Genomic DNA, 57671 nt, shown 5'->3' with positions numbered 1-57671 from the left:
TTCGGCTACCTGGTGGCCGGCTACCTGCTGCGCGAGCACCGGGTGCGGACGTTCCCCACGGCGAGCGCGGTGCACACGCTGCGCTTCGAGCCGTCGGTGTACCTGACGGACGAGGAGATCGCCCAGCTGGAGACCGGGCTGCGGGACGTGTGCGCGATCCTGCGCGCGCAGGACGGCGAGCGGTTGCTGCTCCCGGCGTGAGCAGGTGCCGGTCGTACCGGTACCGGGCGGGTACGTCCCTCAACGTACCCGCCCGGTCGCATGGGCGCGATCGGCCACCGGCGGCCTGCGGCCGGCCCGCCACGGCACTTCGTCTGCGGGTGCATCGTGGCTGATCGCGCAGTTCCCCGCGCCCCTACGGGGCGCAGCCCCGTCCTCAGACCGCCAGGGGTGGCTGGGCGGCCAGGGCCAGGGGGCGGCGCAGGCGGCCGTACAGGTGGTGCAGGGTGCCGGTGGGCGCCCCCGAGGCCAGCAGCTTGCGCAGGTGGCTGCGGCGGGCGGCGGTCTCCTCGCCGATGGCGTCGCGCAGGCTGTCGTCGCCGGCGAGCAGGAACTCCACGAGCCGGTCGATGGCCGCGTCCGAGAGCGGGTCGAGGCCGATGGTGGTGGCGTGCCGCCGGCCCGCGCCCCAGCCGGGGCGGCGCTGCAGCAGCTCGGGCCGGGCGGCGGCGACGACCAGCAGCGGTACGGCGGCGGCCGACTCGACCAGTTCCTCGACGCAGTCCAGCAGCGCGTCCTCGGCCCGGTGCAGGTCGTCGACGACGAGCACGAGGGGACGGCGGGCGGCCAGGGCGACCAGGAGGTGCCGCCAGGCGTGCAGCAGCCGGGCCCGTTCGGGGCCCGTGCGCCGCCAGTCGCCGGCCCCGGGGGTGACCAGCGGGGTCAGCAGCTCCACCAGGGAGTGCGCCTGTGCCGGGTCGGCGACGGCCCCGCCGACGGTGGCGGCGAGCCGGCCCAGGGCCCGCTCGTCGCTCTCGCCGGGCACGATGCCGCAGGCCGCGGCGAGGATCTCGCCGTGCACGGCGAGCGCGTTGTCCTCCGGGAAGGACGGCGTGCGGCCCACCAGGAACAGGGGCGGCTCGGCCTCCTCGGCGACGATCCGCTCGAACTCCGCCACCAGGCGCGTCTTGCCGATGCCGGGGTCGCCGAGCACGGTCACCAGGTGCGGCACGGCGCGGTGCCGGGTGCGGCCGAGGAGGCCGCCGAGCAGGTCGAGCTCGCAGTCGCGGTCGACGATGGGGACCGTCCGCTCGCCCGGGTACTCGCGGCGGGTGCCGCGCACCTCCCAGCCGCCGGCGGCGTCGCCCGCCGAGGAGACGACGATGGCGCCCTCGGTCCGCTGCCGGGTGGTGGCGCACACGCGGATCTCGCCGGCCGGTACGCGGGAGAGCAGCGCCTGGCCGTTGTGGAGCAGCGAGCCGATCAGGGTGGGCGGCGCGGCGGGGTCGTCGGGCCGGTGGCGCACGATGGCCTCGCCGGTGACCACCGCGGCGCGCACGGCCGGGCGGCGGGCGGGGCGTACGGCGGCGTACGCGGCGGAGCCGAGCGCGGCGCGGACGGCCAGGCCGGCGTGGACGGCGCGTTCGGCGGCGTCGGCGGCGTACCGGTCGTCGTCGTGCACGCCGAAGGCGACGAGGGAGACCGGGCCGATGGTGGCGACGACGGTGCCGCCGAAGTACTCGGCCTTCTCCTGGATGGCCGCGGCCACGGACTCCAGGGCGGTGTCGGTCTTCTCGCAGACGCCGCCGGGCCCAGCGGCCTCGTCGCAATCCAGTTCGGTGGCGATGAGGGCGACGCTGATCTGGGTGCGCTCGGTCACGGTGGCCTCCCGCTCGCCGGGGCCACTGGCCGCGACGGGGGTGAGCGCGGGACGCGCGGCGGGGGGCTGCGGCTCGTGGCGCACCGGCGCCTCGCGTACGGGCTCGGGCGCGGGCGCGGGCTCGCGGGTCAGCGTGTACGGCTCGGCGGGGGCCGGGGGGAGGACCGGGGAGAGCTCGGGGTCGTGGGTGAGGATCGCGTGCTGCAGGCTGCGCAGCGAGCGGCCCGGTTCCAGGCCCAGTTCCTCGACGAGGGTCGAGCGCACCCGGTCGTAGACGGCCAGGGCGTCGGCCTGGCGGCCGCAGCGGTACAGGGCGAGCATCAGCTGCCCGCAGGAACGTTCCCGCAGGGGCTCGGTGGCGACCATCGTCTCCAGCTCGCCGAGGACGGCCCGGTGCCGGCCGCAGGCCAGCTCCGCCTCGAAGTAGTCCTCCATGGCGTCGAGCCGGCCCTTCTCCACCGCCGCCAGCTCGGGCCAGGCGATGCCGGTCTCCACCAGGTCGGACAGCGCCGGGCCCTGCCAGAGGGTGAGGGACTCGCGCAGGAGGACCGCGGCCTCCTGCGGGGCGCCGGAGGCGAGGCGGGAGCGGCCCTGTTCGACCTGGCGCAGGAAACGGTGCAGGTCGACGTCCTCGGGGTCGACCCGCAGGACGTAGCCGGGGGCCTGGGTGAGCAGGGCGGGGGCCGACGGCGCGCCGTCCTCGGCCGTGAGCACGCCGCGCAGACCCCACACGGCGTTCTGCAGGATCTTGCGGGCGGAGGTGGGTGCTTCGTCGGTCGGCCACAGGGCCTTGAGCAGCTGGCTGGTGGCCACGACCCGGTTGGCGTGCAACAGCAGGAAGGCCAGGGTGGCACGCTGCTTGATGCCACCGAGGGCCAGGGGCCGGTCGTGGTCGACGAGTTCCAGGGGACCTAGCATTCGAAACCGCACACGCGCAGGCTAACCACGCCCTATTGGGGCACCCTTGAGGTTCTCTCGAGGTCCGTTCGAGGCCCCGTCGGGAGGGTGTGCGCCACCGCCGGGTCGGCGGGGCCCGGGCCTCAGCCGGAGGGGCGCAGGGCGCGCAGCTCGTGGTCCGCGCCCCAGGCGGCCAGCGGCTGCAGGCTCTCGTGCAGGGCGATACCCAGCTCGGTCAGGGAGTACTCCACGGCCCTGGGCAGGATCTGGTGGCAGACCTCGCGGTTGACCACGCCGTCGAGCTCCATCTCCCGCAGCTGCTGGCTGAGCACCTTCTCGCTGACGCCGGGAATGGCCCGCCTGAGCTCGCCGAAGCGCAGGGGGTGGCGGTGCAGCTCGGTGATGATCAGCGGCTTCCACTTGCCGCCTATGACATTGAGGGCCGCAACCAGACCGCAGGTGAACGACTGCGACAACTGCTGTGCCATGCCCACTCCCCTACCCGTATCCCGCTGTCCCCGCCACTCCCCCAAGCCGAACCATACCGCATAAACGGTTTGTTTTTACCCGGTGCGGGCATGGGTGCGGGCATACGAAGGCCCCGCCGCCGTGGAGAACACGGCGGCGGGGCCCCGGCCGGCCCTCGCGTCAGGCCACCAGGCCGCTCTTGGCGACCGGGCGGTCGATGGCCATCAGCCAGCGGCCGTCCTCCACCCGCACCAGTACGTCGGTGCAGTTGCCCTCCAGGCGCAGCGGCTCGCCGTCGGGGCCGGTGGTGTCGATGGCGTACTCCACGCCGATCAGCGCCACGTCGCCCGCCACGTACGAGTGGGTGACCTTGGCCTCCAGCTTCGGCTTGTTCGCCAGGAACTCCTGGAAGAACTTCAGCCGGGCCTCGCCGGTCAGCGGCTCACCGGAGAAGTTGGAGATGGAGTCCTCCCGGTACAGGCTGTTGAACAGCGCGCCGTCACCGGAGTTGAAGACCTGCAGGAAGATCTCGTTCTGGGTCCAGGTGTCGTCGGTGAGGTCCGGCTTCTCCGGGTCGAAAGGAACGGTGAACGTCGTCATGACGGCATTGCCTCTCTGTTGGGGGTGGTGCTTTTAAGGGGGTGTGCCGGCGGATGCGTCACATCTCGCCGGCGGCCAGCTGGGCCGCGCGCATGCCCGACTCGATCGCGCCGTCGATGAAGCCGCTCCAGCCCTCGGCGATGTCACCGCTGGCGAAGGTGATCCGGCTGGTGGCCTGGTTGAGCACATCCGGGTACAGCGAGGTCAGCTGCCCGGGCTTGCGGAACGCCCAGCCGCCGCGCGCCCATTCGTCGGCGCCCCAGTTGTGCGCCCGGATGCCGATGATGTCCAGGTCGACGCCGAGCTTGCGCACCGCGTCGCGCACCTGCGTCACGTTGTTCGGGTCGAGGGCCGGGTCGACGCTGAAGCCGATGTAGAGCTGGCCCTCGGCGGTCTTCTTGTTGGGGATGATCAGCGGGATGGGCGAGCCGCCCTCGGCGGCCTGGCCGTAGACCCGGCCCTGGCCGCCCTTGGCGTGGATCCACAGCTTGACCGCGTTCTTGACGGCTATGCCCTGGGTGGTGGCCGCCGTGTGGGCCGCGGGCAGGCCGGGCGAGAACTTGATCGTGTTCCAGGCGTTGACCGGCAGCGCCACCACCACGCCGCGCGCCGTGTACGTCTTGCCGGACTTGGTGGTCACCCGGGCGCACTTGCCGTCGTCGGTGATCGCCGTGACCGGCGTGTTGAGCATCAGCGTCGGCTTGGCCTCCGCCAGCATCGCCGACAGCAGGCTCACCGAACCGGTCTTGAAGCGGAAGCAGGTGGTGTTCGCCCAGCCGTCCACGTTCCAGCCGCACAGCGCCCACCACTGGGCGAACATCGTCAGTGCACCCTGGGTGCTGGAGCCGCCCGAGTAGATGGCCGTCTGCCCGTTGAAGAGCATCTCCTCCTCGGGGCTGAGCTTCAGCTCGGTGAAGCGGTCGCGCAGCGAGAGCCGGTCGAGCTTCTGCAGCAGGTCCTGGCGGGCCAGCGGCTGGAACGGCTTCTCGAAGTACTGCCGCGAGCCGTCGAACAGCTTCGACATCACCGCGCCCATGCGGGCGTTGCCGTCGTCCGGCGTGAACGCCTTCGGGCCGGCGGGCGTCGGCAGCATCATCCGGTCCAGCGGCTCGTCGGTCTCCAGCTCCAGCTTGTAGCGCTGCAGCTCCCGGCCGACGTTGGGCTGGGTCGCCTCCACCCACGTGCCGCCGATCTCCACCTGCTGACCGGCGAAGGTGTCCGTCCAGGTACGGCCGCCGATGCGGCCGCGCGCCTCCAGGATCGTCACCCGGTAGCCCCGGGCCCGCAGCTCACGGGCCGCGGTGACGCCCGCGAAGCCCGCCCCGACGACGATGAAGTCCAGGGGGACGCTGTCGGTGCCGTCCTCCGCGGCGTGGGCCGGCCCGGCCAGGGTCGTGGCGGCGGAGGCCGCGAGCGCGGCGGCGCCGCCGGCCTTGAGGACCGTACGGCGGGACAGCCGGCGGGCGGCGAGGCGTTCAGTGTTCACGAGGTGCTTCCCCCTAGGCGAAGGCCCGGGACCGCGGTGGGCGATGCCGGACGGGACGAGCTCTTGAGGACGGACGGGTCACGGGGCCGGGAACGGACGGCGGGGCCGCGGGCGGGCGGGGCGGCCCTGCCGCCGGCGCGCCCTACTCGGCCTGGCCGTACGGGTCGTCGACCGCGTAGCGCCAGTGGCCGTCGGCGCCCTTGCGCAGCACGTCCACGCCCACGCCCTCCAGGTGCTCGGGGTTGCCGTCCTCGTCCACGGTGTCGATCTGCCAGTCGACGATGAGCAGCGCGGTGTCACCGGTCACGAAGGACTGCCGCGGCACGGCCGTCATCCTCGGGCGGTGGGCGAGGAACTCCTTGACGGAGTCGATGCGGGCCTGGCCGGTCAGCGGCTGACCGGGCTCCCACACCGCGACGGCGTCCTCGGTGTAGAAGGCGTTGACCGCGTCGGCGTCGCCCGCGTTGAACGCCTCCACATACAGCGCGGTGTGCTTTTCGACATCATTCGTGAGCTGCGTCATGGCGAGACTGCTCCCAACTTCTTTCGGGTAGGGACGAGTTCCGGCCCGGTGCGGGAAATCGCAGTCGGACAATAACGGGGCGCATTCCGCCAAACGCTCACCGCCGGGTCACGGCGGACCCACCGCCCCTTGCCATCACGGCGATTACCGTGCCGTGACCGCACGCAGAAGTTCCGCTGGAGACCCCGCACCTACGATCGTTGCGCTTTCCACGTTTCCCTAAACGCCTTTGTGCGGTTGCGGAATTCTGCCGAGAAAGGGCTGTCGAGCGCGATGACGAAGAAGCACGACCTTGAAGCCGTCGCGGTGGTCGGCCTGTCCTGCCGGCTCCCCCAGGCACCGGATGCGGCCGCCTTCTGGGAGCTGCTGCGCAGCGCCTCCAGCGCCATCACCGACGTACCCGAGGACCGCTGGGTCTCCGTCCTCGACGGGCAGGACACCCCCGAGCGGCCGGCCGGCGGCGCGCGGCGCGGCGGCTTCCTCGACCGCGTCGACGCCTTCGACGCCGCCTTCTTCGGCATCTCGCCCCGCGAGGCCGCCACCATGGACCCGCAGCAGCGGCTCGTCCTCGAACTCGCCTGGGAGGCCCTGGAGGACGCCGGCATCGTCCCCGGCGACCTCGAGGGCAGCCGCACCGCCGTCTTCGTCGGCACGCTGCGCGACGACTACGCCTCCTTGCTGCACCAGCACGGCGAAGCGGCCCTCACCCAGCACACGATGACCGGCGTCAACCGCGGCGTCATCGCCAATCGCGTCTCGTACCACCTCGGCCTGCGCGGGCCGAGCCTGACCGTCGACGCCGCCCAGTCCTCCTCGCTCGTCGCCGTCCACCTGGCCTGCGAGTCGCTGCGCAGCGGCGAATCGGCCATGGCCCTCGCCGCCGGCGTCAACCTCAACATCCTCGCCGAGGCCGCGGTCACCGAGGAGCGCTTCGGCGGGCTCTCCCCCGACGGCACCGCCTACACCTTCGACGCCCGCGCCAACGGCTTCGTCCGCGGCGAGGGCGGCGGCGTGGTCGTCCTCAAGCCGCTCGCCGCCGCCCTCGCCGACGGCGACCACGTCTACGGCGTCATCCGCGGCAGCGCCGTCAACAACGACGGCACCACTCCCGGCCTGACCGTGCCCAGCCAGAGCGCGCAGGAACAGGTGCTGCGCGAGGCCTACCAGAAGGCCGGCATCGAGCCGGCCCGCGTGCAGTACGTCGAGCTCCACGGCACCGGCACCCCCGTCGGCGACCCCATCGAGGCCGCCGCCCTCGGCGCCGTCGCCGGCACCGGCCGCACCTGCGGCACCCCGCTGCTCGTCGGCTCCGCCAAGACCAACGTCGGCCACCTCGAAGGCGCCGCCGGCATCGTCGGCCTGCTCAAGACGCTCCTCGCCCTCGACCACGGCCAGCTGCCGCCCAGCCTCAACTTCGAAACCCCCAACCCCAGGATCCCGCTCGCCGAACTCGGCCTCGCCGTCCAGCGCGAGCTCACCGACTGGCCGGGCGGCGACGCGGAGCGCATCGCCGGCGTCTCCTCCTTCGGCATGGGCGGCACCAACGCCCACGTCGTCCTCACCTCCGCCCCCGCCCCCGCGCCCCTCCCCGAGGCCGGCCCCGGGCCGGCGGTGACCCCCTGGGCGGTCTCCGCCCGCACCCGCGGCGCGCTCGCCGCCCAGGCGCAGAAGCTGCAGGCCCACGTCGCCGCCGACGCCGGAGCCTCCCCCGCCGGCATCGGGCACGCGCTCCTGACCTCCCGCACCGTCTTCGACCACCGCGCCGTGGTGCTCGGCGAGGACCGCGCCGCGCTGCTCGCCGGCCTCGGCGCGCTCGCCGCCGGCACCCCCGCCCCGAACGTGGTCACCGGCACCGTCCAGCCCGGCCTGCTGGGCGTGGTCTTCACCGGCCAGGGCGCCCAGCGCGCCGGCATGGGCGAGGAGCTGCACGCCGCGTTCCCCGTCTTCGCCGCCGCCTACGACGAGGTCTGCGCCGCCCTCGACGCCCACCTGCCCCGGCCGCTGCGCGAGGTGATCGCCGGTGGCGAGGGCCTGGACGACACCGCCTGGACCCAGCCCGCCCTGTTCGCCGTCGAGGTCGCCCTCTTCCGCCTCGTCGAGTCCTGGGGCGTGCGCCCGGACTACGTGGCCGGGCACTCCATCGGCGAGATCGCCGCCGCCCACGTCTCCGGCGTGCTGTCCCTGGCCGACGCCGCCACGCTCGTCACCGCCCGCGGCCGGCTGATGCAGGCCCTGCCGGCCGGCGGCGCAATGATCGCCGTCGAGGCCGCCGAGGACGAGGTGCTGCCGCTGCTCGCCGGCCGCGAGGACGAGGTGAGCGTCGCCGCCGTCAACGGCCCGCGGTCCGTCGTCGTCGCCGGCGCCGAGGCCGCCGCCGAGGAGATCGCCGCCCGGCTGAAGGAGCAGGGCCGCAGGACCAAGCGCCTGACCGTCAGCCACGCCTTCCACTCCCCCCTCATGCGCCCCATGCTGGAGGAGTTCCGCGCGGTCGTGGCCGGCCTGGACTTCCACACCCCGCGCATCGCCGCCGTCTCCACCGTGACCGGCGAGATCGTCACCGACGACCAGTGGGCCACCCCCGGCTACTGGGTCGACCACGTCGCCCGGCCCGTGCGCTTCGCCGACGCCACCCGCGCCCTGGAGGACGCCGGCGTCACCACCTTCCTCGAACTCGGCCCCGACGGCGTGTGCTCCGCCATGGTCACCGGCTCCCTGCGCGACGCCGGCGCCGCTGCCGCCGTACCCGCCCTGCGCACCGGCCGCGGCGAGGCCCCCACCCTGCTCACCGCCCTGGCCACCCTCTTCGTGCGCGGCGCCGCCGTCGACCTCGCCACCGCCTTCGCCGGCACCCCCACCGGCCGGGTGCCCCTGCCCACGTACGCCTTCCAGCGCGAACGGCACTGGATCGACGGCGCCGCCGGCCGCACCGCCGCCGCCCTGCCCGCCCGCGCCGCCACGCAGGCCGCACCGGCCGCCCCGGCCGCCCCCCGCGGCGAACTCGGCGCCCGTCTCGCCGCCCTGCCCGCCGCCGAGCGCGCCCGCGCCGTCGCCGACCTGGTCGGCGCGCACGTCGCCGCCGTCCTGGAGTACGGGCCCGGGCAGGCCGTCGAGACCGGCGCGCCCTTCAAGGAGCTCGGCTTCGACTCCCTGATGTCCGTCGAGCTGCGCGGCAACCTCGCCGAGGCCACCGGCCTGCGCCTGCCCAGCGGCCTGCTCTTCGACCACCCCACCCCGGCCGCCCTCGCCGCGTACCTGGAGGCCGAACTCACCGGCATCGCCGACGGCCCGGACGACGCCGCGCACACCGCCGGCGAGCCCGACGAGCCCATCGCCGTCATCGGCATGGCCTGCCGCTACCCCGGCGGCGTCACCACCCCCGAGGACCTGTGGCGCCTGGTCGCAGGCGGCGTGGACGCCGTCGGCGGCTTCCCCACCGACCGCGGCTGGGACGAGGAGCTGTACGACCCCGACCCCGCCCGCACCGGCAAGTCCACCGTGCGCGAAGGCGGCTTCCTCCACGACGCCGCCCGCTTCGACGCCGCCTTCTTCGGCATCTCCCCCCGCGAAGCCCTCGCCATGGACCCCCAGCAGCGCCTGCTGCTGGAGACCGCCTGGGAGGCCGTCGAGCGCGCCGGCATCGACGCCGCCCGCCTCAAGGGCACCCGCACCGGCGTCTTCGTCGGCGCCACCCCCCTCGACTACGGGCCGCGCATGCACGACGCACCCGAGAGCGTCGAAGGCCACCTGCTCACCGGCACCACGCCCAGCGTCATGTCCGGCCGCATCGCCTACCAGCTCGGCCTCGTCGGCCCCGCCGTCACCGTCGACACCGCCTGCTCCTCCTCCCTCGTCGCCCTCCACCTCGCCGTGCGCTCCCTGCGCTCCGGCGAATCCACGCTGGCCCTCGCGGGCGGCGCGACGGTGATGTCCTCGCCGGGCATGTTCGTCGAGTTCTCCCGGCAGCGCGGCCTGGCCCCCGACGGCCGCTCCAAGTCCTTCGCCGAGGACGCCGACGGCACCTCCTGGGCCGAAGGCGTCGGCCTGCTCCTCGTCGAACGCCTCTCCGACGCCCGCCGCAACGGTCACCGCGTCCTCGCCGTCATCCGCGGCTCCGCCGTCAACCAGGACGGCGCCTCCAACGGCCTCACCGCCCCCAACGGCCCCTCCCAGCAGCGCGTCATCCGCGCCGCCCTCGCCGACGCCGGCCTGCAGCCGGCCGACGTCGACGCCGTCGAGGCCCACGGCACCGGCACCCGCCTCGGCGACCCCATCGAGGCCGAGGCCCTCCAGGCCACCTACGGCCGCGACCGCGACGAGCCCGTCCACCTCGGCTCCCTCAAGTCCAACATCGGCCACACGCAGGCCGCCGCCGGCGTCGGCGGCGTCATCAAGATGATCCAGGCCATGGAGCACGGCATCCTGCCGCGCACCCTCCACGCCGACACCCCCACCAGCCACGTCGACTGGAACGCCGGCGCACTGCAGCTCCTCACCACCGAACGCCCCTGGCCAGCCGTCGACCGGCCGCGCCGCGCCGCCGTCTCCTCCTTCGGCATCAGCGGCACCAACGCCCACGTCGTCCTCGAACAGGGCGACCCCGCGCCCGACACCGTCGCGGGCGGCGACCTGGCCGTACCCGCCCCCTGGGTGCTCTCCGCCCACGACGACGCCGCCCTGCGCGAGCAGGCCGCCCGGCTGCGCGACCACGTCGCCGACAGTGGCGTCCACCCCGGCGGCGTCGGGCTCACCCTGGCCACCGGCCGCAGCCTCTTCGACCGGCGGGCCGCCGTCACCGGCCGCACGACCGAGGAGTTCCTCGCCGGCCTCGACGCCCTCGCGGCCGGGGGCAGCGCGCCGAACCTCGTCACCGGCAGCGCCGCCCGCGCCGGCCGCACCGCATTCCTCTTCACCGGCCAGGGCGCCCAGCGCACCGGCATGGGCCGCGAACTGTACGCCGCCCACCCGGCCTTCGCCGCCGCCTTCGACGCCGTCGCCGCCGCCCTCGACCCCCTGCTGGAACGGCCCCTGCGCGAGGTCGTCGACACCGGCGAGGGCCTCGACGAGACCCGGTACACCCAGCCCGCCCTCTTCGCCCTCGAAGTCGCCCTCTACCGGCTCCTCGAACACCACGGGCTGACCCCCGACCTCGTCGCCGGCCACTCCATCGGCGAACTCGCCGCCGCCCACGTCGCCGGCGTGCTGTCCCTGACCGACGCCGCCACGCTCGTCGCCGCCCGCGGCCGCCTCATGCAGTCCGCACGCGCCAGCGGTGCAATGATCGCCATCCGGGCGGCCGAGGCCGACGTCGCGGCCACGCTCGCCGGACACGAGGGCGCGGTGTCCCTGGCCGCCGTCAACGGCCCCGACGCCGTGGTGATCTCCGGCGACGAGGACGCCTGCGAAGCCGTCGCGGCGACGTGGCGCGAGCGGGGCGCCAAGACCCACCGGCTCACCGTCAGCCACGCCTTCCACTCCCCGCACATGGACGACGTCCTGGAGGAATTCCGGACGGTGGCCGAGGGGCTCACCTTCCACGCCCCGCGCATCCCGCTCGTCTCCACCGTCACCGGAGCCGTCGCGGACCCCGAGCAGCTCACCTCACCCGAGTACTGGACCGGCCAGATCCGCGAAGCCGTCCGCTTCGCCGACGCCGTCCGGGCCCTGCGGGAGGCCGGCGCCACCGTCTTCGTCGAGATCGGCCCCGATCCGGTGCTCACCGCCATGGCACGCGCCACCCTAGGTGACGACGACGGCGCCACCGCCGTGGCCCTGCTGCGGACCGGACGACCCGAGACCGAGCAGTTCGCAGGCGGCGTCGCCGCCGCCCACGTCGCCGGCGCCCCCCTGGACACCGCCTCCTTCTTCCCCGGTGCCACGCCCGCCGACCTGCCCACCTACGCCTTCCAGCGCGAGCACTACTGGCTCACCGCCCGCCCGGCCGGCGACGCCCGCAGCCTCGGCCTCGACGTCGCCGGACACCCCCTCCTCGCCACCGCCGTCGACCTCGCCGACCGCGACGAACTCCTCCTCACCAGCCGCCTCGCCCTCGCCACCCACCCCTGGCTCGCCGACCACGCCATCGACGGCACCGTCCTGGTCCCCGCCACCGCCTTCCTCGAACTCGCCGTCGCCGCCGCCGACCGCGCCGGCGCCGGCCGCATCGAAGAACTCACCCTGCGCGCCCCCCTCCCCCTGCCCGAACGCGGCGCCGTCCGCCTCCAGATCGCCGTCACCTCCCCCGACGCGGCCGGCAGCCGCACCTTCACCGTCCACGCCCGCCCCGACGGCCCCGACACGCCCTGGACCCTGCACGCCGCCGGCACCCTCGCGGCAACCGCCGCCCCCGCCCCCGCCGTTACCGGCCCCACCACCTGGCCCCCCACCGGCGCCGTCGCCGAACCCCTCACCGACGTCTACGAACGCCTCGCCGCCCTCGGCTACGGCTACGGCCCCGCCTTCCAGGGCCTGCGGGCCGTATGGCGCGCGGGCGAGGAGACGTACGCGGAAGTGGCCCTGCCGGCCGAACTGACCGAAGCCGCCGGCTCCTACGCCCTCCACCCCGCCCTCTTCGACGCCGTCCTGCACCCGCTGGTACTGGCCACCGCCGACCCCACGGCACCGGAGCAGATCCGGCTCCCCTTCGCCTGGACCGACGTCGCGCTGCACGCGGCCGGAGCCACGGCACTGCGCGTGCGCATCGCGCCGGCGGGCACCGACACGGTCACCATCGAGCTCGCCGATGCGGCGGGGCAGGCGGTCGCCTCCGTGGGCGCCCTCACCCTGCGCCCGGTGGACAAGGCGCGGCTCGCGCCGGACGCGCCGGACGCGCTGTTCACCGTCCACTGGCCGGCCATCGCCGCACCGGACGGCTCCGCCGTGACCTGGGCCGAGACGGCCGGCGACGAACTGCCGACGTTCGACGGCACGGCGCCGGAGGTTGTTGTCGCGCCGACGACGGACACGGACGACCCCCGCGCCGAGACCCGCCGCGCACTGCGCCTGATCCAGGCATTCCTGGCCGACGAGCGCCTGGACGGCTCCCGCTTGGTGTTCGTCACGCGCGGCGCGGTGGCGACCGGCCCGGACGAGGACGCGAGCGGCCTGGCGTCGGCGCCGGTGTGGGGCCTGGTACGGGCGGCCCAGTCGGAGCACCCCGAGCGCTTCGCGCTGATCGACGCGGAGCCCTCCGGTGCGGACCGCGCCCTCCTGGCCTCGGCCCTGGCCACGGACGAGCCGCAGGTGGCGGTACGGGGTGGGGAGCTGCGGGTGCCACGGCTGGTGCGGGCGGGAGATTTCCCCCACCCCGCCCCTTCCCGAAACCGGGGCTCCGCCCCGGACCCCGAAGGGGAAGCCCACGGGGCTCTGCCCCGCACCCCGGCCACAGCCGCGCAGAGCGCGGCAAGCGGCCCGACCGCGCCGGTCACGAGCAGCGCCGCCGCGCAGAGCGCGGCAAGCGCGCCGGGCAGCCGGCCTCCGGTTGCGGACACGGCCCCGCCGACCCCGGCCGCAGCCGCGCAGAGCGCGGCAGGCGCGCCGGACAACCGGCCGCCGGTTGCGGGCACGGCGTCCACCACACCGGTTGTGGGCAATCGTCCCGCTGGGCGATGGGGGCACCTCCCAGCGGTAGCTGGGGGAGGGTGGGCACAACCGGCCCACCGGGCCGCACCCGGCGATGAGACGCCCGCCACGGACGGCCCCGCCGCGCGCAGCGCGGCCCGCGGCGAGGGCCGCGGCGAGGGCCGGGCCCTCGACCCTCGCGGCACCGTCCTCATAACCGGCGGCACCGGCGGCCTCGGGGCCCTCTTCGCCCGGCACCTCGTCGCCGCGCACGGCATACGCCACCTGCTGCTCAGTAGCCGCCGCGGCACCGCCACCCCCGGCGCCGCCGAGCTCGTCGCCGAGCTCGAAGCCCTCGGCGCGCGCGTCACCGTCGTCGCCGCCGATGCCGCCGTCCGCAGTGACGTCGAGGCGCTCCTCGCCCGCGTCGACGGTGCGCATCCGCTCACTGCGGTCGTGCACACCGCCGGTGTCCTGGACGACGCCACCGTCGAGGCGTTGTCCGAGGAGCAGTTGGACACCGTGCTGCGGCCGAAGGTGGATGCCGCCCGGCACCTGCACGAGCTGACCGCGGGCCTCGACCTGGCCGCCTTCGTCCTGTTCTCCTCCGTCTCCGGTATCACCGGCACCGCCGGCCAGGCCAACTACGCCGCCGCCAACACCTACCTGGACGCCCTCGCCGCCCACCGCCAGGCGAAGGGTCTCGCCGCCACGTCGCTGGCCTGGGGTCTGTGGGACGCCACCCACGGCATGGGCGGCACGCTCGGCGCCGCCGACCTGGCGCGCTGGACGCGTGCCGGTGTCGCGCCGCTGACTCCGGCGCAGGGCCTGGCCCTGTTCGACGCCGCCCTGTCCGGTGGCGCGGCCCTGTACGTACCGGCTTCGCTGAACCTCGCCGCGTTCGCCGACGCCCCGCCCGCGCTCATGCGCGGCCTCGTGCGGGCGCGGCCCGCCCGCCGTACCGCGCAGGCGGCGGCCACCCCCGCGGGCGGCTGGGCGCAGTCGATGGCGGCCCTGCCGCAGGAGGAGCGTGCGGCGGCGGTCACCGACCTGGTGCGCGGCGTCGTGGCGGGCGTCCTGGGTCACGCCACGCCCGCAGGCATCGACCCGGAGCGGGCTTTCAAGGAGCTCGGTTTCGATTCCCTCTCCGGTGTCGAGCTGCGCAACCGCCTGAACGCTGCCACCGGCCTGCGCCTGCCGACCACGGTCGTCTTCGACCACCCGTCCCCGGCCGCCCTGGCCGCGTACCTGCTCTCCAAGGTGGCGGACAGCGGTCCCAAGAGCGCCGTACCGGCCGTACGGGCCGCCACCACCGACGAGCCGATCGCGATCGTCGGCATGGCCTGCCGCTACCCCGGAGGCGTGGCCTCCCCCGAGGACCTGTGGCGTCTGGTCGCCGACGGCGTGGACGCGATCAGCGAGTTCCCCGTCAACCGCGGCTGGGACCTGGACGCGCTGTACGACCCGGACCCGGAGCGGACCGGCAGCTCGTACGTCCGGCACGGCGGTTTCCTGCACGAAGCCGACCTGTTCGACCGGGAGTTCTTCGGGATCTCGCCGCGCGAGGCGACCGCGACGGATCCGCAGCACCGGCTGCTGCTGGAGACGGCGTGGGAGACGTTCGAGAGCGCGGGCATCGACCCGGCCACCGTGCGCGGCTCCAACACCGGTGTGTTCACCGGTGCCATGTACGACGACTACGCCTCCCGGCTGGCGGGCACGCCGGAGGAGTTCGAGGGCTTCCTGCTCGCGGGCAACCTCTCCAGCGTCGTCTCGGGCCGGCTGTCGTACACGTACGGGCTGGAGGGCCCGGCGGTGACCGTGGACACCGCCTGCTCGTCCTCCCTCGTGGCCCTGCACCTGGCGGCGAACGCGCTGCGGTCGGGCGAGTGCGACCTGGCGCTGGCGGGCGGTGTGACGGTGATGGCCGGCCCGCACGTGTTCATCGAGTTCAGCCGGCAGCGCGGGCTGTCGCCCGACGGGCGCTGCAAGTCGTTCTCGGCGGACGCGGACGGCACGGGCTGGGCGGAGGGCGTGGGCCTGCTCCTCGTCGAGCGCCTCTCCGACGCCCGCCGCAACGGCCACCACGTCCTCGCCGTCCTGCGCGGCTCCGCCGTCAACCAGGACGGCGCCTCCAACGGACTGACCGCACCCAACGGACCGGCACAGGAGCGAGTGATCCGCCAGGCCCTCGCCAGCGCCGGACTCCAGCCCTCCGACATCGACGCCGTAGAGGCGCACGGCACCGGTACGACCCTGGGCGACCCCATCGAGGCGCAGGCACTCCTCGCCACCTACGGCCAGGACCGGCCCACCGACCGTCCCCTCTACCTCGGCTCCCTCAAGTCCAACATCGGACACGCCCAAGCCGCCGCAGGCGTCGGCGGGATCATCAAGATGATCCAGGCCATGGACCACGGAGTCCTCCCGCGCACCCTGCACGCCGACGAGCGCTCCCCGCACGTCGACTGGGAGGCCGGCGCGATCGAACTGCTCACCGAGGAGCGGGCCTGGCCCGACGCGGACCGCCCGCGCCGCGCCGCAGTCTCCTCGTTCGGCATCAGCGGCACCAACGCGCACATCATCATCGAGCAGCCCCCGAGCGAGGAAACCGCGGACGAGCGTCCCGCGGCCGGCGGCGTCCTGCCGTGGCTGCTGTCCGGCCGCGGCGAGGAGGCGCTGCGGGCCCAGGCCGAGCGTCTGCACGCCCACGTCACCGCCCACCCGGAGGCCGACCCGGCCGACATCGGCCACGCGCTGGCCACCACCCGGGCCCTGCACGAGCACCGGGCGGCCGTCGTCGGCGCCGGCCGCGCCGAGCTGCTGGCCGGGCTGGAGGCGCTGGCGCGCGGCGAGTCCTCGCCGGCGGTGGTGCGCGCCACCGGGTCGGGGCGCGGGAGGACCGCGTTCCTGTTCACCGGGCAGGGCTCGCAGCGGCTGGGCATGGGCCGTGAGCTGTACGCGGCGTCGCCGGTCTTCGCCGCCGCCCTCGACGCGGTGTGCGCCCACCTGGACAGCGAGCTGCCGCGCCCGCTGAAGAGCGTGCTCTTCGCGGCCGAGGGCTCGCCCGACGCGGCGCTGCTGGACATGACGCTGTTCACGCAGGCGGCCCTGTTCGCCGTGGAGACCGCGCTGTTCCGCCTCGCCGAGCACCGCGGGCTCGTCCCCGACTACCTGCTGGGGCACTCGATCGGCGAGGTCACCGCCGCGCACCTGGCCGGCGTCCTGGACCTGCCCGACGCCTGCCACCTCGTCGCCGAGCGCGGCCGCCTGATGCAGGCGGCGCGCGACGGGGGCGCCATGGCCGCCATCCAGGCGGGCGAGGACGACGTCGTCGCGACGCTCGCGGCCTACGCGGACGACGAGCGCGTGGCCGTCGCCGGCGTCAACGGCCCGCGTTCCGTCGTCGTCTCCGGCGACGAGGACGCCGTCGACGCCCTTGTCGCCCTGTGGCGCGAGCGCGGCGCCAAGACCAGGCGGCTGTCGGTGAGCCACGCCTTCCACTCCCCGCACATGGACGACGTCCTGGAGGAGTTCCGGGCCGTCGCCGCCGGGCTCACCTTCCACGCCCCGCGCATCCCCGTCGTCTCCAACGTCACCGGCACCCTCGCCACCACCGAGGACCTCACCTCGCCCGACTACTGGGCGCGCCACATCCGCGGCGCCGTCCGCTTCCTGGACGGCGTGCGGTACCTGGAGGAGCAGGGCGTCACCGACTGGCTCGAACTCGGCCCCGACGGAGTCCTCACCGCCCTCGTCGAGGAGAGCCTGACCGGCGAGGCCGGCTCGCTCGCCCCCGCCCTGCGCCGGGGCCGGCCGGAGGAGCACACGACCGCCGCGGCCTTCGCCCTGCTGGCCGCCCGGGGCGTGCGCACCGACTGGTCCGCCATCTTCCCCGGCGCCCGCCGGGTGCCGCTGCCCACGTACGCCTTCCGGCACCAGCGGTACTGGCTCGACGCCCCCGCCACGGCCGGGGCCGGCGCCGAGGGCCTCGGCCTGGGCGCGGCCGGGCACCCCCTGCTGGGGGCGGCGGTCCAGCTCGCCGAGCGCGACGAGTACCTCTTCACCGGGCGCGTCTCCCGCCGCACCCACCCCTGGCTCGCCGACCACGCCGTCCTCGGCGCGGTGCTCCTGCCGGGCACCGGCCTGCTGGAGATGGCCCTGCGCGCCGGCGAACAGGCCGGCTGCGACTCCGTCGAGGAACTCACCCTCGCCGCACCGCTCGTCCTGCCCGAAAGCGGCGCCATCCGGCTCCAGCTCGCCGTCGGCGCCGCCGAGGACGACGGGCGCCGCGCCGTCACCGTCCACTCCCGGCCCGACGACGGCGACGACGACCGTCCGTGGGTCCTGCACGCCACCGGCACCCTCGCCCCCGGCCGCGCCGCCGGCCAGGGGATGGCGGCGTGGCCGCCCGCCGGGGTGACGGAGGTCCCGCTGGAGGGCGCGTACGAGCGGCTCGCGGAGGGCGGCTACGGGTACGGGCCGGCGTTCCGCGGCCTGCGCCGCCTGTGGCGGGGCGAGGGCGAACTGTTCGCCGAGGTCGCCCTCGCCGACGACCTGCGCCCCGACGCCGCGTCGTTCGCCCTGCACCCCGCCCTGCTCGACGCCGCGCTGCACCCGCTCCTGCCGGGCGTGACGGACGAGGACGGCCCCTCGTGGCTGCCGTTCTCGTGGGCGGGCGCCACGGTCCACGCCACGGGCGCCACGGTGCTGCGCGTCCGCCTGACCCTCGACCGGCCCGACCCCACCACACTCCTGGCCACCCTCACGGTGACCGACACCACGAACACCCCGGTGGCCACGATCGATTCCCTCGCCCTGCGCCCGTTGTCGAGGGAGGCTTTGGCGACGACCACGTCGCCGGACGGCCTGTTCAAGGTGACGTGGCAGCGAGTTGTGGGCAGGCGTTCCGCAGGGCGGAACGGGTGGGCACAACTCACCCACCGGCCCGCACCCGGCGACGAAACCCCGTCGTACGACGACCTCGCCGCCCTCCGCGCGGCGGTCGACGCCGGGGCAGAGACGCCCACCACCGTGGTCGTCCAGGCCCCGGCGGCCGACGGCGAAACCGTCACCGCCGCCCACGCCGCGCTGCACAGCGCAATGCACCTCGCCCAGGACTGGCTCAAGGACGACCGCTTCGCGGACTCCCGCCTCGTCATAACGACCCATCGCGCCATCGCCGCCGGCACCGAGGACGTCACCGACCTCGCCCACGCGGGCCTCTGGGGCCTGCTCCGCTCCGCGCAGAACGAGAACCCCGGCCGCATCGCCCTGATCGACCTCGACGAGGCGGCGACGGCCGACCAGTTGGCCGCCGCCGTCGCCACCGGCGAGCCGCAGACCGCCGTACGCAACGGCACCGTCCTCGTCCCCCGCCTGGCCCGCGCCGAGCGCACCGGCACCGGCACCGGCACTGCCGACGCGGCGCCCGCCTGGGACACCGGCACGGTCCTGGTGACCGGCGCCACGGGCGCCCTAGGCGGCATCCTGGCCCGGCACCTGGTCACGCAGCACGGCGCCCGCCGTCTGCTGCTGCTCAGCCGCCGCGGCATCGAGGCTCCCGGCGCGGCCGAGCTGAGCGCCGAGCTCACGGAGCTGGGCGCGCACGTGACCGTCGAAGCCGTCGACGTGACCGACCCCGATGCGCTGGCCGCCGTCGTCGCAGGCGTACCGGCCGAGCATCCGCTGACCGCCGTCGTGCACACCGCCGGTGTCCTCGACGACGGGGTGCTGGCGCAGATGACGCCGGAGCAGCTGACGGCCGTGCTGCGGCCGAAGGTCGACGCCGCCTGGCACCTGCACGAGCTGACGGCGCACCTGCCGCTGACGGCGTTCGTGCTGTACTCCTCCGTCGCCGGTCTCCTCGGCACGGCCGGTCAGTCGAACTACGCGGCCGGCAATGCGTTCCTCGACGCGCTCGCCGCCCACCGCCGGGCCCAGGGGCTGCCCGCGGTCTCCCTGGCCTGGGGCCTGTGGGCGGACACGGGGTCGATCGCCGGGCACCTGGGGGAGGCGGACCTGCGCCGTCTGGCCCGGGTCGGGCTGCTGCCGCTGCAGACGAAGGAGGCCATGGAGCTGTTCGACGCCGCTCCGGCCACCGGGGAGGCCGTGCTCGCGGTCACCCGCCTGGACACCGCGGCCCTGCGCCGCGGGGAGCCACTGCCGATGCTGCGCGGCCTGGTCCGTACGCCGGTCAAGCGCGGCGCCGCCGCGGCGGGCCCGGCGGCGGAGGGGGGCGGTTCGCTCACCGAGCGGCTGGCGGCGCTGTCGCCGGCCGAGCGCGGCCGGGCGCTGACCGACCTGGTCCGGGCACAGGTGGCCCAGGTGCTCGGGCACGCCGACCCGTCCGGCATCAGTGCCGAACGGCCCTTCCAGGAGCTGGGCTTCGACTCGCTCACGGCGGTCGAACTGCGCAACCTGCTGAACAAGGCGACCGGCCTGCGGCTGCCGACGACGCTGGTCTTCGACCATCCCAGCCCGGCCGCGCTGGCCGCGCACCTGGAGGACCGCCTCGACATCCGGCCGGTGTCCGCCGCCGACCCGGTGCTCGACGGCCTCGACGGGCTGCGCACGGCGATCGAGACGGCGGCCGCGGCCGGCGGTGACGAGCGCGAACGCATCACCGTACGGCTGCGCGAGCTGCTGGCGGCCGCCGAGGCGGCGGGCGGCGCTGCCGCGGCCGCTGCCGAGGAGGAGCCGGACGACAACGCCGACCTCGACGAGGCGAGCGACGAGGAGCTCTTCGCGCTCTTCGACGGCCTTGAGTAACCCACCCATCCGCACACCACCAGGAGCTGAACACACGTGGCTGACGAGGTAAAACTCCGCGAGTACCTCAAGCGGGCCATCGCCGACGCCCGGGACGCCCGCAAGCGCCTGCGCGAAGTGGAGGGCAAGGACCAGGAGCCGATCGCGATCGTCGGCATGGCCTGCCGCTACCCGGGCGGGGTCGCCTCGCCCGAGGACCTGTGGCGTCTGGTCGCGGGCGGTGTGGACGCCGTCACCGAGTTCCCGGAGAACCGCGGCTGGGACGTGGACGCCCTGCACGACCCGGACCCCGACCAGGTCGGCAAGTCGTACTCCCGCGAGGGCGGTTTCCTGCACGACGCCGACCTGTTCGACCCCGCCTTCTTCGGGATGTCGCCGCGCGAGGCGCTGGCGGCCGATCCCCAGCAGCGGCTGCTGCTGGAGACGGCGTGGGAGACGTTCGAGCGGGCCGGCATCGACCCGGAGGGGCTGCGGGGCAGCCGGACGGGCGTGTTCACGGGCGTGATGTACAACGACTACGGTTCCCGGCCGAACCTGCCGCCGGAGGGCTTCGAGGGCTACCTGTTCAGCGGTAGCGCCGGCTCCATCGCCTCCGGCCGGCTCGCCTACAGCTACGGGCTGGAGGGCCCGGCGGTGACCGTGGACACCGCCTGTTCCTCGTCCCTGGTCACCCTGCACCTGGCGGCGAACGCGCTGCGGCGCGGGGAGTGCGACCTGGCGCTGGCGGGCGGGGCGACGGTGATGTCGACGCCGGTGGCGTTCATCGAGTTCTCCCGGCTGCGGGGGCTGGCGAAGGACGGCCGTTGCAAGTCGTTCTCGGCGGACGCGGACGGCACGGGCTGGGCGGAAGGCGTGGGCCTCCTCCTCGTCGAGCGCCTCTCCGACGCCCGCCGCAACGGCCACCACGTCCTCGCCGTCCTGCGCGGCTCCGCCGTCAACCAGGACGGCGCCTCCAACGGACTGACCGCACCCAACGGCCCCGCCCAGGAACGCGTCATCCGCCAAGCCCTCGCCAGCGCCGGACTCCAACCCTCCGACGTCGACGCCGTGGAGGCGCACGGCACCGGTACGACCCTCGGCGACCCCATCGAGGCACAGGCACTCCTCGCCACCTACGGCCAGGACCGGCCCACCGACCGTCCCCTCTACCTCGGCTCCCTCAAATCCAACATCGGACACGCCCAAGCCGCCGCAGGCGTCGGCGGCGTCATCAAGATGGTCCAGGCCATGGAGCACGGCCTGCTGCCGCGCACCCTGCACCTGGGGGAGCCCTCCCCGCACGTGGACTGGGAGTCGGGGGCCGTGGAGCTGCTCACCGAGGAGCGCAAGTGGCCCGAGACGGGCCGCCCGCGCCGCGCCGCGGTGTCCTCCTTCGGCTTCGGCGGCACCAACGCCCACGTCATCATCGAGCAGCCCACGGCCGGCGCGCCGGACGGCGACGACGAGGCGCCCGTGGAGCCGGCCGCCCCCGCCGTCACCACTGAACTGCCCGCCGTGCCCTGGCCCGTCTCCGGGCACACGCCCGGGGCCCTGCGCGAGCAGGCCCGCCGGCTGCTGGAGCGCGTCGAGGCCGATCCGGGGCTGTCCCCCACCGACGTGGGCCTGTCCCTGGCCACCGGCCGCGCGGCGCTGGAGCACCGGGCCGTGGTCACCGGCACCGACCGGGCCGGGCTGCTCGCCGGGCTCGCCTCGCTGGCCGACGGCACGCCGGGGGCGGGTGTGGTGAGCGGGGTGCGCGGCACGGGCCGTACCGGCTTCCTGTTCACCGGGCAGGGCGCCCAGCGCGCGGGCGCGGGCCGCGAGCTGTACGCGGCGTTCCCCGTCTTCGCCGCGGCCCTGGACGCGGTGTGCGCCGAGCTCGACCCGCTGCTGGGCCGGCCACTGCGCGAGGTGATGTTCGCAGGGGCGGGCGGCGAGGAGGCGGCGCTGCTGGATGCGACCGGCTTCACCCAGCCCGCCCTGTTCGCCCTGGAGGTCGCCCTCTTCCGCCTCGTGGAGTCCTGGGGCGTGCGCCCGGACTACGTGACCGGGCACTCCATCGGCGAGATCGCGGCCGCCCATGTTGCCGGCGTCCTGTCGCTGCCCGACGCGGCCCGGCTGGTCGCGGCCCGGGCCCGGCTGATGCAGGCCCTGCCGGGCGGCGGCGCGATGATCGCCGTCCAGGCGGCCGAGGAGGAGGTGCTGCCGCTGCTGGCCGGGTACGCGGACCGGCTGGCCGTGGCCGCCGTCAACGGCCCGCAGGCCGTGGTGGTCTCCGGTGACGCGGACGCCGCCGAGGAGGTCGCCGCCCGGCTGAAGGAGCGGGGCCGCAAGACCAAGCGCCTGACCGTCAGCCACGCCTTCCACTCGCCCCACATGGACGGGATGCTGGAGGAGTTCCGGGCGGTCGCGGCCTCGCTGACCTACCGCGCCCCCGAGATCCTGGTCGTCTCCACCCTGACGGGCCGGGTCGCCACCGGCGAGGAGCTGCGCAGCGCCGGCTACTGGGCCGACCAGGTGCGCGGCACCGTCCGCTTCGCGGACGCGGCCCGCACCCTGGAGGCGGAGGGCGTCACCACCCTGCTGGAGCTGGGCCCCGACCCGGTGCTGTCGGCGATGGTCCGCGACAGTGCCGGCGAGGCCACCGCGGCCGTGCCCGTGCTGCGCGCCGGGCGTGCGGAGGCGGCCACGGCCGTCGCCGCGCTCGGGCAGCTGCACGCCCGGGGCACGGCCGTGGACTGGGCCGGCCTGTTCGCCGGCACCGGCGCGCGCCGGGTGGACCTGCCCACGTACGCCTTCCAGCACCAGCGCTTCTGGCTGGAGCAGCTGCCCGTGGCGACCGACCCGTTCGGCGTCGCGGCCGGTACCGACGGCAAGCAGCACCCGGTGCTAGGCTCGCCGATCACCGTGGCGGGAGCGAACCAGCTGCTGTTCGCCAGCCGCCTGTCGCTGAAGACCCACCCCTGGCTCGCCGACCACGTCGTCCTCGGCTCGCCCGTGCTGCCGGCCTCCGCGCTGGTCGAACTGGCCGTCCACGCCGGCGACATGATCGGCTACCCCGTGATCGACGAGCTCAACCTGCAGGTGCCGCTGGTGCTGCCCGAGGACGGGACGCTGCAGCTGCAGGTGCGCGCCGGCACGCACGACGACTCCGAGCGCCGCTGCCTGTGCCTGTACTCGCGCCCCGACTCCTCCGACGCCCCCTGGACCATGCACGCCGAGGGCTACTACCTGCCCGGGACCGCCGAGCCCGCCGAGCGGCCGCAGGGCACGGGCCGGACGATCGAGTACCGGCTGCCGGAGGAGCTGCACGAGGAGGCCGGCCGCTACGGCCTGCACCCGGTCCTGCTGGACGCGGCCGTGCCCGTCAGGGCCGCCGACCCGGCCGGCGGCACCGTTCCGGTGCCCGCCGACTGGTACGGCGTGCGGCTGCACGCCACCGGCGCGACGGCCGTGCAGGCGCGGGTGACCGAGCTGGACGCGAACAGCGTCGCGCTGGAACTGACCGACATGGCGGGCGAACCGGTCGCCAGCGTCGAGTCGATCGTCTTCCGCGACATCCCCAGCGGCCAGTTCACCCCGCAGGTCGACAGCACCGGCCGCGACTCGCTGCTGCGCGTCGACTGGATCCCCGCCCAGCTCCCCCCGGCCGGCGAGACCCCGCTGTGGGGCACGCTCGGTGACACGGACCTCGGTGACACGGACCTCGGCGACACCGACCTCGGCGACACCGGCGAGGACCTGGCGGCCCAGCGCTTCCTCGACCCGGCGCAGGTGGCCACGGCGGTGGAGTCCGGAACGCCGGTGGACGCGGTGCTCGCGCCCTGGGCCCCGGCGGGCACCCCCGGGAATACGGAACTGCCCCCGGCCGTCCACACCGGGACGGCCCGCGCCCTCGACCTGCTCCAGCGCTGGCTGGCCGAGGACCGCCTGGCCACCACCCCGCTGGTCGTCCTGACCCGCGGCGCCGTCGCCACCGCCCCCGGCGAGGACGTCACCGACCTCGCCGCGGCCGCCCTGTGGGGCCTGGTGCGCTCCGCGCAGTCCGAGTCCCCCGACCGGGTCGTGGTCGCCGACACCGACGGCAGCCACACCGCCGAGCTGCTGGCCGCACTCGTCGTCTCCGGCGAGCCGCAGGCCGCCGTGCGCGGCGGCAGACTGCTGCTGCCCCGGCTCCGGCGCCTGCTCGCGCCCGAGTTCAAGCCGCCCCGCCCGGCGTGGCGCACCGACGGCACGGTGCTGATCACCGGTACCGGCGCGCTCGGCGCGGTGTTCGCCCGGCACCTGGTGGCCGAGCACGGCATCGCGCGGGTGCTGCTGGCCTCCCGTACCGGCGCGGACACCGAGGGCCTGGCCGAGGTCGTCACCGACCTGCAGTCCCTGGGCGCCGAGGTCACCGTCGCCTCCTGCGACGTCGCCGACCGCGAGGCGCTGGCCGCGCTGCTGGCGGGCATCCCCGCCGAGCACCCGCTGACCGGTGTCGTGCACACCGCGGGCGTCCTCGACAACGGCCTGCTGCCCTCCCTGACCCCCGGGCGGCTCTCAGCCGTGCTGCGGCCGAAGGTCGACGCGGCCTGGCACCTGCACGAGCTGACGAAGGACCTCGACCTCGCCGCGTTCGTGCTGTTCTCGTCGGCCGCCGGCGTCCTCGGCGGCCCGGGCCAGGCCAACTACGCCGCCGCCAACGCCTTCCTCGACGCCCTCGCCGAACACCGCCGGGCGCACGGCCTGCCCGGCACGTCCCTGGCCTGGGGCCTGTGGTCGGTGCCCGGCGGCATCAACAAGGACCTGGACGAGGCCGACCTCAACCGCTTCGCGCGCGACGGCTTCCGGCCCATCGCCCGCGTCGAGGGCCACTCGCTGTTCGACCGGGCCCTCGCCCACGACAGCGCGGCCCTGGTCGGCACCCCCGTGGGGGCGGCGGCCGTACGGGCCCAGGCGCGCGTACCCGCGCTGCTGCGCGCCCTGGTGACCCCCGCGGCACCCCGGCCCACCGCGCAGTCGCAGAGCGGACGCACCGAGTCGCTCGCCGAACAGCTGGCGCAGCTCACGGCCCCCGAGCAGGAGGCGCTGCTGCTGGACGTCGTCCGCACCGCCGTCGCGGCCACGCTCGGCCACGCGGACGCGGCCGGCATCGAGCCGGAACGGCCCTTCCAGGATCTGGGCTTCGACTCGCTCACCGCGGTCGAGCTGCGCAACCGCCTGACCGTCGCCGCGGGTACGCGGCTGCCCGCGACCCTGGTCTTCGACCACCCCACCTCCGCCGCGCTCGCCGCCTTCCTGCACCGCGAGCTCGCGCCCGACGGCGCCGGCGCCCCGCACCCGGTGCCGGCCGCCCTGGACCGGCTCGAGGAGCTGCTGCCGGGCCTCGCCCCCGACGACCCGCTGCGCGCGGGCGTCTCCGTCCGCCTGCAGACGCTGCTGGCCCGGCTCAACGAGAGCGCGGCGCAGGAGGAGCAGGAGGACGTGACCGACCGGCTGGAGTCGGCCTCGGCCGAGGACATCTTCAGCTTCATCGACAACGAGCTCGGCCGCTCCGGCGGCTGACGGCACGCGCGGCCGGAGCCCTCGCCTTCCCCCATCGCCCAGGAGAGACGATCCCTGATGTCCAGTCCCAATGAAGAGAAACTGGTCGAGTACCTCAAGTGGGTGACGGCCGACCTGAAGAAGGCCCGGGCCCGGCTCGCCGAGCTGGAGGCGGGCACCGAGGAGCCCGTCGCGATCGTCGGCATGGCCTGCCGCTTCCCCGGCGGCGTGGCCTCGCCCGCGGACCTGTGGCGCATGGTCGAGGGCGGCGTGGACGGCATCTCGCCGTTCCCCGCCGACCGCGGTTGGGACCTGGAGAAGCTCTACGACCCGGACCCGGCCACGCCCGGCACCTCCTACACCCGCGAGGGCGGCTTCCTCGACGGCGCGGGCCACTTCGACGCGGCGTTCTTCGGCATCTCCCCGCGCGAGGCCCAGGCCATGGACCCGCAGCAGCGGGTGCTGCTGGAGACGGCGTGGGAGACCTTCGAACAGGCCGGCATCGACCCGGCCGCCCTGCGCGGGCAGCGGGTGGGCGTCTTCGCGGGCGTGATCGAGCAGAGCTACCTGGGCCTGGACGGGCCGCAGGAGTTCGAGGGCTACCTGCTCACCAGCAAGCTCAGCTCGGTCGCCTCCGGCCGCATCGCCTACGCCTTCGGCTTCGAGGGCCCGGCACTGTCGGTGGACACCGCCTGCTCGTCGTCGCTGGTCGCCCTGCACCTGGCCGTGCAGTCGGTACGGCAGGGCGAGTCGGTGCTGGCCCTGGCCGGCGGCGCCACCGTCACCGCCACCCCGGGCGGATTCGTGGACTTCTCCCGGCAGAGCGGACTCGCGCCCGACGGCCGCATCAAGTCCTTCGCGGCCGCCGCGGACGGCACCTCCTGGTCGGAGGGCGCCGGCCTGCTGCTCGTCGAGAAGCTCTCCGACGCGCGCCGCAACGGGCACCGCGTCCTCGCCGTCGTGCGCGGCTCGGCCGTCAACCAGGACGGCGCCTCCAACGGACTGACCGCGCCCAACGGCCCGTCCCAGGAACGCGTCATCCGCGCCGCCCTCGCCGACGCCCGCCTCACTCCCGCCGACGTCGACGCCGTCGAGGCCCACGGCACCGGCACCCGCCTCGGCGACCCCATCGAGGCCCAGGCGCTGCTGGCCACCTACGGCCAGGGACGGGACGGCGAGCGGCCGCTGTACCTGGGGTCGCTGAAGTCCAACATCGGCCACACCGTGGCCGCCGCCGGCGTCGGCGGCGTCATCAAGATGATCCAGGCCATGGACCACGGCGTGCTGCCGCGCACCCTCCACGTCGACGAGCCGACCCCGATGGTCGACTGGAGCGCCGGCTCCGTCGAACTGCTCACCGAGGCCCGCCCGTGGCCCGCGACGGGGCGGCCGCGCCGGGCGGCCGTCTCCGCCTTCGGCGTCAGCGGCACCAACGCCCACGTCATCCTCGAACAGCCGCCGGCCGAGGAGAGCGCTGCGGAACCGGCGACGGTCACCCCGCCCGTCCTGCCGTGGCTGCTGTCCGCCCGCAGCGCCGAGGCGCTGCCCGCCCAGGCGCAGCGGCTGCTGGAGAGCGCGGGCGACGCCTCCCCGCTCGACGTGGCGTACTCCCTGGCCACCGGGCGTTCCGCCCTGGAGCACCGGGCCGTGGTCACCGGCACCGGCCGCGACGACCTGCTGGCCGGCCTCGCCGCGCTGGCGGCCGGCGAGCAGCACGCCGCCGTCGTGCGCGGCGCCCGGGCGGCCGGCAGGACCGCCGTGCTCTTCACCGGGCAGGGCGCCCAGCGCGCGGGCATGGGCGGCGAGCTGTACGCGGCGTACCCGGTCTTCGCCGAGGCCTTCGACGCCGTGGCCGCCGCCCTCGACCCGCTGCTGGGACGGCCGTTGCGCGAGGTGATCGACAGCGGCGAGGGCCTGGACGACACCGCCTGGACCCAGCCCGCGCTGTTCGCCGTCGAGGTCGCCCTCTACCGGCTCCTCGAGTCCTGGGGCGTACGGCCCGACTACCTCGCCGGGCACTCCATCGGCGAGATCGCGGCCGCCCACGTCGCCGGCGTGTTCTCGCTGGGGGACGCCGCCAAGCTGGTCGCCGCCCGCGGCCGGCTGATGCAGGAACTCCCGCCCGGCGGCGCGATGATCGCCGTCCAGGCCGCGGAGGAGGAGGTGCTGCCGCTGCTGGCCGGGTACGAGGAGCAGGTGGCCGTCGCCGCCGTCAACGGCCCCGCATCCGTGGTCGTCGCGGGAGACGCGGACGCCGCCGAGGAGATCGCCGGGCAGCTGCGCGAGCGCGGCCGCAAGACCACGCGGCTCACCGTCAGCCACGCCTTCCACTCCCCGCACATGCAGCCCATGCTGCCCCTCTTCCGCAAGGTCGCCGAGAGCCTCACCTACCACCAGCCGGAGATCCCGATCGTCTCCGGGCTCACCGGCGCCCTCGCCGACCCGGCCGAACTCGCCAGCGCCGACTACTGGGTACGCCACGTGCGCGAACCCGTCCGCTTCGCCGACGCCGTGCGCACCCTCGCCGCCCAGGGCGTCACCGCCTACGCCGAGGCCGGCCCCGGCGGCGTCCTGACCGCCCTCGCCCAGGAGACCACCGACACCGGCACGGCCGTCGCCCTGCTGCGCCGCGGCCCCGCCGAACCCGCCGCCCTCGTCGAGGGCCTGGGCCGGCTCCACGCCCACGGCGTACCCGTCGACTGGCGGGCCTTCTTCGCCGGCACCGGCGCCCGGCGCGTCGACCTGCCCACGTACGCCTTCCAGCACCGCCGCTACTGGGTGGAGTCCGCCGCCACGACCGACGCCACCGGCCTGGGCCTCGCCCCCGCCGCCCACCCGCTGCTCGGCGCCGCCCTGCCCGTCGCCGGCGCCGACGAGGCCCTCTTCGCCGGCCGCATCTCCCTGCGCACCCACCGCTGGCTCGCCGACCACCGCGTCCACGGCACCGCCGTCGTCCCCGCGGCCGCCCTCGTCGAGCTCGCGCTGCGCGCGGGCGACGAGGTGGGCGCGGACACCCTCGCCGAATTCGCCGTCGACGCCCCGCTCGCGGTGCCGGAGAAGGGCGCCGTCCAGCTCCAGGTCCGCGTCGCCGCGCCCGGCACCGGCGGCCGCCGCGAGGTGACCGTCCACGCCCGGCCCGACGGCCCCGACGCGCCCTGGACCCTGCACGCGCACGGCCTGCTGGCCGACGGCGGCTCCGCGGACGGCTCCTTCGACCTGACCGCCTGGCCCCCGCAGGACGCGACGCCGTACGCCCCCGAGGAGGCGTACGCGGCGCTGGCCGCGGCCGGTCTCGCGTACGGCCCCGCCTTCCACGGCCTCGCCGCCGCCTGGCGCCGCGGCGACGAGCTCTACGCCGAGATCCGCCCCGACGCCGGCACCGACCCGGCCGGCTTCGGCCTGCACCCCGCCCTGCTGGACGCCGCCCTGCACCCGCTGGCCGCGGGCCCCGCCGACCGCTGGGAAGGCGTCCGGCTGTACGCCACCGGCGCCACCGCCCTGCGCGCCCGCCTCGCCCCCGCCGCCGGCGGCGGCTTCTCCGTGCACCTCGCCGACCTCGGCGGAGCGCCCGTCGCCGCGGTGGAACGGGTACGTACGACGACGTACGCGGTCGCCGACGTCACCGACGCCCTCGTCCGGCCGCACGACGCGCTGTTCCGGATGGAGTGGACGCCGGTCACGGCACCGCCGGCCCGGACCGACGCCCGGTGGACGGTCCTGGACCCCGACCGCCCGGACCTGGCGGCAGTGGCCGCCGCCGCCCACCGCTACGACACCGTCCTGCTCCCCCTGCCCGCCGAACCCACGGCCGACGTCCCGGCCCGCGTCCACGCCACGGCACTGCGCACGCTGGGCCTGGTCCAGGAATGGCTGGCCGAGGACCGCCTGACCGACGTACCGCTGACCGTGGTCACGACCGGCGCGGTGGCCACGGCGCCGGACGAGGACGTCACGGACCTCGCAGCCGCAACGATCTGGGGCCTCCTCCGCTCGGCCCAGTCCGAACACGCGGGCAGGATCGTCCTGGTGGACGCAACGGCCGAGGCGGAAGCGGCAACTGCAGCCCTCTCAGGCGAACCCCAGTCGGCGATCCGCAACGGCAAGGTTCTGGTGCCCCGCCTTGCCCGCGCGGCTGTGGGCAATCGTTCCGCTGGGCGGAACGGGTGGGCACAGCCCACCCACGGACCCGCACCGCTCCGCGGCAACGGCACCGCCCTAGTAACCGGCGGCACCGGCAACCTGGGCGCCCTCTTCGCACGACACCTCGTGCAGACGCACGGCGTCCGCCACCTCCTCCTGACCAGCCGCCGCGGCCCGGCCGCCCCCGGCGCGGAGAAGGTCGCCGCCGAGCTGCGCGCCCTCGGCGCGACCGTCACCGTCGCCGCCTGCGACGCGAGCGACCGCGACGCCCTCGCCCGGCTGCTGGCGCAGATCCCTGCCGCACACCCGCTGACCGCCGTCGTGCACACCGCCGGTGTTCTGGACGACGGTCTGATCACCTCGCTGACCCCCGAGCGCCTGGCCGCCGTCCTGCGCCCGAAGGCGGACGCGGCGTGGCACCTGCACGAGCTGACGAAGGACCTCGGCCTCGCCGCGTTCGTGCTGTTCTCCTCCATCGCCGGTGTGGTCGGCGGTCCCGGCCAGGCCAACTACGCCGCGGCGAACGTCTTCCTCGACGCCCTCGCCCAGCACCGGGCGGCGCACGGGCTGCCGGCCACGTCGCTGGCGTGGGGCCTGTGGGAGCAGGACAGCGGCATGAGCGGCCACCTGGACGAGGTCGACCTCAAGCGCATCGCGCGCAGCGGCTTCCGGCCGGTCACGGCCGCGCAGGGCACCGCTTTGCTGGACGCCGCGCTGGGCCTCGGCGAGCCGGCCCTCGTCGCCACGCCGCTGGACCTCGCCCCGCTGCGCGCCCAGCCCGCGCAGGCGCCGGTGGTCCTGAGCGCCCTGGTCCGCACCCCCGTGCGGCGTACCGCGCGCAACTCGGACGTCGTGGACGGTTCGCTGGCCGACCGGCTGGCCGGGCTGGCCCCGGACGAGCAGCAGCAGACCGTGCTGGCCATGGTCGTCGCCGAGATCGGCGGGGTGCTGGGGCACGCGGGGACGGGCGGCGTCGACGCCGCGCAGTCCTTCCCCTCGCTCGGCTTCGACTCCCTGACGTCGGTCGAGCTGCGCAACCGGCTCGGTGCCGCGGCCGGCGTGAAGCTGCCGCCGACGGTGGTCTTCGACCACCCCACGCCCGAGCGGCTGGCCGCGTTCCTCCTCACGGAGGCGCTGACGGCGGGCGCGGGCGGCTCGGCCGGGCAGGCGGCCGTCGACTTCGCCGCCGAGATCGTGCTCCCGGACGACATCCGCCCCGCGGACGAGGTGGTGCGCTCGGCGGACGACCCGCGCGAGGTGCTCCTCACCGGCGCGACCGGCTTCCTCGGCGCGTTCCTGCTGCGGGACCTGATGCGCACGACGTCGGCCCGCGTCCACTGCCTCGTGCGCGGCGCCGACCGCGACGCGGCGCTGGCGCGGCTGCGGGAGAGCCTGGAGTACTACCGGGTCTGGGACGACGTCGACGCCGAGCGCCTCGTGCTCGTCCTCGGCGACCTCGCGGAGCCGGGCCTCGGGCTGGCCCCGGAGGCGTACGACGAGCTGGCGCGCACGGTCGACGTGGTCTACCACAACGGCGCCCACGTGCACTGGCTCCACCCGTACACCACGCTCAGGGCGCCCAACGTCCTCGGTACGCAGGAGGTGCTGCGCCTGGCCGCGCGGCACCGGACGGTGCCGGTGCACTACGTCTCCACCGTCGGCGTCTTCGACGGCGCGGTGGAGGAGGGCGTGCCGCTGAAGGTCACCGACCCGACCGGGCCGGCCGAGGCGCTGCCGAGCGGCTACCTGCAGAGCAAGTGGGTGGCCGAGCAGATCATCGGCATCGCACGCGAGCGCGGGCTGCCGGTGTCCGTCTACCGGGTCGACGTCATCTCCGGCGACCAGGAGCACGGCGCCTGCCAGACGGCCGACTTCGTCTGGCTCAGCCTGAAGGGCCTGCTGCAGGCGGGCGCGGTGCCGGCCACGAGCGGCGGCCGCTTCCACCTGCTGCCGGTGAACTACGTCAGTGCGGCGATCCTCGGGATCTCGCGGGGTGCAAAGCACACGGGCGGCACGTTCCACCTGTTCAACCAGAGCTCGCTGTCGCTCGCCACGTGCGTGGAGTACCTGCGCGGCATGGGGTACGAGCTGGGCGAGGCGGAGTGGGGCGAGTGGAGCGGGTCGGTGCGCGCCGACCGGGAGAACGCGCTGTACCCGCTGCTGCACGCGTTCGAGATGATGACGTCGGACACGGACGCGTTCTATCCGCCGATCGACACGACGGAGACGGAGGCGGCCCTGTCGGGCACGGGCATCACATGCCCGCCCCTGACCCGGGAGCTGTTCGAGAAGTACGTCGGCTTCTTCGTGGAGGCCGGCCACTACCCGCGCCCCTGAGGCCGAAGCCGGCGCCGGGGGCGCGAGCCCCCGGTGCCACACTCGCGATCATGAACGAGAAACTTCTCACCGGCAAAGTCACCCTCGTCACCGGCGCCAGCAGCGGCATCGGCGCCGCCGCCGCCCGCGTCTTCGCCCGCGAGGGCGCCGTCGTCGTCCTCGCGGCCCGCCGCGAGGAGCGGCTCGCCGCCCTCGTGGAGGAGCTCCGCGACGCCGGCGCCGACGCCTCGTACGTCGTGGCGGACGTCATACGCACCGGCGATGCCCGCCGCGCGGTGGAGTTCGCCGTCGAGCGCCACGGCCGCCTCGACGCCGCGTTCAACAACGCCGGCATAGGCGGCGACCGCACGCCGTTGCACCTCATGGACGACGACGTCTACGACGGCATCATGGACACCAACGTCCGCGGCGTGTGGAACTGCCTGCGCCACGAGATCGCCGCGATGCTGGCGGCCGGCGGCGGCAGCATCGTCAACAACAGCAGCGTCGGCGGCCTGGTGGCCATCCCCGCCGCCGCGCCGTACGTCGCCGCCAAGCACGCCGTGGTGGGGCTGACCCGGGCCGCGGCGGACGAGTACGCCCAGCAGGGCATCCGGGTCAACGCCGTGGCCCCCGGTACCACCCGCAGCGAGATCACGGCCGACTGGTTCGGGCGCAACCCGGGCCTGGAGGACATGGTCAACGCGATGACGCCGCAAGGGCGGACCGCGGCGCCGGAGGAGATCGCGGAGGCGGCGGCCTGGCTGCTCAGCGACCGTTCACCGTTCCTGACGGGCGTCGTGATGCCGGTGGACGGCGGTTTCGTCAACCAGTGACGCCCGGCCCGGCGGCCACCGGTGCGGCGGCGGGTCGGGACGGCTCCCGGAAAGGAGACGCGTCCCCGCCCGCCGCACCGGGAATTCTCCCGTCCCGCGGACCGTACGATTTCGGAATTCCGGGTACCACCGGGCAGGACATGAGGAGGGGGATTCCATGGCCCAGCAGGAGCGTGCCAGGCGCACCCGGCTCGCCATTCTCGAGGCCGCCGGAACCGTCTTCGACGAGTGCGGCTACGAAGCCGCGACGATTTCCCAGATCCTGGCCCTCGCCGATGTGACCAGGGGAGCGCTGTACTTCCATTTCAGCTCCAAGGAGGACCTGGCGCGCGGCGTGCTCGACCTGGCGGTGACGACGGAGGGGGTCGTTCCGCAGCAGTTCAAGCTGCAGGAACTGGCGGACGCCTCACTGCTGCTGGCGGACCGGTTGCCGAAGGAGCCCATGCTCAGGGCGGCGCTGCGGCTGTCGGTGGACCAGCGGGCCCGGGCGCTGTTCGGTACGCGCTGGCCGGACTGGATCGGCGTGGCGGAGGGGCTGCTGGCCGAGGCCAAGGAGCGCGGCGAGGTCCTGGCGCACGTGGACCCGCACGAGACGGCCCGGCTGCTGGTGGCGTCGTGGACGGGCGTGCAGCTGATGGCGGAGGCCGTGCCCCAGCGGGAGGACCTCGTGCACGAGATCTCCCTGCTCTACCAGTTGCTGCTGCCCAACATCGCCGTCCCTGCGGTGCTGGCCCGGCTGGACATGGCGCCCGATCGCCCGGACCGGCTGCGGCAGCAGTCGGCGCGCTCCTGACACGCCACCAATCATTGGCCAGACTTTCACCCGCTGAAACCGTTCGTATGGTTTATTAACAGTAGTCACCCGCGGTGCCTTCGCACCCGCTTCGGGTGCATTTCCGCCCGCCCGGCCACGGGCTCGAACGCTGCGGACAGCGCTCGGCGGATCGACATGCTCGCGCAGGACGCAGGTCCGGCATGACGGTGGGGGGATGCAATGACAGCTGATCAGGTGATCGACGACGTCGGTGCCGTCCTCTTCGACTCGCTCGCCCGCAGCGACCAGCGCCTGCGCGCCCAGCAGTACGTCCGCGGACTGCTGACCGCCGAGGGCCGCAAGACCCTGCGCAACATCGCCGAGCAGATCGGCGGCACGACGGCCCGGCAGAGCGTGCACCACTTCATCAGCGATTCGTCGTGGGACTGGCGCCCGGTACGGCAGTCGCTGGCCGCCCACGTCGAAACGCTCCTGCGGCCGCGGGCCTGGGTGGTACGGCCCACCGTGATCCCCAAGGCGGGCATGCACTCGGTGGGCGTCGAACCCCGGTTCGTACCGGCCACCGGGCAGACCGTCAACAGCCAGCAGGCCTACGGCGCCTGGCTCGTCGGCAGCCACGCCGTACCCGCCGACTGGCGGTTACAGCTGACCGAGAGCTGGCTGGCCGACGCCGGGCGCAGGCAGCGCGCGAACATCCCCGAATCGGTCAACACCGCCACCGCCGAGGCGTGCGTACGGCAGCTGATGCCGGCCTCCGGGGCCGGGCCGCAGCGCCTGCCGGTGGTGGTGAGCGTGCCCGGCCTGGACGTCGCCGAGTGCGCCCGGCACCTCGAAGGCGTCCTGGGCCCCCTGCTCTTCCGCGTCGAACCCGGCACCCGGCTGCGGCCCGACGGCGCCCTCCTGCAGGCCTACAGCGACCGCACCACGACCGCCGGGCAACTGGCCGAGGCGGCGGGGCGCCTGCGGCGGCCGGCGGAATGGACGCGCACCCGCGACGAACGGGGCGAGACCCTGGCCACGACGCTGCCGGTGCACCTGCCCACGCCGGCCCGGGAGCCGGCCGCGAGCCGCTTCGACAGTGCGGGCCGCAGGCCGCTGCGGCTGGTGGCCGAGTGGTCCGGCGACGACCGGCGACGGCCGCGCCTGTGGCTGACGGACTCCGCCGACCTGCCCCTGGGCACCCTGCTGCGTCTGACCCGGCTGACGGACACCGCCGACCGCGACGCCGCGCGGATCGCCGACGCCGTGGGCATACGGGACTTCGTGGGCCGCTCCTACCAGGGCTGGCACCGGCACGTCACGCTCGCCTCGGTGGCCCACCTGGCCGTCGTCCTGGCGGGCACGGCGGCCTTCCCGGCGACCCGCGAGCAGCAGGCGGACCGGCCGGCGGGCCCGGCCGGCCACGTGGCCTGAGGTTTCCTCGCGGTCAGCCCACCGGGTTCAGCTCGTGGAAGCCGCGCTGGTAGTACACCAGCGGCTCGCCCTCGCCGTCCTGCGCGTGGTGCACCTCGCCGATGAGGATCAGGTGGTCACCACCCGGAATACGCCGCTCCGTACGGCACTCGAGGCGCGCCAGCGCCCCCGGCAGCAGCGGCAGACCGCGGGAGGAGAGCTGCACGTCCGTACCGGCGAACTTGTCCGCGCCCTTGCTGGCGAAGCGCCCGGCGAGGTCCTGCTGCCCCTGGGCCAGCAGGTGCACCACGAACCCCTCCGACTGCCGGAACGCCTCGAAGCAGTTGGCCCGGTTGTCCAGGCACACCAGAACGAGCGCGGGGTCGAGCGACACGGAGGAGAACGCGCTGGCCGTGAAACCGTGGCCGCGCCCCTGGGCGTCGCTGGTGGTCACCACGGTGACGCCGCTGGCCCAGCGGGAGAGAGCAGCGCGGAACAGGTCGGGGGAGATCGTCTCTGTGAGCACGCCCCCAGCCTGTGCGCAGGTGCTCGAGGCCGGATCCAGGGCGGTGCGATGCGCTTGCCGGGAGCCGCTCGAAGTGCGATCGAGGCCGGGTCGAGGGCCGGGCACGCACATCTGCGCGCGCCCGGTCCGGGCGGATATGAGCGGCACGCCAAATAAAAATACTTACCGTCCGGTAACCTGACACTCTTGGGTTCTCTCGGTAGGAATCCTCACCCCGTGTGCCTACTGTCGGAATCACCCTTTCAGGTGATCGGCGCGGGGGTCATCGGCAGCGCCGGGAACAGGAGTGTGCACAGTGAGGTTCAACCTCATCGGGCCGTTCGAAATAGTCGCCGACGACGGCAGGACGTACGTACCGAGCACCCCGAAGGTCTGCCAGGCCCTGGCACTGCTGCTGACCCGGCCCAACGAGATCGTCACCGCGGACGCGCTCATCCAGGAACTGTGGGGCCAGAAGCCGCCCCGCAGTGCCCTGACCACGCTGCAGACGTACATCTACCACGCACGGCGGATGTTCGTGAGCGAGGAGCTCGCCCCCGCCGGCCGTATGCTCCTGGTCACGCGCGCCCCCGGGTACGTCGTCCAGGTCGACGACGACGAGGTCGACATCAAGGTCTTCGAGCGGCTCGTCGCCCGCGGTCACGCCGAGCTGCAGGACGGCGACCCCGAGACCGCCGTCGTGCACCTCAACCAGGCGCTCGGGCTGTGGCGCGGCCCGGTGCTCTCCAGCATCCCCTCCGGTGACCTGCTCGCCGGCTCCATCGCCCACCTCGACGAACTGCGCATCCGGGCCCTCGAATTACGGATCGAGGGCCAGGGCCGGCTGGGCCGGCAGCGCGAATCCATTCCCGAGCTGCGGCTGCTCGTGCACGCCTATCCGCTCAACGAGTGGTTCCACGGCCAGCTCATCTCCGCCCTGCACAGCGCCGGGCGGCGGGCCGAAGCCCTCAAGGCGTACCAGAACCTCTACCGCATCCTCGACGAGGAGCTCGGCCTGGAGCCCTCGCCCGAACTGCAGCGCCTGCAGCAGGACGTGCTCAACCCCGAGCCGGATTACCGTGCCATGACCGCGGGTTGATCACCCGAAGTGAGCTCCTCAGTAGCGTTCCGTACCGATAGCCGGAACGACGAGGAGCCCCCGCATGGCCGTGAACGGCGACCTTGCATCCGTCCTGGATGCGGTCAAGAGCATCGTCCCCACTCTCCGCAAGAACGGCCGGGAGGCCGAGGAACGCCGCTGGATCCCCGAGGAGAACATCACCCTCCTCGAGGAGGCCGGCGTCTTCCGCATGGCCGTGCCCCGGCGCTTCGGCGGGCTGGACCTGCCGCTGGCCGACCAGACCAAGGTCATAGCCGAGATCGCCCGCGGCTGCCCGTCCACCGGCTGGCTCACGATGGTGTGGGTGACCAGCGCCTGGGCCGCCACCCTCTACCCGGACAAGGCCCAGGAGGAGATCTTCGCGGGCGGCGACACCCGGGTCTCCATCGTCTTCGCCCCCACCGGCACCCTCACCCCGACCGACGGCGGCTACCTGCTCAACGGCACCTACCGCTTCAACTCCGGCTGCCGTGGCGCCCACTGGAACTTCACCGCCGCCGTCCTGGAGGAGGCCGACGGCTCGCACCGCGAGGTGATGGCCATCGTCCCGATGGACAAGATGACCATCGCCGACGACTGGCACGTCTCCTCCGGCGCCGGCACCGGCAGCTCCACCACCACCGCCGAGAACGTCTTCGTCCCCGCCCACCACGTCGTCGACTACGGCGAGGTCATGGTCTGCGCGACCGGCGACCGCTCCAACACCGGCGCCACCGGCCGCAACTACGGCCTGCTGGCCTTCATCCTCGCCGAGGTGACGGCGGTCTTCCTCGGCATCGCGCAGGGGGCGTACGAGCTGTTCCTGGAGCGTCTCCCCGGCCGCGGCATCACCTACACCAACTGGACCGACCAGAAGCAGCACCCGCTCACCCAGATCCAGGTCGCCACCGCCCGCAACAAGATCGACGCCGCCGAGGCGCTGTCGGAGCGCTGGCTGGAGGTGCTGCAGCGGCGCGCGGACGCCGGTGAGCAGCCCACGGACGAGGAGAAGGCGATCGTCCGCGGCCAGACCGCGTTCGCCACGCAGCTCGCCAAGGAGGCCGTGGACATCCTCTTCGAGGCCAGCGGCGGCTCGGTCATCCAGCGCAGCGTCGACCTGCAGCGCTTCCACCGCGACATCCAGGGCTTCGCCCTGCACGCCCTCGTGCAGCAGGCCGCCAACCTGGAGGTGCAGGGCCGCATCCTGCTCGGCATGGACCCGGACACCGACTTCCTGTAGGCCGCGATCCGCACGGGTCACGGGCTCGTACGGGTCACGGGCTCGCACGGCCCAAGGGGCCGCACGGACCACGGGTGAGGGCCCGGACCGCCTGGGTGGCGGTCCGGGCCCTCGGCCGTCGGCAGGCGTCGGGTCAGCGGACGGTGCCGTCCCAGCGCCAGTTCGTACGCCGCGGCAGGCCGGGCAGGGCGATGCGGCCGGTGCACCACAGCAGGGTCTGCGCCGGCGCGTGGCCGGTGGGGGCGTCCCGGAAGAGGCGCTCGACCACGGGCGCGCACAGCTCGTCCGACGGCGTCCAGTCGATGCCGTGCGCCAGGGCGAGGTCACGGCCGTGCACCACCAGCTCCAGGACACCCATCGCGGCGAAACCGGGGCCGTCGGAGTGGCCGTAGGGGTGCCAGGCGCGCACCTCCGGCTTCGCGTCGCGCACGGTGGTCGCCAGGAGGGTGCCGGCGATGCGGATGCCTTCGAGGGCCGCCGGGATCGGGGCCTGGGAGTCGATGGAGGAGAACAGGGTGATGTAGCGGTCCTGCGGCTGGGCGATCAGCAGGCCGGCGTAGCCGACGACGCCCAGCGCGATGTGCGAGAGGGTCTCGCGACAGCTCCACTCCAGCTCCCCGGCACGTCCGTCCCAGTTCCGGTCGGCGGCCTTCTCCAGCACGCTGGTGACGTCGGTGGCGGCGGTGGTCACGAGGTCGGGCCAAGAAATCGTCATGCGACGGATGGTGCCACACGGAATTAACACCTCCGCCCAATCCCCGCACATCACACGGCTTTTCGGCCGCACTACGCACCGCGGGGTAAGCGACCGGCAATCGAGCGGGAATCACGCGGTAATCGGGCGGTAATCGGCGGCCCGTTACCGGCGCATGACCTCCAACTGTCCGTACGTGCACCGGCCATCAGTATGGTTGCCCGGGCAACCCGACGACGAGGAGCCGGAATTGGCCGCCAACGACAGGCTCGCGTCCGTATTGGACGCGGTGAAAAGCATCGTCCCCATTCTCCGCAAGAATGGCCTCGAGGCCGAGGACCGGCGCTGGATCCCTGACGAGAACATCGAGCTTCTCGAAAAGGCCGGCGTCTTCCGCATGGCCGTGCCCGAGCGTTTCGGCGGCCTCGACCTGTCGCTCGCCGAGCAGGCCAAGGTCATATCCGAGATCGCCCGCGGCTGCCCGTCCACCGGCTGGGTGACCATGGTGTGGTCCTCCAGCGTCTGGACGGCCACCCTCTACCCGGACAAGGCCCAGGAAGAGATCTTCGCGGACGGCACCGTCCGCATCTCCAGCGCCTTCGCCCCCACCGGCACCGTGGTGCCCACCGAGGGCGGCTACATCCTCAACGGCTCCTGGAAGTTCAACTCCGGCTGCCAGGGCGCCCACTGGAACTTCACCGCCGCGATGATCGAGCACCCCGACGGCTCGCACGGCGAGGTCATGGTCGTCGTCCCGATGAGCGACCTGAGCATCACGGACGACTGGTACGTCTCGGCCGGCACCGCCACCGGCAGCGCCACGACCACCGCCAAGGACGTCTTCGTCCCCGCGCACCACGTGGTCACCTTCGAGGAGGTCATGGTCAGCGCGACCGGCGACCGCTCCAACACCGGCGCCACCGGCCGCAACTACGGCCTGCTCAGCATGGTGATGGCCGAGTGCGCCGCCGTCTTCCTCGGCATCGCGCAGGGCGCGTACGAGCTGTTCCTGGAGCGCCTCCCCGGCCGCGGCATCACCTACACCAACTGGACCGACCAGAAGCAGCACCCGCTCACGCAGATCCAGGTCGCCACCGCCCGCAACAAGATCGACGCCGCCGAGGCGCTCTCGCAGCGCTGGCTCGACGTCCTGCAGGCCCGTGCCGACGCCGGCGAGCAGCCCACCGACGAGGAGAAGGCCATCGTCCGCGGCCAGACGGGCTTCGCGGCCCAGCTGGCCAAGGAGGCCGTCGAGATCCTCTACAACGCCAGCGGCGGCTCGGTCATCCAGCGCAGCGTCGACCTGCAGCGCTTCCACCGCGACATCCAGGGCTTCGCCCTGCACGCGCTGGCCGCGCCCAACGTGAACCTCGAACTCCAGGGTCGCGTCCTGCTCGGCCTGGAGCCGGACACCGAGTTCCTGTAGGCCGCCACGACCCCGCGACCGGGAATTTCCCGATCGCTTACATGCCGGTAAGTACCCACTTCAAAGTGGGTACTTGTGGCACCCGAATGACGTCCGTCAACCTACGAGTAGTGAGCGCCGGTCGCAGCGATCGCCCGGGCCTGATCCGCACCCCAGGCGCCCTATCCGTAGCGAAATCATGTGCACTGGAGGATTCTCATGGGCGACAACCGCGCCCCGGTGACCGTCATCGGCCTCGGCCTGATGGGGCAGGCGCTTGCCGCCGCGTTCCTCAAGGCGGGTCACCCCACCACCGTCTGGAACCGCTCGGCCGACAAGGCCGCCAAGCTCGTCTCGGAGGGCGCCGTCCTCGCCGCCACCCCGGCCGAGGCCGTCGCCGCGAGCGACCTGCTCGTCGTGTGCGTCTCCACCTACGACGTCATGGACAACGTCCTGGACGGCCTCGACGAGGCCCTCAAGGGCAAGGTCCTGGTCAACCTGACCTCCGGCTCCTCGGACCAGGCCCGCTCCGCCGCCGACCGCTTCGGCAAGCTGGGCGTGAAGTACCTCGACGGTGTCATCATGATCACCCCGCCCGGCATCGGCGCCGAGACCTCGGTGCTCTTCTACGCCGGTGACGAGGAGGTCTTCACGGCCCACGAGCCCACCCTGAAGCTCCTCGGCGGCGGCACCACCTACCTCGGTGCCGACTACGGCATGCCGGCCCTGTACGACGTGTCGCTGCTCGGCCTGATGTGGGGCACCTTCAACGCCTTCCTCCACGGCGTGGCCGTCGTCGGCACCGCCGACGTCTCCGCCAAGACGTACCTGCCGTGGGCCCACATGTGGCTCGACGCCATCAAGATGTTCACCACCGACTACGCCAACCAGATCGACGCGGGCGACGGCGAGTTCCCCGCCAACGACGCCACCCTCGAGACCCACCTCGAAGCCCTCAAGCACCTCGTCCACGAGAGCGAGGCGCTGGGCGTGGACGTCGAGCTGCCGAAGTACTCGCAGAACCTGATGGAGAAGATCATCTCCCAGGGCCACGCGAAGAACAGCTACGCCGCGATGATCAAGGCGTTCCAGAAGCCCTCCGCGTAACCTCCCGGCTTCCCCTCCCCCGGGGCCGGTCCGCGCAACCCCCGTCGCGGACCGGCCCCGCCGTGTTGTCCCTCCGGGGTGGGGCCCGCCCCACCCCGGGCCGGGGGGCCGTCGGAGTGCCCGGGCACGGCCGCGCCTGATCGTCTGGGGCCGACGGCAATCGCGCGAACAGGGGCGGACGGGTGAAGGCACGGATCGGATACGTCGCATGGATCGTGGGCGTGGCACAGTTCTTCGCGTTCCACGGAATCGTCCAAGCGGCCTGGGCGGAGCCGTACAGCTGGGCCCGCAACAACATCAGCGACCTGGGCAACGCCCACTGCGCCCTCCAACCGGACCCCACGCCGCGCTACATCTGCTCGCCCGAACACGCCCTCATGAACACCTCGTTCATCACCCTCGGCGCCCTCGTCGCCGCCGGCGCCCTCCTCACCGGCCCCCTGTGGCGCAAGAACGCCACCGCCCGCACCGCCCGCTGCCTGCTGGCCGCCGGCGGCGCCGGCTTCGTCCTGGCCGGCCTGGCCCCCGCCGACGTCAACGAGAACCAGCACGCCCTCGGCGCCCTCCTCGTCATGGGCGCGGGCAACATCGGCCTCCTCCTGGCCGGATCCGGCCTGTCCCACACCGTCCCGCCCCTCCTGCGCCGAACCACCGGCCTCCTGGGAGCCGCGGCGATCGCCGCCTTCGGCCTCTTCCTCTCCGAGCACTACCTCGGCCTCGGCATGGGAGGCATGGAACGCCTGGCGGCCTTCCCCCTCCTGCTGTGGACCCTCACCGCCGGCACAACCGGCCTGCTGCTGCGCCGCCACCGCCGAACGTGCCACTGAACGAAGAAGCCCGGCTCGGACGAGGTCCGAGCCGGGCTTGAAACGAGCCGCCTTCGGGATTCGAACCCGAGACCTACGCATTACGAGTGCGTTGCTCTGGCCAACTGAGCTAAGGCGGCAATCTGTGGAGCCGAGATCGGCACCAGCAGCGCGCCTAAGTCTACAGGGTCCCGGGGAGTGCTCCGAACACAGTGCTCAGGAGCAGCGGCGGGAGGCGGGGGGCGGGGTGGTGCCGAGGAGGTAGTCGTTGATCGCGCCGTCCACGCAGGAGCTGCCGCGGGTGTACGCCGTGTGGCCGTCGCCCTCGTACGTCAGCAGGCGGCCGGAGGAGAGCTGGCGGGCCAGGGAGCGGGCCCACGGGTAGGGGGTGGCCGGGTCGCGGGTGGTGCCCACGACGAGGATGGGCGCGGCTCCCCGGGCGGGGATGCGGTGGGGGCCGCCGGTGGGGCGCACGGGCCAGTAGGCGCAGCTCAGGGCCGACCAGGCGAAGCTCTCGCCGAGCACCGGGGAGGCCTTCTCGAAGGCCGGCAGGGCCCGGCGGACGTCCGCGGGGCCGGAGAAGGCGGACGGCAGGTCGAGGCAGTTCACGGCGGCGTTCGCGGGCATCAGGTTGGTGTAGTGCCCCTGCTCGTTGCGCTCGTAGTAGGCGTCGGAGAGCCGCAGCAGCAGGGCGCCGTCGCCGGACTCCGCGTCGTTCAGGGCCCGGCGCAGCAGCGGCCAGGACGCCTCGTCGTACATGGCGGAGATCACACCCGTGGTGGCCAGGCTCTCGGTCAGCGGCCGCGACCGGCCGGTGGCCAGCGGGTGCTGGTCGAGATGCTTGAAGAAGCCGCGCAGGCGGGCGCTGGCGACGTCGGCGCGGCCGCTGTCGAGCGGGCAGTCGTCGTGCCTGGCGCAGTCCTCGGCGAAGGACGACAGGGCCGTCTGGAAACCGGCCGTCTGGTCGCGGTTGACCTGTCGGGCGGACAGGCTCGGGTCCAGTGCGCCGTCGAGGACGAGGCGGCCCACCCGTGACGGGAAGAGCCCGGCGTAGGTGGCGCCGAGGAACGTGCCGTAGGAGGCGCCGACGTAGTGCAGCTTGTCGTCGCCCAGCGCCGCCCGGAAGACGTCCATGTCGCGGGCCGCCTCCACGGTGGAGACGTGGCGCAGCAGTTTGCCGGAGTGGGCGGCGCAGGCCTTGGAGAACTTCTTGTACGCCGCGACCAGCTCACGCACCTCCCCCTCGTCGTCGGGCGTCGCGTCGACCTGCGCGAAGTCGTCCATCTCCGGGTCGGACAGGCAGGTGACGGGCTGGCTGCCGGCCACGCCGCGCGGGTCCATGGCGACCAGGTCGTAGCGGGCCCGGACCGGCGCCGGATAGGCGGCGGCCGCGTACGCCTGCAGGAAGTCGATCGCCGAGCCGCCCGGGCCACCGGGGTTGAGCATCAGCGAACCCAGGCGCTTGGCGTCCCCGGCCGCCTTCTTGCGGGAGACGGCCAGCCTGACGTCGCCCGCGCCGGGCGAGGCGTAGTCGAGGGGAGCGCGCAGGGTGGCGCACTCGAAGCCGGAGCGCTTGCCGGGGCAGGCGTGCCAGCTCAGGCGCTGCCGGTAGTACGGGCGCAGGGCGCGCGGCACGCCGGTGGGCAGCGGGGCCAGCTCGGGCGCCCCGGCCTCGGCCACCCGCAGCGGTCTGGCGGGCAGGCCGTCCGCCTGCGCAGTGCCCGGCACGGCGGTGGTGATCAGCAGGGCCGCGGTCGCGGCGAGCGTGCCGTAGCTGCGGAACAGGCGGCTGGAGTCCATCGGCTGGTCCCCTCGCTGTGGGAGGCAGGCGGGCAAAAGGCATACGTAAGACCTACGTACGCATACGGAGCGTATCGGCACACTTACCCGACTTGGCCAGCCCCACGGCCCACTAGTCCTCATACGAGTGAGGAATCACCCAACCTGCGGTGTGCCCCGCCCGCCCCGGTGTTACTCCCCCCTCGCCCCCGGCGCGTCAGCCCGCGCGCAGCGCGACCGTCATCGCCTCCACCGCCAGCAGGGGCGCGACGTTTCGGTCGAGCGCCTCCCGGCACGCCGAGATCGCCTCGATGCGGCGCAGCGTCTGTTCCGGGCGCGACGCGCCGGCCACGCGCTCCAGGCTGTCGCGCACGTCGCCGTTGGCCAGCTCCACACTCGAACCCAGCTGCATCGCCAGCACGTCGCGGTAGAAGCCGGCCAGGTCCGTCAGCGCCAGGTCCAGACTGTCGCGCTGCGTACGCGTCGCCCGCCGCTTCTGGCGATCCTGCAGCTCCTTCATCGCCCCCGCCGTACCGCGCGGCAGCCGGCCACCGGTACCGGCCGCGGCACCGAGCGCCGCCCGCAGCTCCTCGGTCTCCTTGGCGTCGACCTCCTCCGCCACCTGCTTGGCGTCCTCGGCAGCCGCGTCGATCAGCTCCTGGGCGGCCTTCAGACAGCCCCCCACGTCCGCCACCCGCAACGGCACCCGCAGCACGGCCTCCCGGCGGGCGCGGGCCCGCTCGTCCGTCGCCAGCCGGCGCGCCCGGCCGATGTGCCCCTGCGTCGCCCGCGACACCCGCGCCGCCAGCTCCGGCTCCACCCCGTCCCGGCGCACCAGCACGTCCGCCACCGCGGCCGTCGGCGGTGTCCGCAGCGTCAACGACCGGCACCGCGAACGGATCGTCGGCAGCACGTCCTCCAGCGACGGCGCGCACAGCAGCCACACCGTCCGCGGAGCCGGCTCCTCCACCGCCTTGAGCAGCACGTTGCCGGCGCCCTCCGTCAGGCGGTCGGCGTCCTCCAGCACGATCACCTGCCAGCGGCCGCCCGCCGGCGACAGCTGAGCGCGCCGCACCAGGTCACGGGTTTCCTTGACGCCGATCGACAGCAGGTCCGTGCGAACGATCTCCACGTCGGCGTGCGTGCCGACGAGCGTGGTGTGGCAGCCCTCGCAGAAGCCGCACCCCACATCACCCGTGGGAGTGACGCACTGCAGCGCGGCGGCGAAGGCACGGGCGGCCGTGGCCCGGCCGGAACCCGGCGGGCCGGTGAACAACCAGGCATGCGTCATGCGGGAGGCGCCTTCGGGTGCACCGCCGGCCGCGACGAGGGCGCCCGCGTCGTGCGCGGCAGCGGCGAGCTGCTCGATCACCCGGTCCTGGCCGACCAGGTCCTCCCACACGCTCATGCGCCGCCGCCTCCCTCACCGTTTGACTCCACGCCCGCCGTCCCATTGTGGGCCACGGGACTGACAGCCGGGTCGGCCCTGCGGGCGGCTGAGCCCCGGCCCCGCCCTCTCCCCGTCTCCGAGCGGGGCTGCGCCCCCTCGCACCCCCGGGACCGGGCTTCGCCCGGTGACCTGGTCATGCAGCGCCCCGTAGGGGCGCAGGGAACTGCGCGATCGGCCACCGACGGCCCGCAGCCGACGCCGACGCTCATCTGCGGGCGCGTCGTGGCTTGTCGCGCAGTTCCCCGCGCCCCTACAGGGCGCCCTAGCGGCGCCGCTTGCCGTCGTCGCCGTCCCGGCGGCCGAGCAGCTCGTCCGCCAGCGTCGGCGCGTCCTCCGCCCACTCCGGGCGGCGGCGCCGCGGCTGCGGCGCCTCGTCCTCGACCCGCGGCAGCTCCCGCGTCGCGTCGACCTCGCCGGCATCGCCGGCATCGGCGGCGTCCTCCGACTCGCGCCGGAACAGCCACTCGGGCACCCGGTCCACCGGGTTCTCGGGCCGGCCCTGCGGCCCCACCGGCTTCGGCAGCACCGCCGTCTCCTCCGCATCGGAAGATGCGGCCGGCGGCTGCTCGACGCCCCACGTCACCCGCTGGTTCGGCGGGAGCACCGGCACCGGCGGCAGCAGCGCCGTCTCGTCGTCGGGGTTCGATCGCGGCGCCGGCGGCGGGGCCGGCGTCTCGACGGTCGGCGCGTCCGCGGAGGCGTTCTCCCGCCGCTTGCGCAGCGAGGGGGTCCCCACCACCGGGGCCCGCTCGGCAGCGTCCGCTTCCGCGGCCCGTGCCGCTGCCGCGGCCTCCGCCGCGACGCGTGCCCGCTCGGCGCGCAGGAGTGCCTCCTCGGCCTCCCGCTGCTTCTCGCGGCGGCGTTCCTCTGCCTCGGCGCGGGCGCGCGCCTCCTCCTCGGCGCGGCGGCGCAGGCGCTCCTGTTCCTCGGCGCGGGCGCGCTCCTCCGCCTCGCGGCGGCGGCGCTCCTCCTCCGCGGCCTTGGCGGCGGCTTCGGCGGCGGCGGCTGCGGCCGCTTCGGCGGCCTTGCGCGCCTCCTCGGCCTCGCGCCGCCTGCGTTCCTCCTCCTCGGCGCGCAGCTTGGCGAGCGCTTCCTGCCGCTCGCGTTCGAGGCGTTCCTGTTCGGCCTTGCGGGCGGCCTCCTCGGCCCGGCGCCGGGCCTCTTCCTCCGCCTTGCGGCGGGCTTCCTCCTCGGCGGCCTTGCGGGCGGCTTCCTCGGCGGCCTTGCGGGCGGCCTCTCGTTCGGCGATCTCGGCTTCGGACAGGGGCAGGACCTGGCCGAGCCGGTGGCGGACGACGGCCGTGATGGCGTCCGGTTCCTGGGCGGCGTCCACGACGAGGTAGCGCGCCGGGTCGGCGGCGGCCAGGGTGAGGAAGCCGGTGCGTACGCGCTGGTGGAACTCGGCGGGCTCGGACTCCAGCCGGTCCGGGGCCTCGGTGAAGCGTTCGCGCGCGGTCTCGGGCGAGACGTCGAGCAGCACGGTCAGGTGCGGGACGAGCCCGTCGGTGGCCCAGCGGGAGATGCGGGCGATCTCGGTGGGCGACAGGTCGCGTCCGGCGCCCTGGTAGGCGACGGAGGAGTCGATGTAGCGGTCGGTGATGACGACGGCGCCGCGGGCGAGGGCGGGCCGGACGACGGAGTCGACGTGTTCGGCGCGGTCGGCCGCGTACAGCAGGGCCTCGGCCCGGTCCGACAGGCCGGCGGAGGAGACGTCGAGGAGGATGGCGCGCAGGCGCTTGCCGATGGGCGTGGCGCCCGGCTCGCGGGTGACGACGACCTCGTGGCCCTTGCCCCGCAGCCATTCGGCGACCGCCTGGACCTGCGTGGACTTCCCGGCGCCGTCGCCGCCCTCGAAGGCGATGAAGAAGCCGGTCGGGGAGGTGCCCTCGCGGGCGTCGCCGCCGCGCACGACGTCCATCAGGTCGCGGTGGAAGGGCACGCCGTGCCGGTCGTCGGTGCGGCCGAGGACGATCGCGCCGACGGGCAGCAGCAGTGCGCCGACGAGCATGAGCGTGAAGGCGGCGCCGCCGTGGGCGAAGACGAAGCTGCCGGACTGCACCCGGTGCGGGCCGATGGCCGCGGCGAGGACGGGGGCGGCGACGGCGCCCAGCGCCACGGTGACGCGGACGACCGCGTGCAGGTGGTCGGTGGTGCGGCCCCGGCGCTCCTCCTCGGTCTCCTGGTCGAGCAGGGTGTGCCCGGTGTTGGCGGCGACGCCGGCGGCCACGCCGGCCAGCGCGACGAGCAGCAGCACCGTCGTGGTGTCGGGCACCAGGCCGGCGGCGAGCAGGGCGGCGCCGGTCAGGGCGAGTGCCAGGGCGAGCAGGCGGCGGCGGGAGAAGCCGGGGAGCACCTTGCGGGCGCCGCGGATGCCGATGACGGGTCCGCCGGCGAGGGCGAGGACGAGCAGCCCGAAGGCGACGGGTCCGCCGCCCAGGTCGACGGCCTGCAGGACGGCGACGGCGACGGCCGCGGCGACCGCGCCGGCGATGGCGGCGCAGGCCAGGACGAGGACGGGGACGGCCCCGGTGCGGCCGCGGTCGGCGGCGCCGTGGACGTCCTTGGGGCGGCGCAGGCCCTCCAGCGGGGAGCGCGCGTGCGGCGGCTTCGCGCCCTGGGGCGGCCGGGGCGGCTGCGGCAGCTCGAAGCGGTGCAGGATCGCCGCGGAGACGGCGAACAGCGCGGCGGCGAGGTAGGAGCCCAGGGCCGCCTGGTGCGTGTGGAACCAGCCGATGCCGGCGCCCAGCAGGTTGCCGACCAGCGTGACGGCCACGAACGCGGCGGCCGCGACGGGCAGGGCGACGTACGCCGTGCGCAGGGACAGGCGCCGCAGCGCGTCCTCGTGGTCCGGCAGCGGCCGGACCGCGGCGCCCTCCGGCGGCGGAGCCGGCAGCAGGGCGGGGACGACGCCGTCCTTGGCGACCGTCCACACGCGCTCGGCGGCGCCGGTGACGAAGGCGGTGACCAGCAGCCAGACCAGGGCCCTGCTGCCCGTCCAGTCGATCCAGGTGGGTGCGACGGCGAGCAGCGCCAGCCGTACGCCGTCCGCGCCGATCATCGTCCAGCGGCGGTCGAGCCGGCCGGCCGGGGCGAGGAGCGAGGACAGCGGGCCCAGCAGGACCGCACCGGCGAGCAGGGTGGCGAGCAGGCGTACGCCGATGACCGCGGCGACCGCGAGGGCCGCGCCGCGGTATCCCCCGCCGAAGGACCCGGCCACGACCGCCGCCTGCAGTGCCAGCAGCAGCAGGACGAGGACGGCGAGGCTGTCCCCGACACCGCCGGTGAACTGGGCGTTCCACAACCGTCGCAACGGACGGAAGCGCAGCAGGGCGCGGACGGCACGCTCGCGGGAGTCCGCGGCCAGTGCTCCGGAGGTGGGGCTCTCCACTGGTGGCTGCTCGGCTCGCGTCATCCTGCCAGCCTATCCGGAACGCCCGGATAGTGACTGTCAATACGAACGCACAAGCGAACACACGGACGGGTGGATGTTCCGGAGCGAATGCGACAAAGGGGCGGTGGATCGGAACCCGGTCCACCGCCCCGTTGCCGGATGCAGCGCGTCAGTCGGCGGCGTTCGCGGCGGCCGTCTTCTTGGCGGTCGCCTTCTTGGCCGTCGTCTTCTTCGCGGCGGTCGTCTTCTTCGCCGCCGTCTTCTTCGCGGTCGCCGTCTTCGCGGTCGTGGTCTTCTTGGCGGCGGTCTTCTTGGCGGCGGTCTTCTTCGCCGGCGCCTTCTTGGCCGTCTTCTTGGCCGGACCCTTCGCCCGCTTCTCCGCCAGCAGCTCGTAGCCGCGCTCCGGCGTGATCGTCTCGACGTCGTCGTCACGGCGCAGCGTCGCGTTGGTCTCGCCGTCGGTGACGTACGGGCCGAAGCGGCCGTCCTTGACCACGACCGGGCGCTCGCTGACGGGGTCGGTGCCGAGCTCCTTCAGCGGCGGCTTGGCCGCGGCCCGCCCGCGCTGCTTGGGCTGCGCGTAGATGGCGAGGGCCTGCTCCAGGGTGATGGAGAAGATCTGGTCCTCGGTCTCCAGGGAGCGCGAGTCCGTGCCCTTCTTCAGGTACGGACCGTAGCGGCCGTTCTGCGCGGTGATCTCGACGCCTTCGGCGTCCTTGCCCACGACGCGCGGCAGCGACATCAGCTTGAGCGCGTCCTCAAGGGTCACCGTGTCGACGGTCATCGACTTGAAGAGCGAGGCCGTGCGCGGCTTGACCGCGTTCTTGCCCGTCTTCGGGGTGCCCTCGGGGAGGATCTCCGTGACGTACGGGCCGTAGCGGCCGTCCTTGGCGACGATCTGGTGGCCGGTGGCGGGGTCGGTGCCCAGCTCGTAGTCGCCGGTCGGGCGGGCCAGCAGCTCCTCGGCGTACTCCACCGTCAGCTCGTCCGGCGCCAGGTCGCCCGGGACGTCGGCGCGCTGGTGGCCCTCGGCGTCCTTCTCGCCGCGCTCGACGTACGGCCCGTAGCGGCCGACGCGCAGCACGATGTCGTTGCCGACGGGGAAGGAGGACACCTCACGGGCGTCGATCGCGCCCAGGTCGGTGACGAGCTCCTTCAGGCCGCCCAGGTGGTCGCCGTCGCCGTTGCCGGCGTCGGCGGCGCCGCCCGCGACGCCTTCCGCGCCCTCACCGAAGTAGAACCGGCGCAGCCACGGCACGGCCTGCGCCTCGCCGCGGGCGATGCGGTCGAGGTCCTCCTCCATGGAGGCGGTGAAGTCGTAGTCCACCAGCCGGCCGAAGTGCTTCTCCAGCAGGTTGACGACGGCGAAGCTCAGGAAGGACGGCACGAGGGCCGTGCCCTTCTTGAAGACGTAGCCGCGGTCGAGGATCGTGCCGATGATCGACGCGTACGTCGACGGGCGGCCGATCTCCCGCTCCTCCAGCTCCTTGACCAGCGAGGCCTCGGTGTAGCGGGCGGGGGGCTTGGTGGCGTGGCCGTCGGCGGTGATCTCCTCGGCCGTCAGCGCGTCGCCCTCGGTGACCGTCGGCAGCCGGCGCTCGCGGTCGTCGAGCTCGGCGTTCGGGTCGTCGGCGCCCTCGACGTAGGCCTTCATGAAGCCGTGGAAGGTGATCGTCTTGCCGGACGCGCTGAACTCGGCGTCCCGGCCGTCGGCCGCCCGGCCGCCGATCTTCACGGTGACGGAGTTGCCGGTCGCGTCCTTCATCTGGGAGGCGACGGTCCGCTTCCAGATCAGCTCGTAGAGCCGGAACTGGTCGCCGGTCAGACCGGTCTCGGCGGGCGTGCGGAAACGATCACCCGAAGGACGGATCGCCTCGTGCGCCTCCTGGGCGTTCTTGACCTTCCCGGCGTACGTGCGCGGCTTCTCCGGCAGGTAGTCGGCGCCGTACAGCTGCGTCACCTGCGCCCGGGCGGCGGTGATCGCCGTGTCCGACAGCGTGGTGGAGTCCGTACGCATATAGGTGATGAAGCCGTTCTCGTACAGCTTCTGCGCCACCTGCATGGTCGCCTTCGCACCGAAGCCCAGCTTGCGCGAGGCCTCCTGCTGCAGCGTCGTCGTGCGGAAGGGGGCGTACGGGGAGCGGCGGTACGGCTTGGACTCCACCGAGCGCACCGCGAAGGACGTGTCGGCCAGGGCCGCGGCCAGCGCGCGGGCGTTCGCCTCGTCCAGGTGCAGCACCTGGGCACTGTCCTTGAGCTGCCCGTTCGCACCGAAGTCACGCCCCTGGGCGACCCGCTTGCCGTCGACGGCGGCCAGGCGTGCGGTGATGCTCGCCGGCTCGGCGGCGTCGCCGGTGCGGCCGGTGCCGAAGGTGCCGGTCAGGTCCCAGTACTCGGCGGAGCGGAACGCGATGCGCTCGCGCTCCCGCTCGACGACGAGACGGGTCGCGACCGACTGCACGCGGCCCGCCGACAGCCGCGGCATGACCTTCTTCCACAGCACCGGCGAGACCTCGTAGCCGTAGAGGCGGTCGAGGATGCGGCGGGTCTCCTGCGCGTCGACGAGCTTCTTGTTCAGCTCGCGCGGGTTGGCCACGGCGGCCTGGATCGCGTCCTTGGTGATCTCGTGGAAGACCATCCGGCGGACCGGGACCTTGGGCTTGAGCACCTCCTGCAGGTGCCAGGCGATGGCCTCGCCCTCGCGGTCCTCATCGGTGGCGAGGAAGAGCTCGTCGGACTCGGCCAGCAGCCCCTTGAGCTTCTTGACCTGGTCCTTCTTGTCGGCGTTGACGACGTAGATGGGCTGGAAGTCCTTCTCGACGTTCACGCCGAGGCGCGCCCAGGGCTCGCCCTTGTACTTCGCCGGGACCTCGGCGGCCCCGTTCGGCAGGTCACGGATGTGCCCGACGCTCGCCTCGACGACGTATCCGGGGCCGAGGTAGCCCTTGATCGTCTTCGCCTTGGCAGGCGACTCGACGATGACGAGTCGGCGGCCGCCCTGTGCGGTCTCGCTGGTCGGGGACAACTTCGCTCTTCTTCCGGTCGACACTCGGTGTGGGCGTTTCGGTGTGGGCGTTGCGTGACGCTGCGGAGTGTGACGGTACATCCCGCCCCCGTGTCAAACGGAAAAAGCCCGCAACGCCACTCGAACGGTAACCCGACAAGCGTCCTGTCTGCCGCCCGGACCGTCACACCACGGGCCCGGAGGCCCCGCGGTCACATTCGGGCCGGGGTGCCGGGCCCGTCAAGACGGGCGACGGGGGGACGCCCCTTCGACGCCCCTCGTCAAACATGACGCGAACCCGCCCCCTCTTTCTTCCCCTCTCGCGCGTCGTCCGGCCCCGTTCCCCCGTCCCACCTGCGGCGATCCGGAAGGCGATCAGGAAGGCGGTCAGGAGTCGGCCGGTGCCAGGAAGCCCTGTTCGACGAGCATCCGGATGGCCTCCGGCGTACGGTCCCGCAGCAGGACCGGGTCCTCGTCCACCAGCTGGGCGATGGCGTCCAGGATCCGGCCGGCGGGCAGTGTGCCGTCGCACACGCCGGCGAAACCGGCACCGACCGTGTCCACCTTGGTGGCGCGGCGCATCCCGCGGTTCTGCCGCAGGACGACGTGCTCGGGGTCCTCCGCGCCCGGCAGGCCCACCTGCTCCTGGACGACCTCGTCGGCCAGCCGGAAGCGGGTGGCCAGCAGCGCCGCGTCGTCGTTCGTGCGCAGGAAGTCCTGGCGCGCGAAGTGGGCGCGCACCGTCTCCCCCAGCGGCTGCTCGACCGGGTGCGGCCATTCCTCCGCGATCACGGACGGGCGCTGCGCGCCGGTACGGCGCAACGTGATCCAGCCAAATCCGACGCCCTTGGTCCGCCGCGCCTCGAACTCCGCCAGCCACGCGTCGTAGCGGGCGGCGTACTCCTGCGGGGACGTACGGTGGTCGCCCGCGTCGCGCAGCCACAGCTCCGCGTACTGGGCGACGTCCTGGACCTCGCGCTGCACGATCCACGCGTCGCAGCCGCGCGGCACCCAGGAGGACAGGCGCTCGCGCCAGTCCTCGCCCTCGACGTGCTGCCAGTTCGCCAGCAGCTGGCAGTAGCCGCCCTCGTTCAGCCGGCCGGCCGCCTGCTCCACCAGCGTCCGGCACAGGTCGTCGCCGCCCATGCCGCCGTCGCGGTACGTCAGGCGGGCACCCGGGGAGATCACGAACGGCGGGTTGGAGACGATCAGGTCGAAGGTCTCGCCCGCGACCGGCTCGAAGAGCGAGCCCTGCCGCAGATCGGGCTCCGGCGCGCCGGAGAGTGCGAGCGTGAGCCGCGCGAAGTGCAGCGCGCGCGGGTTCAGGTCGGTGGCCGTGACCCGCTCGGCGTGCTGGGCCGCGTGCAGCGCCTGGATGCCGGAACCCGTCCCCAGGTCCAGGGCGCGCCCGACGGGCGTACGGACGGTGATCCCCGCCAGCGTCGTGGACGCGCCGCCCACGCCGAGGACGAGCTCGGACCGCGGCACCCCCGCCGGGCCCCCGCTGTCGCCGCCGATGCCGCCGGCCCCGCCGACCGCGCAGCCGAGGTCGGAGACGATCCACCAGTCCTGGCCCTCCGGGCCACTGTAGGGGCGCACGTCGACGCCGGCGCGCACCTGTTCCGCGTCCGCGGGGTCGGGCAGCAGCCAGCCGTCGGCCAGGCAGTCCTCCAGCGGCAGCGCGGCGGCCGCGCGGACCCGGCCGACGGACTGCTGCAGCAGGAACAGCCGCACGAGCGTCTCGAGCGGCCCGTCGCCGCGCGTGGCGCGCAGGGCGGGCACGGTCTCGCTGCGGGCGAGCGCAGCGTAGGCGGGGGCGCCCAGCAGCTCCAGGAGGCCGTCGGCGGTGAAGGCCGCCCGGAGCAGGGCGTCGCGCAGCCGAGCGGTGCGCGCAGGATCGGCAGTGGGCAGGTGCGTCGTACTCACCGGACCATTGTCATGGTGGGCGAAGCCCCGGCGCGCTGCCCCCGCCGGTGCTCCGCAGCGGACAGCGCCGGTTACGCCTTCTGTCCCGGCGTCGTGCTCGCCGCAGGCACCTTGCACCCCGGCTGCTTGGTCATGGCCTTGCCGACGTCACCGGACTGCAGCTTCTTGAGGGCATCGTTGCTCTGGCTGCTGAGCTTGAGCATGTCGGCGGCGATGCCCTTGAGGCCGTCGCCGAACTTGTTCTTGTCGCCGGTGTCCATCGCATCGACGCGCTTCTTGAGGTTCGCGTAGGCGACCGAGAGGTCGTTGAGCGCCTTGACGGCGTTCTTCTGGTTGGTCTCGCCGTCCTTGACCGGCGGCGCACCGGCGCGGTCGACGGAGGCGGCGAGCGCCTTGTAGGCGTCGACGTTGGTCTGGAAGGCGGTGGAATCCGTCTGCTGGACCTTCTTGGAGTCCACCTCGCTCTGCATCGCGGCGATGGAGGCGTTGGCTTCGGTGATCTTCTTCACCTGCGGCTGCATCTGGTCGCAGGCCTTCTTCGCCCAGTCGTCCAGCTTCTTGCCGTTGTCGTCACCGCCGCCGCAGCCCGTCAGCGCCAGGACAAGTGCCGCCCCGCCGGACAGTGCAGCCACAAGCTTCTTGTTCACCGGATTGGTCCCTTCAATGGCTCTCGGCCCCGGAACTTACACGTCCAGGCGGCGGGGGCCGGGAGCCGAGCACACCGTATGCCCGTATTTCATGCCTTTTGCACCCTGCTGGGCGTGGCATTCACCGCACCCGCACGACGATGCGGCCCGGGCACACGGCGTGCTCCCCGGACCCGGCGCCGGAAACGGCGTCGGGTCCGGGCCGGGGTTCAGGTCCGGGTCCGGGTCCGTCAGGACACCACCGCCGGGTCGACCGGCTCGGCCGAGCGCGCGGTGTCGCCGTCGTCCACGGCGACACCGCGCCGCTTGGAGAGGTAGACCGCCACCACGATGACGGCAACGGCCAGCAGCGCAACGGTGATTCGCAGTCCCTTGTTGGCGTCGGCCCCGTAGGAGAACTTCACGACGGCGGGCGCGATGAGCAGCGCCACCAGGTTCATCACCTTCAGCAGCGGGTTGATGGCCGGGCCCGCGGTGTCCTTGAACGGGTCGCCCACCGTGTCGCCGATGACCGTCGCCGCGTGCGCCTCGCTGCCCTTGCCGCCGTGGTGGCCGTCCTCGACCAGCTTCTTGGCGTTGTCCCACGCGCCACCGGAGTTGGCGAGGAAGACCGCCATCAGCGTGCCCGTACCGATGGCCCCGGCGAGGTACGCGCCGAGCGCGCCGACGCCCAGCGAGAAGCCGACCGCGATCGGCGCCATGACCGCCAGCAGCCCGGGAGTGGCCAGCTCGCGCAGGGCGTCCTTGGTGCAGATGTCCACCACGCGCCCGTACTCCGGCTTCTCGCTGAAGTCCATGATCCCGGGGTGCTCGCGGAACTGCCGGCGCACCTCGTAGACCACCGCACCGGCCGACCGCGACACCGCGTTGATCGCCAGACCGGAGAAGAGGAAGACGACGGCCGCGCCGAGCACGAGGCCCACGAGGTTGTTGGGCTGGGAGATGTCCAGGCGCAGGCCCATCTCGTCCGCCTTAGCGCCGACGTCCGACACCGCCGTCTTGATCGCGTCGGTGTACGAGCCGAAGAGCGCGGCGGCCGCGAGCACGGCCGTGGCGATGGCGATGCCCTTGGTGATGGCCTTGGTCGTGTTGCCCACCGCGTCGAGGTCGGTGAGCACCCGGGCGCCGGCGCCCTCGACGTCGCCGGACATCTCGGCGATGCCCTGGGCGTTGTCGGAGACCGGGCCGAAGGTGTCCATCGCGACGATGACGCCGACGGTCGTCAGCAGGCCCGTGCCGGCCAGGGCCACGGCGAACAGCGCCAGCATGATCGACGTACCGCCGAGCAGGAACGCCCCGTACACGCTCAGCGCGATCAGCACCGCCGAGTACACCGCCGACTCCAGCCCCACCGAGATGCCCGACAGCACCACGGTCGCCGGACCGGTCAGGGACGACTTGCCGACGTCCCGCACGGGCCGCCGGCCGGGCTCGGTGAAGTAGCCGGTGAGCTGCTGGATGAGCGCCGCGAGGACGATGCCGATCGCGACCGCGACAAGCGCGAGCACGCGCGGATCGCCGTCGTGGTCGCGGACGACGGCGTCGGTGACGCCGGCCAAGTCGGCGTAGCTGGAGGGCAGGTAGGCGAAGACCGCGATCGCCACGAGGACGAGCGAGATGACCGCCGAGACGAAGAACCCGCGGTTGATCGCGGTCATGCCGCTGCGGTCCTTGCGGCGCGGGGCGACGGCGAAGACGCCGATCATCGCCGTGACCACGCCGATGGCGGGGACGAGGAGGGGGAAGGCCAGGCCCGCGTCGCCGAAGGTCGCCTTGCCGAGGATGAGCGCGGCCACGAGGGTCACGGCGTAGGACTCGAAGAGGTCGGCCGCCATGCCCGCGCAGTCGCCGACGTTGTCGCCCACGTTGTCGGCGATGGTGGCGGCGTTGCGCGGGTCGTCCTCCGGGATGCCCTGCTCCACCTTGCCGACCAGGTCGGCCCCCACGTCCGCGGCCTTGGTGAAGATGCCGCCGCCGACCCGCATGAACATCGCCAGCAGCGCCGCCCCGAAGCCGAAGCCCTCCAGGACCTTGGGCGCGTCGGCCGTGTAGACGAGGACGACGCAACAGGCGCCCAGCAGACCCAGGCCGACGGTGAACATCCCGACGACACCACCCGTACGGAACGCGATCCTCATGGCGTGGTGGGAGACGGCCGTCAGATCCCGCTCGGGCTCGCCCGCGGCCTCGGCCGCGCTACCGGCCTTGCTGCCGGCGCTCGCCTCACGCGCCGCTGCCGCCACCCGCACATTGCTGCGCACCGCGAGCCACATGCCGATATAGCCGGTGGCGGCGGAGAACAACGCACCGATGAGGAAGAACAGCGAACGACCCATACGCTGCGACCAGTTGTCGGCCGGCAACAGCATGAGCAGAAAGAACACGAACACGGCGAAGACGCCGAGGGTGCGCAACTGCCGGGCGAGATAGGCGTTCGCGCCTTCCTGCACCGCCGCGGCGATTCTCTTCATGCTGTCGGTGCCCTCACCGGCCGAAAGCACCTGTCGCAGCAGCACCACGGCCACGACGAGCGCCGCGATCGCCACCGCGGCGATCACCATGACCAGGGTGCGGTTGCCGTCGGTCAGCTCGACCGCCAGATTCCGGGTGTGGTCCACCTGTTGAGGGGTAAGAGGCCCCGCCATTCGTCCTCCCTGACGTTTGGCACATGGGCGCACGTAACCGGCCCGCGGCCGTGGAGCAGGGCCGCAGGACAGCCGCTGCGCTCAGGCGTCCTGAGCTCAAGATGGACGGATTGTAGGGAGCATGGCGAGATCAAAACAGAGCGCGGGAAACGGAATGAGTCTGCCGCGGTGAAGATCAGGAAAAGGAGGCGGAGGGGGAAGCGGAGGGAAATCCACAAACCGTGAAGATCGACGGTGGATCGGCGGTGAACCGGTGGTGGCCCGGTTCGCCGGATCCGCATTCCGGACCATTGCAGGGGCCCGGAGGTGAAGATCGGAAATGCGGCGTCGTTAACGCCGTTAGCGGGCGGCGACCTCGCCGGAGACGGCGAATACGGCCCGGACCGGGCCCCGCGCTACAGCAGAAAGCGGCCGGAACGCTACGGCTGAACGCCGCACGGTAGGGCGAGGGGGGCGGACAGGTTCCCCGTCGGCCCCGCCGCCGGCGGGGCCGACGGGGCCGACGCGCCGGCTACGCCGGAACCGGCGGCGTCGTGGTCGGCCAGCTCATGCGGATCAGCCCGCCAGACTCGCCCGCCGTCACCTCGACGTCGTCGACCAGCCCGCTGATCACGGCCAGGCCCATGTCGTCCTCGCTCTCGGCGTCCTCGCCGGCGACCGTGGCGCCGGAGGGCCCGCCGGGCGGCGCGGAAACGGAAGACGAAGCGGAGGCCGCCGAGGACGCCGCGGCGGGCTGCCGGCCGGCGCCCGCGGTCGATACGACAGCGGTGGGATGAGGCGCCTCGTCGGCCACCTCGATGGAGAACTTCTTCTCGTCCTCGGTGAGGACGACCTTCACGGGGCTGGAGAGCCCGTGACCGGTGTGCAGGCTCACCGCGCGCGAGCAGG

Annotated in this window: 26 protein-coding genes, 1 tRNA gene and 1 pseudogene (2 of these 28 only partly in view); 12 read left to right on the top strand and 16 right to left on the bottom strand. The window is 73.9% G+C overall.

Features of this window, described 5'->3' with window-relative positions:
- A protein-coding gene (locus ABD361_RS04100; RefSeq protein WP_344433260.1) for an aspartate aminotransferase family protein crosses the window boundary here: on the top strand, positions 1–201 show its final stretch. Its footprint begins 1365 nt before the window's first position; 201 of the gene's 1566 nt are visible here — the last part of the coding sequence; its start codon lies off the left edge, out of view; the stop codon is at positions 199–201.
- Positions 202–376: 175 nt separating this feature from the next.
- Here the strand turns inward: ABD361_RS04100 and ABD361_RS04095 are convergent, their stop codons facing one another.
- The 5 genes from ABD361_RS04095 to ABD361_RS04075 all read right to left on the bottom strand — a co-directional run bounded on the left by ABD361_RS04095 (position 377) and on the right by ABD361_RS04075 (position 5793).
- A complete protein-coding gene (locus tag ABD361_RS04095; RefSeq protein WP_344433259.1) occupies positions 377–2737 on the bottom strand; it encodes an ATP-binding protein in 2361 nt (786 codons plus the stop codon).
- Between the two features lie 122 nt (positions 2738–2859).
- On the bottom strand, positions 2860–3204 hold the full coding sequence (locus tag ABD361_RS04090) for a winged helix-turn-helix transcriptional regulator (protein WP_344433258.1): 345 nt from the start codon (positions 3202–3204) through the stop codon (positions 2860–2862).
- 160 nt (positions 3205–3364) lie between these two features.
- Positions 3365–3784: a YybH family protein gene (locus tag ABD361_RS04085; protein WP_344433257.1), complete on the bottom strand. Its 420-nt coding sequence runs from the start codon at positions 3782–3784 to the stop codon at positions 3365–3367.
- 58 nt (positions 3785–3842) lie between these two features.
- Positions 3843–5270 (bottom strand): flavin monoamine oxidase family protein, encoded by a 1428-nt coding sequence (locus ABD361_RS04080; protein ID WP_344433256.1) that lies wholly within the window; start codon positions 5268–5270, stop codon positions 3843–3845.
- Between the two features lie 142 nt (positions 5271–5412).
- The gene (locus ABD361_RS04075) at positions 5413–5793 is read right to left on the bottom strand and encodes a YybH family protein (RefSeq protein WP_344433255.1); all 381 of its coding nucleotides are present in this window, start codon (positions 5791–5793) and stop codon (positions 5413–5415) included.
- Between the two features lie 273 nt (positions 5794–6066).
- On the opposite strand from ABD361_RS04075, the gene ABD361_RS04070 reads away from it, so the two are divergent.
- From ABD361_RS04070 to ABD361_RS04045, 6 genes and pseudogenes are all read left to right on the top strand, one after another.
- On the top strand, positions 6067–20121 hold the full coding sequence (locus ABD361_RS04070) for a type I polyketide synthase (protein WP_344433254.1): 14055 nt from the start codon (positions 6067–6069) through the stop codon (positions 20119–20121).
- Between the two features lie 54 nt (positions 20122–20175).
- Positions 20176–25647 (top strand): annotated as a pseudogene (locus ABD361_RS04065) (SDR family NAD(P)-dependent oxidoreductase); the annotation flags it as partial.
- Positions 25648–25701: 54 nt separating this feature from the next.
- Entirely contained in the window at positions 25702–32103 is a 6402-nt protein-coding gene (locus ABD361_RS04060) for a thioester reductase domain-containing protein (protein ID WP_425583141.1), read from the top strand.
- A 50-nt stretch (positions 32104–32153) separates the two neighbouring features.
- Positions 32154–32918: a glucose 1-dehydrogenase gene (locus ABD361_RS04055; RefSeq protein WP_344433251.1), complete on the top strand. Its 765-nt coding sequence runs from the start codon at positions 32154–32156 to the stop codon at positions 32916–32918.
- 157 nt (positions 32919–33075) lie between these two features.
- Positions 33076–33711 (top strand): ScbR family autoregulator-binding transcription factor, encoded by a 636-nt coding sequence (locus tag ABD361_RS04050; RefSeq protein ID WP_344433250.1) that lies wholly within the window; start codon positions 33076–33078, stop codon positions 33709–33711.
- A 201-nt stretch (positions 33712–33912) separates the two neighbouring features.
- A complete protein-coding gene (locus ABD361_RS04045; RefSeq protein WP_344433249.1) occupies positions 33913–35106 on the top strand; it encodes an IS701 family transposase in 1194 nt (397 codons plus the stop codon).
- Between the two features lie 13 nt (positions 35107–35119).
- Here ABD361_RS04045 and ABD361_RS04040 read toward each other — a convergent pair whose 3' ends face one another.
- Positions 35120–35611: a flavin reductase family protein gene (locus ABD361_RS04040; protein WP_344433248.1), complete on the bottom strand. Its 492-nt coding sequence runs from the start codon at positions 35609–35611 to the stop codon at positions 35120–35122.
- A 295-nt stretch (positions 35612–35906) separates the two neighbouring features.
- On the opposite strand from ABD361_RS04040, the gene ABD361_RS04035 reads away from it, so the two are divergent.
- A complete protein-coding gene (locus ABD361_RS04035) occupies positions 35907–36689 on the top strand; it encodes an AfsR/SARP family transcriptional regulator (protein WP_344433247.1) in 783 nt (260 codons plus the stop codon).
- A 64-nt stretch (positions 36690–36753) separates the two neighbouring features.
- The gene (locus ABD361_RS04030) at positions 36754–37929 is read left to right on the top strand and encodes an acyl-CoA dehydrogenase family protein (protein ID WP_344433246.1); all 1176 of its coding nucleotides are present in this window, start codon (positions 36754–36756) and stop codon (positions 37927–37929) included.
- Between the two features lie 133 nt (positions 37930–38062).
- Here the strand turns inward: ABD361_RS04030 and ABD361_RS04025 are convergent, their stop codons facing one another.
- On the bottom strand, positions 38063–38644 hold the full coding sequence (locus ABD361_RS04025) for a maleylpyruvate isomerase N-terminal domain-containing protein (RefSeq protein ID WP_344433245.1): 582 nt from the start codon (positions 38642–38644) through the stop codon (positions 38063–38065).
- Between the two features lie 229 nt (positions 38645–38873).
- On the opposite strand from ABD361_RS04025, the gene ABD361_RS04020 reads away from it, so the two are divergent.
- The 3 genes from ABD361_RS04020 (at position 38874) to ABD361_RS04010 (ending at position 41962) form a co-directional block, all read left to right on the top strand.
- Positions 38874–40049: an acyl-CoA dehydrogenase family protein gene (locus tag ABD361_RS04020; protein WP_344433244.1), complete on the top strand. Its 1176-nt coding sequence runs from the start codon at positions 38874–38876 to the stop codon at positions 40047–40049.
- Between the two features lie 198 nt (positions 40050–40247).
- Entirely contained in the window at positions 40248–41135 is an 888-nt protein-coding gene (locus ABD361_RS04015) for an NAD(P)-dependent oxidoreductase (protein WP_344433243.1), read from the top strand.
- Between the two features lie 221 nt (positions 41136–41356).
- Positions 41357–41962, top strand: a complete 606-nt coding sequence (locus tag ABD361_RS04010; protein WP_344433242.1) for a DUF998 domain-containing protein — start codon at positions 41357–41359, stop codon at positions 41960–41962.
- 45 nt (positions 41963–42007) lie between these two features.
- Here the strand turns inward: ABD361_RS04010 and ABD361_RS04005 are convergent.
- The 9 genes from ABD361_RS04005 to ABD361_RS03965 all read right to left on the bottom strand — a co-directional run.
- Positions 42008–42081, bottom strand: a tRNA-Thr gene (locus ABD361_RS04005).
- 76 nt (positions 42082–42157) lie between these two features.
- Positions 42158–43741, bottom strand: coding sequence for an alpha/beta hydrolase (locus ABD361_RS04000; RefSeq protein ID WP_344433241.1), 1584 nt, complete (start codon positions 43739–43741; stop codon positions 42158–42160).
- 196 nt (positions 43742–43937) lie between these two features.
- On the bottom strand, positions 43938–45128 hold the full coding sequence (locus ABD361_RS03995; RefSeq protein ID WP_344433240.1) for a DNA polymerase III subunit delta': 1191 nt from the start codon (positions 45126–45128) through the stop codon (positions 43938–43940).
- 304 nt (positions 45129–45432) lie between these two features.
- Entirely contained in the window at positions 45433–48582 is a 3150-nt protein-coding gene (gene tmk, locus ABD361_RS03990; RefSeq protein ID WP_344433239.1) for a dTMP kinase, read from the bottom strand.
- Positions 48583–48730: 148 nt separating this feature from the next.
- Positions 48731–51586, bottom strand: coding sequence for a type I DNA topoisomerase (gene topA, locus ABD361_RS03985; RefSeq protein WP_344433238.1), 2856 nt, complete (start codon positions 51584–51586; stop codon positions 48731–48733).
- 366 nt (positions 51587–51952) lie between these two features.
- Positions 51953–53491 carry a DUF7059 domain-containing protein gene (locus tag ABD361_RS03980; protein WP_344433237.1) on the bottom strand — a complete coding sequence of 513 codons (1539 nt, stop codon included), beginning with the start codon at positions 53489–53491 and terminating at the stop codon, positions 51953–51955.
- A gap of 71 nt (positions 53492–53562) precedes the next feature.
- Complete coding sequence (locus ABD361_RS03975) at positions 53563–54138, bottom strand: small secreted protein (protein ID WP_344433236.1); 576 nt, start codon at positions 54136–54138, stop codon at positions 53563–53565.
- A 230-nt stretch (positions 54139–54368) separates the two neighbouring features.
- Positions 54369–56783 (bottom strand): sodium-translocating pyrophosphatase, encoded by a 2415-nt coding sequence (locus ABD361_RS03970; RefSeq protein ID WP_344433235.1) that lies wholly within the window; start codon positions 56781–56783, stop codon positions 54369–54371.
- Positions 56784–57294: 511 nt separating this feature from the next.
- On the bottom strand, positions 57295–57671 hold the 3' portion of the coding sequence (locus ABD361_RS03965) for an ATP-binding protein (RefSeq protein WP_344433234.1). It continues 136 nt past the right edge of the window; 377 of the gene's 513 nt are visible here — the last part of the coding sequence; its start codon lies beyond the right edge, outside the window; its stop codon occupies positions 57295–57297.

The sequence above is a fragment of the Streptomyces luteosporeus genome (genome assembly GCF_039532865.1).
In the GTDB taxonomy this organism is placed as follows: domain Bacteria; phylum Actinomycetota; class Actinomycetes; order Streptomycetales; family Streptomycetaceae; genus Streptomyces; species Streptomyces luteosporeus.
This window is presented reverse-complemented; position numbering and strand designations above follow the sequence as displayed.

Coding starts and splice junctions, on each gene's coding strand:
- ABD361_RS04025 (WP_344433245.1), bottom strand. CDS start 38,644: ATGACGATTTCTTGGCCCGACCTCGTGACCACCGCCGCCACCGACGTC.
- ABD361_RS04030 (WP_344433246.1), top strand. CDS start 36,754: ATGGCCGTGAACGGCGACCTTGCATCCGTCCTGGATGCGGTCAAGAGC.
- ABD361_RS04055 (WP_344433251.1), top strand. CDS start 32,154: ATGAACGAGAAACTTCTCACCGGCAAAGTCACCCTCGTCACCGGCGCC.
- ABD361_RS03995 (WP_344433240.1), bottom strand. CDS start 45,128: ATGAGCGTGTGGGAGGACCTGGTCGGCCAGGACCGGGTGATCGAGCAG.
- ABD361_RS04015 (WP_344433243.1), top strand. CDS start 40,248: ATGGGCGACAACCGCGCCCCGGTGACCGTCATCGGCCTCGGCCTGATG.
- ABD361_RS04095 (WP_344433259.1), bottom strand. CDS start 2,737: ATGCTAGGTCCCCTGGAACTCGTCGACCACGACCGGCCCCTGGCCCTC.
- tmk (WP_344433239.1), bottom strand. CDS start 48,582: ATGACGCGAGCCGAGCAGCCACCAGTGGAGAGCCCCACCTCCGGAGCA.
- ABD361_RS04050 (WP_344433250.1), top strand. CDS start 33,076: ATGGCCCAGCAGGAGCGTGCCAGGCGCACCCGGCTCGCCATTCTCGAG.
- ABD361_RS04090 (WP_344433258.1), bottom strand. CDS start 3,204: ATGGCACAGCAGTTGTCGCAGTCGTTCACCTGCGGTCTGGTTGCGGCC.
- ABD361_RS04070 (WP_344433254.1), top strand. CDS start 6,067: ATGACGAAGAAGCACGACCTTGAAGCCGTCGCGGTGGTCGGCCTGTCC.
- ABD361_RS04045 (WP_344433249.1), top strand. CDS start 33,913: ATGACAGCTGATCAGGTGATCGACGACGTCGGTGCCGTCCTCTTCGAC.
- ABD361_RS04085 (WP_344433257.1), bottom strand. CDS start 3,784: ATGACGACGTTCACCGTTCCTTTCGACCCGGAGAAGCCGGACCTCACC.
- ABD361_RS03970 (WP_344433235.1), bottom strand. CDS start 56,783: ATGGCGGGGCCTCTTACCCCTCAACAGGTGGACCACACCCGGAATCTG.
- ABD361_RS04000 (WP_344433241.1), bottom strand. CDS start 43,741: ATGGACTCCAGCCGCCTGTTCCGCAGCTACGGCACGCTCGCCGCGACC.
- ABD361_RS04075 (WP_344433255.1), bottom strand. CDS start 5,793: ATGACGCAGCTCACGAATGATGTCGAAAAGCACACCGCGCTGTATGTG.